Origin of the sequence: Spirosoma flavum, assembly GCF_042686045.1 — a bacterium.
In the GTDB taxonomy this organism is placed as follows: domain Bacteria; phylum Bacteroidota; class Bacteroidia; order Cytophagales; family Spirosomataceae; genus Spirosoma; species Spirosoma flavum.
Genome location: NZ_JBHUOM010000023.1, coordinates 172,459 through 230,129 on the forward strand (window position 1 = coordinate 172,459; position 57,671 = coordinate 230,129).

The following is a 57,671-nucleotide window of genomic DNA, read 5'->3' on the forward strand; positions in this document are numbered from 1 at the left end:
GGCTAAAGTGCGGGTACTCGACAAAAACGGCGAACATATTCTTAGTCCGGCATTTGTCATTAAAAACCGTATGGTGGCCCATCCAGCCGAAGTAAGCGATGAGTTAGGTGTTCGGATCCAGTTGAACGAAATTGACCCCCGTACGGGTAAGTTCACGTTCGCTGTCAACCGGACACAGCGTGACTATATTGTGATGAAAGCCATTGAAAAACCGCTTATCAATGTGCTCTGGATAGGAACGCTGATTGTTGTAATTGGCTTCCTGATTGCTACATTTCGTCGGTATCAGGAGTTTAGAAAGATGCGAAATAAAGCCGTTTAAAGAGTTCATGGTTTTCGTGGTTCTTCGCCAGAAATTCACGAAAACCATGAACAAACTCTATGAAACTTCCCGAAATTCTTATTCTAGCCGTTGCAGCAGGCTTTTTGGTTATCTGGATTGCGGAATACCAGCGAACCAGTTTTGCCGATAGTTACTGGTTGTTAATGCTATTTTTGGGTTTCTTATTAGCTTTTCAATATGTTCGCAATAAACGGCTCGAGCGCGAAAAGACAGTTTCGCCTACTATCAAACAAATGGTAGAAGACCGCAAGAAAAAAAAGAAGTAGCTTGAGCTTTGCCTTTGACCACCAAGTAATCATTTTTGGTCGGCTGGCACAAGTCTCAAACAATACATAAACAAACAATCTTATTTGGAACCCTACGCTCTTTTATTCGGTGCTTTACTTGCCCTCGTGTTAGCTGGATTCTTCTCGGCAGTTGAGATGGCCTATGTATCAGTTAACCGATTATATTTTGAGCTTCACAGCAAACAGGGGCCGCTGAGTGAGAAATTGGTTTCTAACTTCCTGAAAAATCCAATTCTATTTGTTGGTACAACACTGACGGGAAATACGCTTTTTCTGGTACTTTATACCGTTTTAGGCGTCACGGCACTGAATCCGCTCTTGATGGTCGTTGTGCCGACGAGTTGGGCCGCCCATGAATCGGTATTTATTATCCTCGAAACTCTGATTCTGACCGTTATTTTTCTGCCCTTAGCCGATTACATTCCTAAAAGCCTCGCCCTAATCCACCCCGACCGATTTCTGGAAGCACTGGCTGTACCACTCTGGATTATTTACAAAACTATAGCGCCTATTGTTCGGGTGTTGGTTGGGATGGCGCGGTTCTTCATCCGATACGTACTCCGTAAACGCAATCCCGAAATCCGTCCGGTTTTCGGTCTGACTGACCTTAATCATTATCTCCAGCAACTCAACCAGAAGGCCGATACAGAAAAAGACGTAGAGGTCGACACGAAGATTTTTAACAATGCTATTGAGTTTCGCGATGTGCGGGTACGCGACTGTTTAGTACCACGCACCGAAATCACGGCTATCGCCGTAGATGATACGGTTGAAGAACTACGGCAAGCTTTTCAGGACAGTGGTCACTCCAAAATTGTCGTGTATCGCGATACGATTGACGACGTTATCGGTTACTGCCATGCGCTGGCCCTGTTTAGGAAGCCAGCCACTGTTGAGGAGATTATTACGCCCATTATCACCGTTCCTGAAACCATGCCTGCGCAAGATTTGCTATTACGCTTTTTGTCGGAACGTAAGAGTTTGGCTCTGGTAGTCGATGAATTTGGCGGTACGGCGGGCATAGTTAGTGTGGAAGACATGGTCGAACAGATTTTTGGTGAGATTCAAGACGAGTACGACACCAACGAAGATTGGGTAGAGCAGCAGCTTGACGATACGAACTGGGTATTAAGTGCCCGGCATGAAATTGACGACCTGAACAAAACCTACGGCTGGACCATACCTGAAGGTGGCTATGATACACTGGGCGGACTAATTCTGGCGACGCACGAAGACGTTCCCAGAGTTGGCGAGATAATCGAGTTTTCGCCATTTACATTTACCATTATTTCGATGGACGGCAACCGGATTGATACCGTGCAAGTCCATTTGAAGAAGGAATAATTCTTTATTGCTGTTGTTATTTTCTATTGACTTGTGAGTATATCTATTATTCAAAAAACCGTAGCTCGGTATCTGCTGGAAGTGCAGGCTGTACGACTCAAGCCTAATGAGCCGTTTACATGGAGTTCGGGTTGGAAATCACCCATTTACTGCGACAACCGGGTTACACTGGCTTATCCCGAAGTGCGCGACTATATCAAAAACGCCTTAGCCGATGCCATCCGACGACAGTACCCGTCGGTTGAGGTGATTGCGGGTGTCGCTACGGCTGGCATTCCCCAGGGCGCGTTAGTTGCCGACCTCTTGGGAATTCCTTATTGCTACGTCCGACCTGAACCGAAGGCACACGGTATGGGCAAGCAAATTGAAGGGCATCTGACGAGTGGGCAACGTGTAGTGGTTATTGAAGATTTAATTTCCACAGGTGGCAGTTCCTTGAAGGTAGTTAATGCCTTGCAGGCGGCTGGCGCTGAGGTATTGGGTATGGCCGCTATTTTTACATACGGGTTCCCGCTGGCCGATCAAAATTTCGCCACTAAGAATATACCTTTAGTATGCCTGAGTAATTATGACGCATTACTGATCGAAGCCCAGGCACTCGATTATATATCGGCTGATGCAATGGAGTCTTTAGCCTCCTGGCGACAAAATCCGGCGCAGTGGGGTCAATAATTTTTCCTGTGTAGCTGCTAATTAATAGTTCAGCTAACTACTTAGGAGTCAATCATATTGCCTAAATCACTGTCATGGCTCTAGTTACTGCTAGAATAGAACGGACGCACTACGAAACGCACCTCTCAACCGATTCGCAGGTTATAGTGGCCGATGAACCCGTGGAAATGGGTGGTCAGGACCGGGGTATGGGTCCAGGTGAGTTACTGGCAGCATCTCTGGCAGCCTGTACGGTGATGACATTGAGAATGTATGCTGATCGTAAAGGCTGGCCCCTCGATTCGGCAGTTGCGCATGTAGACTATACGAATGACTCGGTAACCAAACGGTCCCTTTTCATTTTGAAGTTGATCTTAAACGGAAAGCTCACCGATGGTCAGCGGGCGCGATTAGTAGAGATGGCTGACCAGTGTCCTATGCATCGTACTCTACAAAATCCGATTGATTTTGAAACAATTTTAATTGACGATGTGGGTAGTACTAATCATATAATGTAAGAGGCAACTATAAAGATGCATACCTCACTAGGCTACAGCCCCTAATCTTATGTTACAACACTTGTCCAGGAAGTAGGTCAAAATACTACCAGTAGTCACGTCAAAGTTTTATAAAACTTCCAGCCGTTCAGGCTCTATGCTAAATGAAGGTTGATGATCGGGGCTTGACTGCAATCAATAAGCCCCGATCATCAACCTTATAACTGTTGGGTCTCGGTAGAGACCAGAAAACCGCAGCCCGATAAATCTAAAAACTTTCCCTCGTCAGGACGGATCAAGGCCATGTACCGCTCAGCAGTAAATACCTTCCCAATATCTGTTATATCGTCAAACCATAATTCGGTTATGCCGTCATATGCCGGTGGTGGCATACCGGGTAGGGTCACAGATAAACTATGACATTGGACATACTTCCGAACATACTTTTGCACTTCGGGTAGGAAGTTGAACAAAGGAGCATGCTTGGTTTTGTGATATGTAACAAACTCGTCGTGGCTTAGATTCTCACGCTTGCGGAGGAGAATAGTGAACTTTACCATAGTCAATAGCTGATGAAATAGGGGACATTAATTGATGATTACTGTTCTTCTTGTCGTTGCTGGCTTACGAAGCGTTAAGAAGTAGCCATGAGCTACTTATTTTCCACGCATCACAAAGGAAGAGATGGCCAGCAAGACTCGGCGTGAGGGCGTAAGCCCCGTGCTGATGGATAGCAGCTTATTGAAGAAGCCAGGAACTACATTAAGCTTACCCGCCATCATACCCCGGTAGCCAGCTAAAGCCACACGAGATGCTTTTAGTAGGGTACCCTGTGCATAGGCAGCTCCTCCCATGTTGGCTCGTTCCACAAATCCGGTCTCGGTGACACCAGGATTAAGGACAGTTGCCTTTACACCCGTCCCCCTTAGTTCAGCGTGTAGGGCTTCGGTAAAGTGCATGACGTAGGTTTTAGAAGCACCATAGACCGCCATTTGCGGCACTGGCTGGAAAGCGGCCAACGAACCAATATTTAGTATGTAGCCAAAGCGCCGTTGCACCATGTCTCGAACAAATAAGCTGGTCAACGTAGTGATTGTCAAAACATTAAGTGTGAGCATATTTTGATACAAGGCCGGGTCTACGGTCACTAATTTACCATAGTCGCCATAGCCTGCGTTGTTGACTAGGTAATCGACCTGAAGATTGTTTTTCTGGCAGAATTGATAGAGCTGAGCAGGGCTATCCAGTAAGGCCAAGTCTAGTTCTACGCAGTGAACTATAATCTTGTACCGTTGCTCAAAATCTTTCTCGATTTCCTCCAGTAGACTTTTTCGTCTGGCCACAAGTACTAGATTAATCCCATCTTGAGCGAATAACTTAGCCAGCTCGTAGCCGATACCGCTTGATGCGCCGGTAATTAGCGCTGTCTTTTGTTTCGTGGTTGTCATAACGTTGTGTTTTAATACCACAAAGGTCAGCGACAACCGATCCCCAAAACGTTGACTTAAGGTAAGTGAACTACTTATTTTTTCAACCGCTTCCGAATGCGGCTTAGTGACTCGGGCGTAATACCCAGATAAGATGAGAGATGAAACAGTGAAACTTGGTCGAAGAGTTGAGGTTGGGTGTCGAGTAAGTATTGATACCGCTGTTCAGGGTTCAAAAACTGCATCATTTCAATGCGTTCGTTGACTTGCTGATAAACTTTTTCGGCAATTAAGCGGCCAAAGCGGTCCCAACTGGGTGACATATTATAAGCCCGCTGTATGTCTTCATAACCAAATCCCAGTACCTCCGCGTCCCGCATAGCCTGCCAGTAGTAACGGGAAGGTTTCTGAGTCAGAAAGCTCTGGAAGTCAACCATAAAATTATTCTCGACCGCAAAGCGGTAGTTGATCTCGTTTCCCTCTGGGTCAACGTAGTACATTCTAAAAAGGCCTTTAGTCAAAAAAAATACCTGCTTGCAGACTTGTCCTTGCTCAAGTAGGTAGGCTCCTTTTTTTAAACTAAGACTTACGGTTATGTTATCTAAAAGTTGAAAGTCATCGTCGGGAATTGAAATAATGGTGCTAATGAAAGATTTTAGAGGGTTCATCTTTCCTGATCAGTTTAATGAATGAGCTAGTATCTGATTGCTTGGCGAAGTAGCCGACAGACTCTTCATGTGTTAAGACGCAGTCCAATAAGTTTGTAGGTGTAAATAGTTAATCCCATCTAATCAGTATGATGCAAATTAATTGATTGTTAATATAATTATTTGCGACTGTTTCGACATTTGGCTCCAGTAATTCAACAATTGTCCACAGCCAATTATGAAAGCGAAACGATCTTTATTATTGGTACTTGCTATTTTAGCTAGTCAACCAATTTATGCCCAATGGAGGCTGCTGTTTCGAAGCCAGGACATTCAACAAACACTGAATCTAATGACTCTAACTGATAGCGCTAACTCAATTATGGCCATTGAATCGCGTGGTGTTTTGAGCAAATATCTTATTGTGCGTTACAGCCGTTCGAAGAGAAAATTAGTGGCTAAGGATTCGATTTGGGGCTTTGTTGATGGGAATGGTGCGATTTGGCGCTGCTATGAAAAAGAACTTTTCCTGGTCATCAACTCTAATAGAGGGTGGGTTAATTATGCCATCAATCGTCCGGTCGGAACGCGCCTAACAGCAATGTACGGGGCTCGGATGTATAGTCGTACATTGGATAGCAAAATCAAGTCTAACTGGTCAGAAGCAATGGCTGATATTCCGCAAGGGTACATCCTGCGGTAAAGCCATATTGTGCTATTTTTAGTGAAGTCTTTGTGTCTAATTTTCCCGATTCCAGCTTTAATTTCATAACGCAATTGGAGTGGCTGTGGTAAAAATGAACTGAATCAATAATAATATCTACCGACAGAAAGAAATAATCTTCGTTTTGTCCAACGATAAATTATTCATTTTTAACTAATCTCGTCTAGCCTACTTCTTATTGAACCATTGAATATATTCTAGTATGTTATTGTCGGGATCGGTAAAATAAACCCATGTCTCCTCCTTTTCGATGAGCAATGGCCCTTTGAGAATTGGAATGTCCTTAGCCTTTAAATCAGCTAAGGAAGTTACCATATCACTGATTTCCAGACAATAATGAGGACAGAACGGTTTTTTAACCTCTGGAATGAGATACTCATTGACTAAATCCTGAATGAGTTCTAAGCGAGCTGTACCCAGCGATAAAAATGCATATTCTTCCTGCTCTTCTTGATTAATGGCTCGGTGATCAAGCTGAAAGCCTAATTTCTCGGTATAAAATGTAATGGCTTTATCCATATGTCTGACCTGAAATCCACAATGATCTGCCTTCATGATAGTAACGTTTTTAGAGTAGGCTAAGAGGTAGCTACTACGTGGGGCAAAGCTAAGGTACTAGCTGGCCTAAAGAAGATGTTGTATTGGTCGATTATGAGTGGCTATTACCTTACTGATCAGCTTTAAGCCATAGTTCCTCTTGTTGTATAGTCTCGAATGCGCTTAGATACGTCGTTAAATTAGCGGGAAACTATATTGGTAGCATCGACTTCAGATCTGATCCATGCGTTGGGTAGGCAAGCAGCGTATCCCCCAGGTCTTTGGCCGAAATGTGGTGTTTCATCGCCAGTGTAAATAAATTGATGACCTCGTCGCAGCCCGAGCCAAGAAGATGCGCACCCACAATCTGATTTGTGTCTTCGTCAACCAGCGTTTTAAAAGCGGCAAACGACTCATTAATACGTCGGCTGGTATACCAGTCGCTAGTTTCCTGAAACGTTACGTTTACCTTGCGGCCCTGCTTTTTAGCCTGTTCTTCTGTTAAACCGACAGAGGCTAATGTTGGGATTGTAAACACAGCCGTTGGGATGGGGTTATCCTGATACGTTTGACGATTACCATTCAAAATATTATCAGCAACGATACGCCCCTCATACGAAGCCAGCGGAGTAAGTGGCAGCCCTTTATCGGCCACATCGCCACAAGCGTAGACCGCCGGATTTGACACACTTTGCAGATATTCATTGGCCACCACGCCTTTCTTATCAAGCTCAACACCAGCTTTTTCCAAGTCCAGTTCTGCTACGTCGGCCACGCGCCCGGCGGCATGAATAACTAAGTTGGTCGAAATAGAGTGGCTTTTCCTCTGTTGGCTATAACGAACTGTCAACTTATCTGCTTTCCCTTCAACGGCGGTTACGTTAGCCTCTAGTACAATTCGAATGCCAATAGACTCCATTGCCTTGACTAATAACTCAACCAGATCGGCATCGAATCCCTCCAATGGTCGTTTACCCTGATGAAGAATTGTGACTTTTGCTCCTGCACGGGCGGCAATGTGTGCAAACTCAAAAGAAATGTAGCCACCGCCAATCATGACAACCTCTTTGGGTAACTCAGCAAGTTCCAAGAAGCCAGTACTATCAACGAGCAGTTCCTCACCCGGAATATCCAACGGTTTGGGCCGTTGTCCGGTTGCAATAACAATGTGGCTGGCCTTCAATTCCTCCTCACCAACACGCACCGTATTGGCTGATAAAAACGTAGCGGCACCATGGAAGGATTGAATGTTCAAATCAGCGAATTTAGTTTCAGTCCTTTGGGGAACGGAATCTGTAAATGTTTTTTTGAACCGCATTAAGTCGGCCCAATTAATTGTTGGCGACCCGGAAATACCTTTCCCACTCATCTGTTCTGAACGGGCTATCAATTCAGCAACACCCACCAGTACCTTTTTAGGGTCGCAGCCGCGTTGCGAACAAGTACCACCAAAGGGTAATTTGTCAATAATAGCAACTTTTTTACCAGCTTCGCGGGCAGCCTGAGCAACAGTTGCGCCAGCCGAGCCGGTACCAATAACAATCAAATCAAAAACATGCATGTTAATAGCGGATGGTAATTAGTTCTTTAGACTACAACTAAAAACCACCCTCACTGGCTAAAAAAGTAGCTGATTTGTCGTAATCAGCTACTTTTTATCTGGAACATTGTGCTTTTGCAACTGACTAACAGAGTTCACAATCACTTAATCAATCGATATGTTGAATGACATGAAACATCAGTTATGTTTAACCAACCAATCAAACAGGTACCCTGCAATGCCTACTTTTCGCTGGGTATTAGAACGCCTATCTTTATAAGCCTGATTCTTTCTTGCCACTACGTACCATGAACATTAATTTTACATCAATTCGTTACGGGTTCTTTTACCTTTTGCTTCTGTTTATTCTGGGCGGATGTCATCGGTCTCGCCCTTCGACCAGCAATCCCGACAACCTTTCTTCACGATATAAAGCGACTACAGATGACAGTACGTTAGCGGGCGACAAATCCCCGTTTCTGATGCCCTATAATCGCATTATTGACGCAGCCGGACAATCTGTTAGTTTCGGCGATGGCAGTGTCGAAAATCATAGTCTGGATGCAACTCTGCTACCTGACAAAAAAACGTTAGTCGTTGAAGATCGCTTCGGCCTTGCTTTTTTTGATATTAAAACGCGTCAGCTAATTTCACGCTGGGACTATACGAAAAGCTCAACTCTCAAAGGAAGCATGAGTTCTTTCTCGGGCATTAAAGCCGTTGTTTATCACGATTCGACCTATATTTTTTGGGGGGCTGGTGGCCGGGGAAAGCCAAATTCATACGTGGTTCAGGCGGTTTGGGATGGCTCCCGCGCCCGACTGGTTCAGACCTTTCCATTTGAGCCCGTCGCTCCCGCCACGATTGCTTTACCCAACGAAGTTGTCGTGAAAGAAGAAGCGGGCGAGTTATACCTGTATGCCGTTTTGAACGGAAATAACCAATTGGTTAAAGTCAGGGTAGCGGATAAACACTTGATTTGGACAGCTCCGACCGGAGTTGCTCCGTTCGGTCTGACTCTTATAGGCACTAAAGCTTACGTTACAAACTGGGCCGGACCGGTTCCCAATGCCGCAGATGGACTGGAAACAGCCGGTGTGCCCTGGGGTTCGGCCTACATCGACCCTAAAACGGGCGCGATGGCACGAGGCACCGTTTCTGTAATTGATATACAACAAGGCAAACCGGAACGGGAACTGCCAGTTGGCCTACACCCGAACGCCATTATCAGTAGTCCCGATCAGCGATTGTTGTATGTAGCAAACGGCAATAGCGATTATATTTCCGTCCTTGACGTACAGGCTCAACAAGTTACCGACTCCATTTTTGTGGGTTTATTCAACCGAGGCAACGGCTATATCGGCAGCACGCCAAATGCTTTAGCCATTAATCCTCAGGGAACTACGCTCTACGTAGCGAATGGAATGGACAACGCAATCTGTGTTGTTGAGTTAGGAAGCAAAGGATCGACGATCAATACGGGTAGCCATGTCATCAAAGGATACATTCCGACTCAGGCATATCCGTCGGGTATTGTGCTTCATAACAGCGAACTCTATGTAACAAACTTAGAAGCTGTTGGTGCACGGATAGCGAATCCGGTTGACCAGGGCGGACAGGGCAAAAATCCGTCTCAAGGCACACTGAAAGCGTATAATTCGCATAAACAACTGGCCTCTATCTCCTTCATCCCCGTACCAAATGAGTCTGAATTAGCAGCGTTTACGGAAAAAGTAAAAAAACAAAGCCTTCAATTTCGGTTAGCTTTGACGGAGCTTATACCCCGGCCCAATATGGTGCCTAAACCCGTACCGGAACGCATTGGTGAACCATCGGTCTTTAAACATGTATTGTATATTATCAAAGAAAATCGCACCTACGACCAAGTGCTGGGCGATATGCCGCAGGGTAATGGAATGCCCTCATTGTGCATATTTGGCGATAGCATAACACCCAACCAGCACCGGATTGCTCAGGACTATTTGCTGTTAGATAATTACCATGTATCCGGCAAGTCGTCGGCAGAAGGGCACCACTGGGCAAGCGCGGCTATTGTCACTGATTATACGGAGAAAAGCGTGCGGGCCTGGTTCCGAAGTTACCCGCACGTCTTATATGATGCGATGGTGTACGATAAAAAAGGGCTGATCTGGAACAACGCTCTCGATCATGGAAAGACGGTTCGCATGTATGGAGAAGCCTGCTCCTGTACCTTCGACAATAAACAGTATAACTGGAAAAAATTGTATCAGCTTCAGCAGGAAAGCAAGCCTTTTTCATTCACCAATACCACAACTATTTCGCGGGTAAGGCCCTTGCTTTCTATGAATTTTCCAGGTTGTGATGATGAAACCGTTAGCGACCAGATGCGCGCGGATGCGTTCATCAAAGAATTAAACGAAACAGCCGTCAACCCGAACGCCGACTTACCGAACCTGATGGTTATGTCGTTACCTAATGATCATACCGCCGGAATGAACCCGAACTTTCCAATACCCAGCGCTATGGTTGCCGATAATGACTTAGCCGTAGGGCGTATCGTCGATGCGATTACACACAGCCGATTTGCTGCTTCGACAGTTATTTTTATTACGGAAGACGATTCGCAGGCGGGGTGGGATCATGTATCGGCCTACCGGACCACCGGATTTATTATTAGCCCTTACTCGCGCCTGCAAAAAACTATTCACACGAATTATAATCAAACCTGCATCGTTCGGACAATGGAACAGATTCTGGGTCTGCCACCAATGAATGTTATTGATGCCACAGCCCTGCCCATGTTCGACTGTTTTACGTCCACCCCAGATTTATCATTTGCCTACAAAGCCTTACCTAATCGCGTTGACCTGACGGAAATGAACGTAGCCCCAACAGGTTTGAAGGGAGCTTCTCTACGTTTTACCAATCAGTCTATTCGATATGGTTTTCACCAAATTGACCGAGGCCACGATGACCTGCTGAATCGAATTTTATGGTTTACCACTAAAGGTAAAAAACGGTATCCTGTTGAATTAGCCGGTGCCGAAGAGGATGATGACGATGATGATAAATAAACGATTCTAAGATACTGTTTTGGGTAAGATTATCCGGGTCAACAGTTGACAATACGTACTAAAAAAAGCCGCGCTCAGTTTCTACTGGCGCGGCTTTTTTGACTAGTATAACAAATTAATTTCTAAGCCATTGCTCCATATAATTCTTCGCGTTGCGCCTTCACACGATCGTCAGCGAGGTATTCGTCATAGGTCATCAGCTTGTCGAGGATGCCTACCGGCGTGATTTCGATAATGCGACTGGCAACGGTCTGCACAAACTGGTGATCATGCGATGTAAAGAGAATCGGACCTTTAAAATCAATAAGACCATTATTCAGCGACTCAATAGATTCAAGGTCAAGGTGGTTCGTTGGTTCATCGAGCATCAGGGTATTGGCACCCGAAAGCATCATTCTCGATAGCATGCAACGCACTTTTTCGCCCCCGCTCAATACCGTTGCCTTCTTCAGCGACTCTTCGCCCGAGAACAGCATACGGCCCAAAAAGCCCCGAATAAAGCTTTCGTCTTTCTCAACCGAATACTGTCGTAACCAATCGACTAAACTGAGATCGGTCTGGAAAAATTTTTCTTTTTCAGCATCCGTTGGGAAGTACGCACTTGTAATCGTGATACCCCAACGGAACGTACCCGAATCAGCTTTGCGCTCGCCTGCCAGAATGTCTAATAAGGCAGAAACGGCCAGTCCATCGCGGCTAAACAAGAAAATCTTATCCTGTTTATTTACCGTAAACGACAGATTTTCAAATAGTTTCGTGCCGTCTTCTGCCGTATACGTCAGATTTTCGACAGTCAGGATTTGGTCGCCGGGTTCACGTTCAGCTTTGAAATTTACATAAGGATATTTCCTCGATGACGGCTGAATATCCTCAAGGGTAAGTTTTTCGAGCAACTTGCCACGGCTCGTAGCCTGCTTGGATTTCGACGCGTTGGCTGAGAATCGACGAATGAATTCTTCGAGTTCCTTGCGCTTATCTTCCGTCTTCTTGTTCTGATCCTGACGTTGTTTCAATGCCAGTTGGCTCGACTCATACCAGAACGAATAGTTACCGGTGAAGAGTTTTACCTTGCTGAAATCAACGTCAACGATCTGCGTACAAACCTGATCCAAAAAGTGTCGATCGTGGGATACTACGATGACGGTGTTGTTGAAATTAGCCAGGAAGTTTTCGAGCCAGCTTACCGATTCTACATCAAGATTGTTGGTCGGTTCATCAAGCAGCAACACATCAGGACTACCGAATAGAGCCTGAGCCAGCAAGACCCGCACCTTTTCGGAACCATTAATGTCACTCATCAATGAATAATGTAAGTCTTCTTTAATACCTAAACCAGACAACAAACTGGCTGCGTCAGATTCAGCATCCCAGCCGTTCATCTCAGCAAATTCCGATTCAAGTTCGGCGGCTTTTTCACCGTCGGCATCGGTAAAATCCGTTTTGGCGTAGATTACGTCTTTCTCCTGCATGATATCATACAGGCGTTTATTGCCCATAATAACCGTTTGCAAGACCGAATATTCATCGTATGACGACTGATTCTGATTGAGCACCGACATCCGTTCGCCGGGTGTCATAATTACCGAGCCCGTTTGTGGCTCGATCTCGCCCGACATAATTTTCAAAAACGTTGATTTACCCGCCCCGTTAGCGCCAATAACGCCGTAACAGTTGCCAGATGTAAATTTTATAGTTACGTCGTCGAAAAGAACCCGCTTACCATAGCGAAGTGAGACGTTTTGTACCGATACCATGACGTGATTTTCTGTTCAGATTGAACGACAAAGATACAAAATTTTGGCGGGAAATCGGCGGGTAAACTACAGGGTCAGTTTTGAAGGTATAAGTCACCATCTGCCTGATATAATATCGTTTTTTATTTATCCCGAACACAACGAAAACCGAGGTTATTACTTCCGCTGCTTACCTCTCCTTTTCCGCGACTTCCCGCTTTATACCGGATACAATACTGGTCACTGCACAAAAACGAGCCGCCCCGTTGCACGCGCTTCACGGCTCCCGGTTCGTCGGGGTCGTAACTATCAGCCGGTCCTTGCGGATCATTTTCAGGTGATTTCATATAGTAATCAGGTCGGTACAAATCCTGGCACCACTCCCACACGTTACCGTCCATATCGTATAACCCATACGGATTTGCCGGAAATGATTTGACGGGAGCCGCTCCAACAAAGCCATCTTCGGTCGTGTTATGAGCGGGGAAATCGCCTTGGTAAATATTGGCAATCCATTTGCCGGCTGGTTTCAATTCACCGCCCCAATAATAAGTCCGGTTGCCTTTTCCACCCTGTGCGGCAAACTCCCATTCGGCCTCCGTCGGCAGGCGTTTTCCGGCCCATTTCGCATAAGCCGCGGCATCGTCGTAACTAACGTGGATGACGGGCTCGTTCTCATGGCCGTTGATACTACTTTTCGGACCGTTGGGATGCTGCCAACTAGCCCCTTTCACGTACTCCCACCACTGCAACGGATTGGCCAGCGAGACCTTTTGAGTTGGTGGCGTAAACACCGCTGAACCGGGCACTAATTGTTCGGCTGGAACACCCGGATAATCATTTGGATTTAACGGGCGTTCAGCTACCGTTACGTACTTAGTGGCAGCCACAAAACGGGCAAATTCAGCATTGGTAACCTCATGCTCGTCCATCCAGAAACCATTAACCGTAACCGAATGCAGTGGCCGGGCATCAGGAAATTCATCGGCTCCCATCTGAAACGTACCACCCGGAATCAAAACCATTTTGTCGCTACCAGTCGCTCCTGATTTGCTACCGGAAGCTGCCTGACGAACAGCCATTACGCGTGAAGGCATACCTTTTGCAACACAGTAAGCACCAGTATCAGCTGCTTGCGCCTGTTCGTTCGTTGATTGATTGGCCGAGTTACAGCCCACCAATGCAACAGAAAAGGCGAAGAGCAATAAGGCGTTACCTATGTTAAATCTTACTTTCCAAAATTTTTCCGGCCTCATCATCCTTGTATTTCCGTATCTGTTCCTTCAGCTTTATTTTCAGGTTGGCAGTTATGGCTTCGTAGCCTTTTGTGCCATACAGATTATGTAATTCGTGCGGATCTTTTTTGAGGTCATACACCTCCCAGAAATCTTTCGGTCCATAGAAACGAACCAATTTATATTGATCCGTACGTATACCAAAATGCGGGTAAACGTGGTGCGGTTTCGGGAATTCGTAGTAATGATAATAGGCTTCTTTGCGCCAAGGTGTTTTTTCGCCTTTTAGCAACGGAAGAAACGACTCACCTTGAATGTCTTTCGGAATGGCAGTTCCGGTCAGATTCAACAGAGTTGGTGCCCAGTCGATGTTAGAAATTAGGTCATTGACCTGAGTACCGGGTTTGATCACGCCCGGATAACGAATAACGAAAGGTGTTTTTAGGGATTCTTCGTAAATAAATCGCTTATCAAACCAGCCGTGTTCGCCCAAATAAAACCCCTGATCGGAGGCATAAATAACGACTGTATTTTTAGCCAGACCCGTTTTATCCAGATGGTCCAGTAACGCACCAATATTGCGATCAAGAGAACGAGCCGTTGCCAGATAATCCTTCAGATACCGTTGATATTTCCACTCGATTAAGGCTTTGCCTGTTAGCTTTTTAGCATCAAACTCTTTACTTATTTTATTTTCGTAATAATTGTAAAAAGGCTTTTTCTGTTCGGGCGTAAAGCGGTTATAAATATCGCTTTTCTCGTAGTCGGCGTGTACTTTTAAATCCTCTTTTAGCCGCATCGTTTTATCGATGGTCATATCCTGATTCTTAGCGGCTTCACGACCGGTATAGTCGTCATAAAACGTAGCAGGCAGCGGAAAATTAGCCGTATCGTAAGCACCCAAATCAGGCAAATCGGGCAACCATTCGCGGTGAGTTGCTTTATGGCCCACTACCAGAAAAAACGGTTTTGTTGCATCGCGCTGGTTGAGCCAGTCCAGCGAAAGTTTCGTAACAACGTTGGTCACGTAGCCGGGATACCGAACTGTATCGCGTTTTGAATTGACAAAATCCGGGTTGTAATACTGCCCCTGACCAGGCAGAACGTTCAGGTAATCGAATCCGTTGGGCAAACTACCAAGATGCATTTTACCAATCCAAGCCGTTTGATACCCGTTTTTCTGTAGCTCTTCGGAGAATACCGGCTGATTTATGTCAAATACCTTTTCATTGACTTTATAGCCGTTCAGGTGGCTATATTTTCCGGTGAGTAAAGTGGCCCGGCTCGGTCCACAAATAGAATTGGTTACTACATTGGTATGCAAAATAGCTCCTTCGTTGGCTATACGGTCTATATTCGGTGTTTTCGCCAACTTACTTCCATAAGCGCTAATGGCTTGGTAGGCATGATCGTCCGAGAAAATAAAGATGATATTGGGTGGTACGGCATTCCGGCGGGTTGGTGGCTTATCCTCCTGCTTTTTCGTGGTGCAACCAGCCATAGCCAGCAGAAAGACAATTAGCATAGAGAAAGCAACAGTGTAGCGAACGGTATTCTCTCTATTCATCACGGTTCATTGTTTAGGCCAAGGAAGGCAATCTTTAAGTTAAAGTACGGACTTACCTTTTTTTTACTTTTGAACGTACTCAAACTGCTTTTGCCAACTCCTGCCACGAAATCAGGCCAATAGCCAACACGGCTAATCCCAGGCCTATCTTGTTAGCAGTAGACAGTTGCTCTCGGAAAAATAGAGTTGCCAGCAGCGCAGCCAGCAGAATCACACCAATGTTGTAAAGCGGATACACAAAAGCACCGTTACTGCCAAAGGCCGATAGCGCCAGCAACAATGTGTAGAAGCTTAGAAAATTCGGTACGCCGAGCGTCACGGCCCCTATCAGGCTTTTGGCTTGAATTGTTTCCTTACCCTGAATTATTCGCACAATCAGCATTACTAATCCGGCCACGACGGCTCCCAAAACCATTGTCAACGTAACCTGAATAGTTTTGTCAGTTGACGGAATGTAGTGCAGATTCATGTAATTGATCATGGTATTTGTTGCGCCATACAGCAAAAATACGCCAATCGGTAAAAGGACATTTATACCTAATCGGGATGGTTTCAAGGTCGGAGAATCACTTTGATTTGATGCGGCTGGCTCTTTCTTGTACGTACTCAGACCCACGGCTACCACCGCGAGTACTAAACCCAAATAGTTGAACGTATCGAAACCAGACGTTCCTCCACCCGTACGAAAGACAAACAGGCTAAAACAGACCGGAATTACCAGCGACAAATTGTTGGCCAGCGACGTAACCGTGATGCCCATGCGCTGCGTGGACGCCCCCGACAGCAGAAACGTCAGAATAAATCCCACGCCAAGCCCCAAAGAAAGCCACGTCCAGGTCTGAGAAAAGTCGATTGTAAACGATTGTCCGGCAGGCAATAACAGCAGCCCCGTCAGAAAGCAAACCGGGTAGTTGAATACAATTGCCTGAAATGTATTGACTTCATAACGTGGAAACAAACGGAAATTCAGCAGCAAGAGCACTGAGAGTAAAATGCTGAGGCTTAAAAAGAGCATGAGCGGAGGGTATCGAATTGGTAATTTTCGGGCTAAGTTACTCCACTGTTCGGTTGTGCGCTTATCTTTAATCGACCATCCCAAAAATGGCATCTTCGTTATGAACACGAATCTACGTCTTCTGCTTGCCCTTTTGTGGTTCCCAACTGCTCTGTTGTTCGGACAGCAAAAACTGTCGATTTTGGCAACGGTTACTCCTACCCTTTCGGACACACATTATACGACTCGTTTTCTATATCCTGATAGCGATGGTCAGATTGTGGAGCCAGTTTATTTGAATGGAAACCGGTGGGCGTCGGGTTATTCGGCTGGTTTGTCGCTGTGGTATACTTACGCACCGGGCTGGTCGGTCTCGTCGGGCATCTGGTATCAACAACTGACCACGCGGCAAGCCCGTCAAGCGGTTGCGGGCGAGGGGACAATTACGCTCCGCAAACGGGTAATTCGCATTCCCGTGCTATTAAACTACGTTTTATCGACCAAACGATTATCGCCCTATTTTTCATTTGGCGTTCTAACCGACATTCCCATAGCAGCTCGGGTAATTGTTACCCGGAGTGGGCAATCAACGCAATATCTGCGACTTGAAAACAGTAGCCGTCCAATTTTCCATGTCCTAGTTGGGGCTGGAATGCAGTACAAACTCAATCGACGTTATACGCTGATGGCCCAACCAATTTGGACGTATAATTTGGGACAATTGGGCGGAACCAGCACATATAATCCTTCCTACGAGCTAAGTCTGTTGGCGCAGATAGCCTATTCGTTTTAAATAGTTGAATACAATTCCTGCAAAAGAGGTAAGCAGTCCGGCTGATTCAGTAGTTCAAGCAGAGTTCAACTACCAGCCGACGTACTGAATTAGTACTCTTTTCGGCAATTTACTTGTATGCATCAATTTGGTTACTTACCATTACAGTTTAGGAGTAACCTCGACCAAACAAAGAGTCATCAATACCGAAGTGACACTTAATGACTATTGATTGATAATCAGGATGATAAAATTAAGCGACTTTATGTATAATACTAAGTTGGGTGAAGCGGGTATCATGTGTGCGACACTCCAGCATCCGGGCGACATCCAGCGCGTCTCGATAGGTCAGCTTTCCGCCGACAAGACGCACTTATGAGTTGGTAAGCAGCAAATGAGTTAAGTGCGTTTCGACTGACAGTCAGCAGGTTGTAATTAGTCAAGCTTACAAAAAGAATACGGGCGACAACGGGCAAATGTGCGTTCGACTTTTTCTAAAAAATTAACTAATGCCAGCAATTTTAGAACTTGAACGTAAAGTTGTTTTTAAGGAAGGACGTATTGTCACTGATATAATCAGATCGACTGAGAATGGACAACCTCTAAGCGGCTTCCGTACTATCATCTTTTTTGAAGACATTGAGTACATAGATTTTGAAAGTTCTAAAAAAGAAGCAGAATTACACTTGTCGTTATTTTTTGGCTTTCAAAACTCATCAATAAATATTTTTTTGAGTAAGTTTTTAGGAGAAATCTGGTTATTTAAAGAACTAGTCGGACGTAATATAAAGCTACCTATCAATCCTGAGCCGGATTATAATGAAAATTCTGTCTATATAAATTATGCTCACGCGCCAATCGATGTTTCAAATATTAAAATTATTAGGATCAGCGATAACAAATTAATAGCTGAGATTACTATGATATTTTTAGGGAAATATGAAGAAAGTTTCCAAAATTTATCAACCGTAAAACTTATCAAGTTGGACATTTTAACGAACAGGTAGAGTCCGATAATAGAGGTGTGCTTTGACAACGAGCATTTGGGCGTTAACAAGGTTGAGCAGTTTGGACCGTGCGTTTTTGATTTGCTCCGCGTGGGGTAGCTTTCCGCTGACAGGACGCTCGCCGGTTGGGAAAGTTTTCAGCCCAACCAGGAAAGGGTGTAAGGGTCGCAAGCGTCTCGCGTTCAGGAAAATAACTTGTTTACCATCAGCCCTTTGGGTCGTTGGGTGAATAGTCAAACCATCACCACACCAATCCCTCACTATTCCGTCAGCAAGGCACGATTTTCGGCTAGTAGGCGCATCCGATAGGCATTCATGGCGGTGCGGCCCAGTTGATTGACGAGCCGATAATTGACGACAATACCAACGGCTGCCCCGATGCCCGGAATCAATTGCGCCATCTTCGCTAAATCAATATAATCGCGGTATTCCTGCTGAAACGTCAGCCAGTCGAATTGATTGATATCGTTGGGTAATTGGCGGCTATGGTTGGGCCAGTCGGCAATGTATTGATAGACCACCTGCCGACTCTCCTGACTCGAAAAGGCCAGTTGAAAAACATACAGTATAAAGACCCGTTCGCGGTAGTCGCTCACCGAATAGCCGTACAAACTGGCAATCTCAAAAAGCATTTTCATTTTCAGACTGAGCAATATAGGGAAATCGGCGAGGCTCATCAGAAAGCCGCCCGCGCCCGTAACGCCCCCTTCGGCTGCACTGGTTTTTTTGTAGAACTCGATGCGTCTAGCAACGGCTGCATCACGTTGTATCAGCGTCTGGCCTTCTACCGGCTGACGGTTCAGAAACTCGGCTCCGAACAAAACAGCTCGCGTCATCTGCTTGATGGTAGCGGTAACAATGGTATGTATGCGGTTAGGAATTAGCCGATTAATTCGGCGTTGCAACGACGTTGATAGTCGCCCAAACGTTGAGGGCGACTTTTGCATGGCTTGCTGCCAGCGAATCAGTTCGGTTCGGACGGCTTGTTCGTAAGGAGTCATGCTAATTTATTTGGCGAAAAAGTGGTATCTTCATCGAATCAAACTACCCGCAACCGCGTTTAATTTATATGCATCCTCGTAAATCCCGACATCGCTATTTTGTAGGTATGAGGAACGTGCTTTTGCTGATGGTTGCGTTGGTAGTCGTTTACTTTGCCAGCACCGGATACAAAACCGTTCCTAATATAGCCGTTAAAACGCCAGTTATAGCGGCAAAAAAGACCAAATCAATTGCCCATCTCGACGTGTATGACCAGCTAAAACTGAGTCAGGCTGGTTTGCAGAAAAGCGTTTTTGAGTATGCGCTACGCGGTTGGCAAAAGACAGATACGGCCAAATCTATGCTGACAATTGTTGACCTCAGCCAGCCTTCATCCCATAAACGGTTATATGTGGTTGACTTGTTCCGCAAGAAACTACTTTTCAATACCTACGTTTCCCACGGACGTAATTCCGGCGACCTCGTTGCGAATCGCTTTTCCAATGCTCAATCGTCGTTTCAGAGTAGTCTGGGTTTTTACCAGACCCTCAACACGTACATGGGCAAACACGGCCTTTCGTTGCAATTGAAAGGACTGGAAAAAGGCTTCAACGACAACGTCTACAACCGGAATATCGTTTTGCATGGCGCTGACTACGTTTGCGAGGCTATTATTCGCAAAACTGGTCGATTAGGGCGTAGCCAGGGTTGCCCAGCCGTGCCCTATGCCGAATCGAAAGGCATTATTCAAGCCGTTAAAGGAGGTTCGTGCCTTTTCGTTTACTCGCCCAACCCAGATTACCTGAAGCAGTCAGCTTATTTGTCCAGTGAATACACGTCTTTGTAGAAACGAAGCTTTCCGTCCGCATCAATATCAGCTGTGTTGTAGACGATAAAAACTGGAAACGGTTTTGGAATGGGCAGGGTCCGGGGTTTCTGATCAATCAGGCATTTGTTCATAAACTCAGCATCGAAGGTTTTAGCACCCAGCACTAAGTTAGCCAGCTCGACAGGCTTCTGAACCCGCACGCAGCCATGACTCCGCCAACGATCATTGGTGGTCGTGAACAAGTCGCGGCTATTGGTGTCGTGTAGATAAATCGCCAGTGGATTCGCTAAATTAAATTTCAATAACCCCAGCGAGTTCTCACAACCAGATGCCTGCCGAACACGGTATGGAAAATTCGTAGTTGACATACCGTCCCAATCAATATCTTCCGGGTCAACTTCGTGGTTCTTTTCGTCGAGAATCTGGAGATTTTGATTGTAGATGTAGGCTAAATTCCGTTTCATCCGGGGTAGCATTTCCTCCAGGGCGATATTTCGCGGCACGTTCCAGTACGGATACATCACAATATCCTGAATGTAAGTAGCCATGCAGGGCGTCCGCTTGTCGGGCTTGCCCGCAATTACCTGCATCGGTAGCAGTCGCTTGCCTGTCCGGTCGAACACGTTCAATTCACCCGCCGGAATGTTAACCAATACAAATTGATCCGGATCGAAGCGATTAATGTATCGATAAAAGTTAAGCGTCTGCCGAATCAACCGCAAGGAATCAGCCATAGCCGGATTAGTTCTGCCCTGTTTCTGAAGTTGGCTGTAATATCCAACGAGTTGATTATAAGGCGCAAATGAGGAAATCGTAGCCAGTGTAGTTGGGTCTGCTTTCATTGCCCAAGCCGAATCTACTTTCTCATGTAGTCCAGTAAATACCATACGTGAGGGCTTTTTGCCATAACGTATTTCCAGTAGCACATTCGTCAGCTTGCTTTCGCTTACCTCTGAATCACTCCCGTAGCGGGTCGTATCAATACCAATTGAATCGGCGTACTGGCAAGCTTGATGCAGTAATTGAGCTACTTGCCGGACTGGTAGTTCGGCTTTCTTTTCGTCCGGCTTAACATGGGCTTGATTTGTCTTGGTAGTCTTATTCGGGATAAATTGCTTTACCACAAAAAATATAACCACCAGACCTACTATCACGGCTATACCAATTCTGATTTTCCTCGTATCCATATATATTTGTTCTATATGCTTGCTTAATACCTATAACATGGCAAGTTGGTCATTGGTTGTAGGATTACCTACGGGAACAAGGCCCTATCTAGTTAACTCCCTGATGAAGCTATTACTTATAAACTTTATTTTTTTTCTCTACTTCATCGGTCTCTTAACATCTTGCCGTTCGGTTAAAAACCAACCGATGGTAAGCTTATCCGATAACTACTGTGCGCCCAGTATCCAGTACAAGTACGATGCGGCTTACCTTCCCCAACCCAACATCGAGTCGATTTTACAAGCTGATACCAGTTTAACTCCTCGGTATTCTCAACACGACTTATTACTGGCGAATGCTACGGGTGTTTTACCCTTGCTTCGGGAATTAATTAACCTGGAAAGGAGCACGCAACCCGACGCTCGACTGGAAAGCATTAACAAACGCCAGCAAATCCTTAACCGTCTCTTGCTGGCATCGACTCAAATTTCTGGTTTGGCCGCTGAATTGGATTGTGAAGGCGAACGCGCCGACCAAATTGCTACGTATCTAGATCAGCGCGATACTCAGCGCATCAGACGGCTCACTATTCTCTCGGTTGTTTTAGGAGCTGCCACAACTGTAGCGACCACCCTTATTCGTTCCGTTGATGCTACCAAAGTGGTGGGTGTTAGTGGTGGGGTCATCAGTGCCGGATTTGGTGGACTAGCTGCATTTTCGTCCAATCGTTCTGTTGAGTTCAAACACGAGCGTAATCTGCTAACAGACATCTGGTACCAGCCCAAACAGTCGTCGGTCTATCCACCGATAGTGTGGTACGTACTAAATGAGAAGCTGTTTAGTAACATTGGGCAACACTCCATTAGCCATAATATTCGTCAGCGCTGGCAGGACTACGTGCTGAATGGTGCGTCGAAGGAGCAACAGGATTTGTATTTCGGGAAGGGCGGTAATTATCAGGCAGATGATCTGCACAATCGGGCAAACATGCTGAATCAGCTCCAGTCATCAGTACGGTCCATCTATCAGGATTTACAGAGCTTAGTACTAATGCTGGCAAATTAAGTTTTGTAGTGATGGTGAGCCGGGTGATCGTCGGAGTAGGGCTATCTGGTTTAAGATAACGCTACAAATACGGAAGGCGTTTCTTATGGAAACGCCTTCCGTACTAACTATAAGCTGGTTTGTCAATATCCGGCTTGGGATTTGGATTGCGGTTAGGATGGGTCATATGCACGTTCGCTCCGGGCTCTTCGCCATCCATATATTCATCTTCCAGTTCATCCGGGGGTAAGGATTCGGCATCAATTTCGCTACCCGGCCCACTATTTCCTTCAACTGACTGATCGCCTAAGCCAGCAGGTGAAATGGCCTGCTTAGCTCGAATAATATCGTCTTCTTCCTGATTTTCCATAACGTTTGCGTTTTGAGTAATCATTTACTTTCTAACCGGTAACTGGTCGTATTGTTTCTAATTTTTGGCCCTGATAGGACATCGGAGACTATCAATCAGTAAAGCTGGAGAACAGTAAAAATATAGACTGTTTAACGCAAAAACGCCGAAATACTATTTCGGCGTTTTTGCGTTAAACGAAACCAGCACGAATTATTGTCCAGCCGTAGTGGGCATAAGAACCGTATCAATGGAATGTACGATGCCGTTGTTGGCCTCAACATCGGCCTGGTTAACCGTCGCGGTATTTCCCGCACCGTCGGTAATGGTTATCGTATCGCCTTGCTTGCCTACAGTCAAGGTGCCACCCGTAACGGTCTTTAGTTTCTGGCCCTCCTGCAATTGGTCAGCCGTATATTTTCCCTTCACAACGTGGTAAGCTAGTAATTTTATCAATTTAGATTTGGCTGCTGGCTTCCATAACTCATCTACCGTTCCTGCCGGGAGTTTATCGAAAGCCTCATTCGTGGGCGCAAAAACGGTATATGGTCCTTTTCCACTGGCTTGCTCCGTGAGACCCGATACGCGCAACGCCCGGAATAATATCGTGTGATTAGCTGATTTAGCGGCACTAATCGCCAAATCTTTTCCGGTCGAACTACCCGTTCTTGACGTGGTGGTTGTCGTAGTGGTTTGATTCGCCGAGTTCTGATTCTGCGCGACAACAGACGCGTACGTGCTAGCAAGCAGGGCAAATGCCAATGCCAAGTTGAGATATGGTTTCCTATTCATTTTGGATATAGTGAAAAATGAAACATACGACCCGTCCAACAGACAAGCCCGAAGCAATCGCCCCTATTTATTGATTAAACGGTCAATAGGGGTTAGTAAATTGCTTAAGAGAACAAGAAAAAGAGTGAAAGGACCATTTTTGGCTAATGAACAACCGTCAGTTGCCCCCGATAGGTCATTGCGGCTGCATCGGTGCCGGTGCGAATTTGGTAGGTATAGATGCCCGTTTGTACGATTTCTTGCTGATAAGTACCATCCCACGGTTGAGCATACCCCTCTGAGAAAAAAATCAGTTCGCCCCATCGGCTATAAATCGACACTTCAGCATTTGGAAATGAGCTGATATTTGAAATAACCCACAAATCGTTTAACCCGTCGGCGTTGGGCGAAAAGGCCGACGGGATGTATAGCGGTTCTATCACTTCAACCAATACTGAGAATGTTGTCGTACATCCGCTCACGCTGACAGCCGTTAACTGATACGGGGTCGTTTCGACCGGGCTAGCCTGAGGACTGGCAATGTCTGTTTGATTCAGGAAGGCCGGCGGCTCCCATTGGTAGCGATTGATAGGCTCACTACTCTGGGTTAGTAACTGAACAGTGGTTCCTTTCACGATGCCATACGTAGTCGGCCCGGTTATTACTGGGCCAGCCGATACGACTGCCCAACGATTTTGTGAAGCCCGACAACCATCAGCCGATGTTATTGTGTAAGTTAGCTCATGCCGACCCACACCCGCAGCCGCCGGGTCGAACCGATTGGCCTGCACGCCAACTCCGGCATAGACACCACCCGCAGGTTGTCCCGCTAAGGAAAGGATTGTCGGGTTTGCCATACAGACGGTTGCAATGGAATCGAACTGTACAACCGGACGATCATATTGCGCCAGTGTAAACTTGTCGGAGAGGACTGTGCAGCCAGTTGGGGCGGTAACCGTGACTTGATACATACCGGCCTCATGCGCCGTGATCTGGCTCGTTGTGTCAGCGATTAGTTTTGTGCCATCCTGTTGCCATGTGTAATGAGTACCACCAGTTGCCGTAAGCTGGATAGACGAATCAGGACAAACTCTCCCAGCCGACGCACTAATATGGGCAGTTGGCCGGGCATTTATCGTTATGTCCAGACTATCCTTACCGTCACATCCCACTAAAGAAGACTTAACAAAAACGCCGTAATTCCCTGATTGATAGACCTTAGTTGTGGCCTGTTGCTGGCCTATGATATCCTTCCCATCGCGACGCCATTGATAGTGGTAGTCGGGTTGTCCATCGGTTTGCAAGGTAAGTGTGTCACCCATGCAATAAGGTTTTGGGCTCATTACTGCTATCTTAATGGGGGTAAAGGCGGTTAGGGTAACCTTTACGGCCTGAGACAGCGTATCGTTCGCGCAGACTTTAGCCTGACTCTTCACAACGGTATACACCCCCGACTGTGTTATCTGAAGCGTATCGGCAGTTGAACCCCGCAAGTTGACTCCGTCTTTTTGCCATTGATACGCCCATACCGGGTTCTTCTCTACCGTAAGCACTAACGGTCTGCTCGCACACCAGGCAAGTTCTGACGTCGGTGTACCATTGGCCAGTACGACTGCCGGTGGTGGCGTATTTTTAGAGCAGTCTACTACCGGCAGTTGAAAATCCCGCCGGACAACACCGATACGTTCACCATTCCGGTACTCTTCGCACTGTATTGTAAATAGATAAAGTCCTTCCTTCGTTGCCCGCACCGTAAGCTGACCAGTTGTGGGATCAATGCTCAGGGGCGGATTGCCGGGAATAATGCTGGCCAGACTATAGCCTGATGCCCAGCTAATTGTCGGGTAACTGGCCTGGGGTGATTCGTCAACACTTATTGGCGCTCCTCGGGTGGTATAGCCATTTAGGGGCGTCACAAGCGAATACCGGAGTTGGTCACCATCGGCATCGGTCGCTTCAGCATTGAACGTAAACGCTTTATTGATACAGATATAATCACCGTTGGGCACGAGAAAATCAGGAGCCGAGTTGCTGAAGTTCGATCCATTCTTCGTCATCGGCGGAAACTCAAGATAGAATACCATAGCTACTCCATCGGCCGTGCTGCTATTTACATTTGTAAGGTTATCGTTCCGGCAGCAGCGCTCCCAAACTATATAATAACCGCCAGGGTCGGTATATTTTTTCGTATCAAACTGGTAAGTCTCATAATACTTGGCTTGCGTGAAACTCAACTGCCGGAGGGTGGCACAGGCCGCATTGTCGAATGTAAGCGGCAGCGTTTCCTGAAGCTGAAGGTCAATTCGCTCGATAAGGGCGGGATTCTGTTTGCGATAAATCAGTAAGGTAACGGATGGGTCGCGGTTGCCAGCACTAGTTTTGGTTTCATCCCAATACTGATTCAATTGCAACCGGAAAAGCCCAGGTGTTTTACCAACTGCGCTCATACTCACGTCGCCACCAATGATATGTGTTGCCCGAACACCAGTCAGCGACAGTAGCATACCAGCAATCAACACTATTCCTATCCTTGGCAGACAAGAAATCTCCCTCCTCACTCCCTGCATAACGCCAGTACCAATTAGTCAATTCACACATTCAGTTTTACTGAAACTAACACTGAATGTATAAAAAATACGGAATTGATTAACTAGGCCACCCAGGTCAACTTATCGTACGGGAAATTATGGAAAGAGTAACAGGCTAAAATTCAGCGAAAAGGATTACCTGGACAGAACGCCCTTAGCAATAAGGTATGGAATCAAGAGCCACAGGAGACCTTTGATGAGAAAGAATAGAAAACCACCCCAACCGACGCGTTTGAGCCAAAATTTGAACCGCTCATTCATAAAACAAAGATAGTAATTTCCGCTTGACCGCAGTTCGGGCAATACGAAGCAAACAAATTAGACCAAGAAAAAAGGTCGTCAGTAAATTTATTTACAAGTAAAAAAGCAATTTTGCCGGTTCGTTTGTTATCAGTAAAAAACAACCCAGGGTAAGATCAATCATGAATATTACAAAAGACAAAGTAGCCGTCATCCACTATACGCTGCGCGATAGCAACGGTAACGTACTGGACTCCAGCCAGGGACGGGATCCACTGTATTATCTGCACGGCGCAAATAACCTCATTCCCGGCATGGAAGAAGGATTGGAAGGCCGCACAAAAGGTGACAAACTCAAATTAGATGTTGCCCCCGAAAAAGGATATGGCAAACGTGACCCTCAACTCGTAGAAGAAGTGCCGCTCAAGGCTTTCGGCGGACAAAAAATTGAGGTTGGTATGCAGTTTGAAGCCAATGATGGCCAGATGATTACCGTTACAGAGGTTGGCCCGGAAACGGTAACCGTTGACGCGAACCATCCCCTCGCCGACCAGGATCTACATTTCGACGTGGAAGTAATTGACGTTCGAGAGGCTACCGCTGATGAACTGACGCACGGTCACGTTCATGGGCCCGGCGGGCATCATTAACTATAATCTGGAATGAGTAAGGGTAGTTAAGTTAGTCATGAACAGAAGCCGTTCTATCTATACTTAACTACCCTTACTCATTCCTGCCTATCTTTGTGGCACGAACATCATGGCACAGATAGGTACAGATAAGGAGATTGCGAAAGCGTTCCTGGAAGTGGGGAATGTGGTAGGCATCCCAACCGAAACAGTTTATGGGTTGGCGGGTAATGCGCTTAATCCCGATGCTATCCTGACAATTTTTCGGGTTAAAAATCGCCCGTCTTTCGATCCGCTCATTGTTCATACAGACTCATTGGCCAGACTTGACCAGTTTGTTACGGACATTCCAGACCTTGCCCAACAACTGGCTGAAACCTTCTGGCCCGGTCCCCTGACGCTACTTCTGCCCAAACGAGATCTAATTCCTGATCTTGTCACAGCAGGTTTGTCCACCGTTGCTGTTCGGATTCCAAACCATCCACTTACCCTCGACTTACTGCGCTCGCTCAACTTCCCGTTGGCGGCTCCGAGTGCCAATCCATTTGGATATATCAGCCCAACCACCGCCCAACATGTTGCCGATCAACTGGGCGATCAGATACCTTATATTTTGGATGGCGGCCCGGCCGGGATTGGTATAGAATCTACTATTATCGGGTTTGAGAACAACATAGCCACGGTGTTTCGACTAGGCGGCATAGCCCTGGAAAAGATTGAACAAGTAATCGGCCCTGTCTCCGTACGAACTCATTCAACGTCTAACCCAAAAGCACCGGGGATGTTGAGCAGCCACTATGCGCCCCGTAAACCATTGATTCTCTTGCCTGCGGGGGCTAGTCCCCAACCTGGCGAACGGGTTGGTGCCTTAGTTTTCCGGGAGCCATTTGGTGGACTTCGTCCTGAAAATCAGCGCATCCTCTCTCCCACCGGCGACCTGAACGAAGCAGCAAAAAATCTCTTCGCTTATCTACGGGCATTAGATACGTTACCCATTGACGTCATTTATGCGGAACCGCTGTCAAATGAAGGGCTGGGCTGGGCGATGAACGATCGACTGCGCCGAGCCAGTGTGCAGTAGTTAACGAAGTCAATCTTCCCTATATATCTCCGCTCTCAATAGTCCCAGTTGCCTTAGTAGCCAATTCAATAATCATAGGCAACAGATGACCAAAGCGCGCATCCTGACTATATCCCTGTTTCCAGCGAGCATAAATCTGCTGGGCAATCACGGCGTTTTTATAGAGACCAAATACGTAATAAAATAGAATACCGCTCAGGTCGCGGCCACTTTGTCCGGCATAGCGAGTCACGACTTCCTGCCGAGTCAAGTTACCGGGTAGCCACGTTAGATTGAAGTTTTTGTAAGCCGGGCTATCACCCGCTTCTGACCAATACGCCAGCGTAGCGCCTAAATCCATTAGCGGGTCGCCCACGGTCGCCATCTCCCAATCCAACACTCCTTTAATAACCGGCATTGGTTCGCTAGTAGCGTCATCAGGAACCAGCAGTACATTGTCGTATTTGTAATCGTTGTGCAGAAAAGCGGGCGCTTGGTCGGTAGGGTAATTGTCCTGAAGCCAATTTTCAACGCGGTCCATTCCGGGAATTTTATCCGTTTCTGCGTTACGATAACGTTTACTCCAGCCTTCCACCTGCCGCTGCACATAGCCCTCCGGTTTTCCCAATTGATCGAGTCTGGTGGTTTCTATATTTAAGCCATGAATAGCCACCAAGTTGTCCACCAAGGCTTCGGATAACTGACGCATTCGTTCGGGTGAAATTGTTAACGTGGGGGCCATAGACGGTCGCAAAATTATGCCCGGCACCCGCGTCATGATATAGAATGGCGCGCCCATAACATCGGGCGATTCGCAATACACAACTGGGTCTGGTATTTTATCGTAGTGCCCTTTCAGCAAGGACAATACCCGAAACTCGCGTCCCATATCGTGCCCCCCTTTTATGTTGGCCCCAAACGGCGGTCGGCGTAGTACGTATTCCTGATCGGCCGTTTTTAGTAAATAGGTCAAGTTCGAGAATCCACCCGAAAACTGCCGAACGTCCAGCACCGCTCCCACTTCAGGGGCATGAGACTGGAGATACGCAGTAAGTGTAGGCAAGTCAAGTTCTTCGCCCAAGCGAACAGATCGGGGCAGATCAGGAGTAATCATATCGGCTAATAAAAATGTGGGATAACGCTTTTCGTCACCGCTCGGGCTTATCTACTCTACACTCAAACCTGCTCAGTTTTCATCAGTTGGCGAAACTGACGCAATTCGCGGGCTTTTTGCTTAATATCAAGGCCGTAGTTTTTCAGAATATTGATCGCTAAATTTTGCTTATGCACTTCATCGGCACCATCCCAGATACGGGCACCCCGCTCGTGACGATACATGGCAGACAGAACCGTATCGTCTGTAACGCCCAAGGCCCCATGAACCTGAATCGCCCGGTCAAGCACCCGCAAAAAGGCGTTGGCGACGTAGAACTTAATAGCCGACACAGCATCGCGTACGTTGCTTACGCCAACCGTGTCAATCATGTAAGCCGTATTGAGCACATACAACCGGCAGGCATCAATTTCCGCCCGGCTTTCGGCAATAAAATCCTGTATGAATTGCTTCTCGCCCAGCATTACACCATCCTCAATTTCACGCGTGGCGGCCCGTCTACACAGGAGGTCTAAGGCTTTTTCGGCGTTGCCAACCCATCGCATACAATGATGAACGCGCCCCGGCCCAAGCCGCTCCTGCGCCAGTCGGAAGCCCATACCCTCACCCGCAATCACGTTCGAGATGGGCACCCGGCAATTGGTATAGGTAACTTCGGCGTGGCTAAACCAGCCTTCACCCGCTTCACCAAATACCGGAATATTGCGCTCGATTTTGAAGCCCGGTGTATCGGTTGGGACGATAATCATGCTGGCTCGCTGGTGCGGAACTGCTTCGGGATTAGTCACGGCCATGACTACTGCAAAGGCGGCTCCATCAGCCGATGACGTAAACCATTTACGACCATTGATAACATATTCGTTTCCGTCACGCATAGCGAGTGTGGCCATGCGGGTGGGATTTGAACCGGCAAAATCGGGTTCGGTCATCGAAAAGCAGGAACGAATTTTGCCCGCCATAAGTGGTTCCAGATACCGCTCTTTCAGCTCGTCCGATGCGAATTTATGAAGCAGTTCAGTGTTGCCGATATCGGGGGCCTGACAACCAAATACGTAATGACCAAAAAAAGGCGCGTGAGCCAAGACTTCGCTGATTTGCCCAAATTCGCAAAGTGTCAGCCCATGCCCACGGGCTTCTTTGGAAAGATGTAATCCCCATAACCCAATAGCTTTAACCTGTTCACGCTTTTGATCGAGAATCGGAATTATAGTCCCGAGATTAGTATGCGAAAAGCCATTTTCAAGTGGTATAAGTTCTGTTTCGACAAATTCCCGAACCCGTGCCAGCAATGGCCTGACGCGCTCGGTAGTGAAAATCGTTTCCATAGTTAGTCTCCAGTAGAGAGGGTCAAATTATATCATTTTTCTCTCCTAAAATAGCACTTCTTGAAAATGCTCCAGCTTACTAGCCTCAGCTTGAAAATAAGTCCATATCCAACTCGTTACTTCTCCCCTGCAAGCCGCCCGTATGTACCGCTACGACCGTTGCATTCTCAGAAAAATATCCTTGCCTGGCGAGATCATAAATGCCATAAAGCATCTTACCCGTATAAATCTGCTCCAATAATACCCTATTTTTGTACTCAAATGCACGAATAAAATCCAGCAGGGCGGGTTTGGTTTTAGCGTAGCCGCCAAAGTGGTAGTCAACCATTTGAGTCCAACCGTTCAACCCATCGGCGGCAGGGATTTTCAGTGCCATAAATCCCAATACGGTCGTCTCTTCCGGTGCTGACTGTGCTAGCCCGGCCACCGTACCCCCTGTACCGACCGGGCAACAAACGTAGTTGGGTAAATAGCCTAATTGCGCCATCAACTCCGGCATAATCTCGGCCGTACCCCGAATAGCCAGTTCGTTGGTGCCGCCTTCGGGTAGTACATAACATGAACCAAATTGGGTCGTCAACTCAGCCAGAAAGTCTGGTGTATCTTTACGTCGATACTCGTCCCGACTAACAAAATGAAGGTGCATTCCACACGCCTGGCAAAAGGCCAGAGTCTCGTTCAGTGGCCTCTCGGCAAGTTCGTCGCCCCGCACGATTCCAATAGTTCGAAAGTCCAACGCCCGGCCAGCGGCAGCCGTAGCGTAGAGGTGATTCGAATAGGCTCCACCAAATGTCAGAAGCGTATTCTGGCCCTGTTCGTGAGCCGCCAGCAGATTATACTTGAGTTTACGCCACTTGTTGCCCGATACCAGCGGATGCAACAGGTCGTCACGTTTTAGAAGTAATTGAATAGGAACAGATTCGGAAAAAGGGTTATCGAGCCGTTGGACTGGCGAATTGCTCACCAAAGCAGATAGCTGCCCGTCAAATTCATTCATAATCCGTACTTTTGCATCATACAAACCTACACGATTTTTAAAGTCCTATAGGTTTAATTAGTTTGAAAAAGTTGAAAAATGATAGCGGAAACGGAAGACGAATTACCTGAAGAAGACGAATTATACGAACACCACCGCATTGTGGTGGACAAAGGCCAGAGTTTATTGCGCATTGATCGCTTCCTGATGGACCGATTACAAAATGCCACACGTACAAAAATTCAGACAGCCATTGATGCAGAGTCGGTACGGGTAAACGACAAACCGATCAAAGCCAGCTATAAAATCAAGCCGTTGGATGTTATTACGGTTTCGCTTGCTCATCCGCCCCGCGACACCGATATCAAGCCGGAGAATATTCCGTTAAATATTGTATTCGAGGACGATGACCTGCTGGTAATCAACAAGCCAGCTGGCATGGTCGTTCATCCTGCTCATGGCAACTGGGACGGCACATTGGTCAATGCACTGGTGTATCACTTCCAGAATCTGCCAACCTCGCGAAATGGCGAAATCAGACCGGGCCTGGTACATCGTATTGATAAAGATACATCGGGGCTTATGGTGATTGCCAAAACTGAATTCGCCATGACTCACCTGGCGCGGCAATTTTTTGAACACACCATCGAACGAACATACAATGCGCTTACATGGGGAACACCCAAGCCCCCCGTTGGCACCATCACGGGCTACATCGGACGGTCGTTGAGAGATCGCAAAATGCAGGTGATTTACGATGATGAAGCAAAGGGCAAATGGGCGGTTACGCATTACACAACACTGGAAGAGTTAGGTTACGTTGCGCTGGTACAATGCAAGTTGGAAACTGGTCGTACCCATCAGATTCGAGCGCACTTTAAGCACATTGGCCACCCATTGTTCAATGATGCTATGTATGGGGGCGACCGGATTCTGCGCGGCACGCCCGTTGGCAGTTACAAAGCCTTTGTCGAGAACGCCTTCAAATTACTGCCCCGTCAGGCACTGCACGCCAAGTCATTGGGGTTTGTTCACCCGCGTACCCGCGAATGGCTCCAGTTCGACTCAGCACTGCCCGACGATTTTCAGGCCGCGCTTACCAAATGGCAAAGCAAAATCACAAATCGGGCAGCCGATGCAGATGAACAATAAATTGTTAATTTCGGCCAACCGCTCAACACTCCTCTTTTATCATTAACCATTTAGCGTTCATCATTCATTTCCCACCACATGATTTCCATCCGTCCCGGCACGCGCGCCGACATTCCACAAGCTTTCGATTTAGTCACTGAATTAGCCGTTTATGAGTTGGCCGCCGATCAGGTTTCTAACACCGCCGAACAAATGGCCGACGATGGTTTTGGCGCCAATCCACTTTTCGGATTGATCATTGCCGAAGATTCCGATACCCAGAAAATTGTTGGTATAGCCCTTTATTACTTCCGGTATTCGACCTGGAAAGGTAAACGTCTGTATTTGGAAGACATCATCGTGACCGAAACGTTTCGGGGTTATGGCGTAGGAAAACTGCTTCTGGATGCCACTATTGAGATGGCTCACGAAACCCACTGTACGGGCATGATGTGGCAAGTACTCGACTGGAACAAGCCTGCCATTGGTTTTTACCAGCAGTTTGGCACTCGCTTCGATGATGGCTGGACGAATTGCCATCTGGATTTCTAAGCGTAGGACATGGGGTAAATGGCTAATGCTAAACGCGGATTAACCCGCTACCCCATGCCCTTCCGCTCTGCCTTTCTCCCTAAAGAACCTTATCTTTGCGCTCCTGAGCATAGACATTAAGCATGACGTATCGTCAACAAAAAGCCCTACGCGTAGCGGGTTGGGTGTTTTTAAGTATTTTTCTGCTGGCTTTTGTAGGAGCTGGCATTGGCTATTTCAAGCGAGAAAGCCTGTTGAAAACCGCGCTCGAACGGGGGATTCGCAAAGCAAAACGAGACTATAACCTCGATGTCCGGATTGGTTCGGCCAAGTTTACGGGATTAAGTTCGTTGGCGTTTACGGACATTTCGGTGGTTCCTGAAAACGGCGATAGCCTGGCTCGTATTCAGCGGGTTGAGTTAGCCGTTCGGTTCTGGCCGCTATTTGCGGGCAAAATTGGCCTGTCAGGTATGACCCTCGAAAATGGTCTGATTCAGATAACCAAGCGCGATTCTCTAACCAATATTGATTTTCTGCTACACCGCCAACGGGATTCAACGGCAACGACCAATTCTTCTCCTGAAACAAACCGGCGTACTAATCTGGCTGATGTCGCGGAGAATTTGATCGACAATATTTTATCTAAAATTCCTGACGATCTAAATGTCAACAATTTAGAGTTTCGGGGTGTAGATATTGGCAACGATACAGTTAGTCTGCTCACGCAAACAGCGCTCATTAAGAATGAAAATGTCACCTCAACGATAAAGTTGAACGGCAATCAGGCGACCTGGCATCTGTCGGGCACTGCCGATCCCAGCGATCGTGAGTATAATCTGGCGTTGTATGCCGACGGGCAAAATGGCCGTCCCAAGCCTATTGAGCTCCCATATATTCAGAAGAAATACAACCTTAAACTACAAGCGGATACGCTACGGGTAGAGCTCCGTGATGTGGACCGGTCGGGTGGTGAGTTTCGACTCGAAGGGGCCGGGTCGGTACAGAATCTGCGCATTAACCATCCGGCCATTGCTCGCACGGATGTGTTGGTTAAGCGGGCCGCAATAGATGCCAATCTGTTTGTTGGCGAAAATTATGTTGGTATAGATAGCTCCTCAACATTGCATCTCGGCGAGGTTAATGCGAAGCCGTTCATAAAATATACCCTTCCCGAAGCAACCTCATCGTCGGGGAAAGGCAAGGTATATGACGTTCAGTTACACACCGATCCGTTAGATGCTCAAGCCCTTTTCAATTCGTTTCCGCAGGGGCTTTTTGAGTCACTGGAAGGGATGGAGGTGGCGGGTAAACTCAAATATGACTTAGCGTTTCATTTAGATATGGCTTTGCCCGACTCGGTCAAATTCAGTTCTGGTCTAACGCAGGATAATTTCCGGGTAATTAAGATGGGCCGAACCGATTTCGCGGCTATCAATCACCCGTTCGTTTATACACCCTACGAAAAAGGCAAACCCGTTCGACCTATCATAGTTGGTCCCGAAAACCCGGATTACACACCACTGGACCAGATTTCACCCGACCTGCGCAATGCCTTGTTAACATCGGAGGACTATAATTTCTTCACGCACAACGGCTTCAACGAAAAGGCATTCCGGGTATCAATTGCGACCAACCTTAAGGAAAAATCTTTCAAGCGCGGGGCCAGTACAATTTCGATGCAGTTAGTTAAAAATGCATTTCTGAATCGAAATAAAACCCTGTCACGCAAAATTGAAGAAATTCTGATTGTCTGGCTTATCGAAAACGAGCACATCGTTTCGAAAGACCGGATGTACGAAGTGTACCTGAACATTATTGAGTGGGGCCGAAATATATACGGCATCGGCGAAGCAGCCCGCTACTACTTTGCCAAAAGCCCATCCAATCTCAGTTTAGGCGAAAGTATTTTTCTGGCTTTTGTCGTACCACGACCTAAATCTGCCCTCAACTGGTTTATTCCCGGCGGAACACTTCAGGTCCGTAATGTGCGGGGTTACTTCAAACTTATTGGCCGTATTATGGCCCGCCGTGGCCTGACGGCTCCCGACTCTGGGGCTTATGGTTTCTACGATGTCCGGCTGCGGGAAGGTCTGCGGCAGGAGGTAGTTCCGGTAGATTCGCTATTCCAGAGTGATAGTCTGATGACTGACCCGGTCGATACGAATATAGATGAGAATGATGAAGGCGGAAATGGCATCGGCAATTTTTTCCGCCGTCTGTTTAAGGGCAAGAAAACCGATGAAAATCGCAGCAACGATGACCAATCAACAGTGCAGCCGGACCGTCGGGCTGCACCAGATGCTCTTCCTACTGAGGCAGTACCAACCGATACGGTAAAGACCCGTAAGCAACTGCGACAGGAACGACGCGAACAGAAACGGCGAGAAAAAGAAGCCCAAAAAGCGCTGGAAAGCAATACACCGTAAAGGCAGAGACTATTATTATTTATCTCTAACGCTCAAAAGGAAACCCTTCCAGGGGTTGGAGACAAACATTTATTCCTGATTATAAGTAGTAAAAAAAGTTATTAATGAAAGCATTTATTCGGCTTATCCTGGTTGTGTTACTAGTTGGGGGTATCGTTCTTTACTTTGTTTCGAAGCAAAACAATACATCATTTACCCCACAGACAATTGATTTAACCGTTGACTGTTCAGACGTGGAAAACGTTCTGGTTACCTCAACGGTTAACGTTGTCGTCAAGAATCTATCGTCTCGTTCGCACAACGATGTATCCGTTAAAATTGTAGCTTTCGATGAAGCAGGGAAGGTTTTGAAAGAAAAGTACACAACGTTTTCCCGTACGCTTTCTCCTAATAGCAATTTTGATAAACCCGTTACGCTACCAGCCGAAACCAAACGTTGTGATTGTAAAATAGTTAGCTCGCATCCGTTGTGATACCACTTGACTATTTGCCTGTGATAGTTATGGCTTTACGTAGGTAAGTATCCTTATCCAGTTGATCGAGAAGGAAAGCCGCCACATCAGCGCGGCTAATTTTGGGTATAGAAAACCGAGTAAATGGCAGATGCTCTCCAATTCGATACTGCCCCGTAACAGGACCGTTTGTGAGACTTGTTGGGCGAACAATTACCCAGTCGAGTTTGCTTTCCCGAACGGCCTGCTCCTGTTTTTCTTTTTCGGCGATCTCCCCACTCAGCAATGTTTTGATAAATAACTTGCTTGGTAGTGATGCCTCTTCGTAACTCGTTCCTACGCCCACCGACGATACAACCAGTAACCGCCGAACGCCAACCTGCCGCATTACACTGATTAAATTGATCGTTCCGTCGGCCACGACTGGATTTTTCTGACCGATTCGTCCACCAAGTGCACATATTACAGCATCCTGACGCCGGACAGCCGGCAACAAGGTATCCGGCTTTAATACGTCACCGGTTAAAACTGTCAGATTGGGATTTTGCATAGCCAATTTAGCCGGATCACGTACAAAGGCCGTTACAAAATGACCTCGTTGAAGTGCCTGTTCTATAGCCTGACGACCCGTGCCGCCAGTGGCTCCTATCACTACTAGTTGCATAAAAATAGCTGATTGTGGGTATAAGTATAACCCAAAATCAGCTACTCGGTTTTCCTAAACCAACAGTATCGTTATAAGTCCAGCAAATCGGGGCGTCGCACCCGTGTTCGCTCCAGCGCCTGTTCATGTCGCCACTCGTCAATTTTGGCTTCATGGCCCGATAGCAAAATGTCCGGTACGCGGTGTCCTTCAAACTCAGCCGGACGTGTATATACGGGTGGAGCCAGCAGATTGTCCTGAAATGAGTCGGTCAGGGCAGACGTTTCGTCATTCAGTACACCCGGCAACAAACGAATGATAGCGTCCGACAAAACGCATGCGGCTAACTCTCCACCCGAAAGAACATAGTCTCCGATACTAATTTCTTTTGTGATAAAGAGTTCACGAACGCGCTCATCGACACCCTTATAATGTCCACAGAGGATAATAAGATTCTGTCGCAACGAGAGCGTGTTTGTCGTTCGCTGATTCAGTCGTTCGCCATCGGGTGTCATGTAAATAACGTCATCATAAGTCCGCTCGGCTTGCAACGAGCGGATACAGCGGGCAATTGGCTCAATCTGCATAACCATACCCGCAGCACCACCAAAAGCGTAGTCGTCCACACGCCGATGTTTGTCGGCTGTATAATCGCGCAGGTCGTGTACAATCACTTCCACATATCCACCCTGCTGTGCCCGTTGCAAAATAGAATGAGCAAAAAAACTATCTAGAAGCCGGGGCAAGCAAGTGATAATATCAATCCTCATCGGTGTCATCTTTGTCGCCGGAATCGCTATCGCCTTGACTTTCAGCCTTCTCTGGGCTACCATCGACTTTGCTATCCTCTTCCATATAAATCTCCAATAACCCGACAGGCAGAGCCACATTGAGTTTCTGGTTGGCGCGATCTACCGTTCGGACGATGTCGCTGTTAATTGGAATCAGGACTTCTTTGCCCTGATAGTCCATTGCAATTAAGTCCTGTGCGTTCATCGCATACACACCCTGCACAATTCCCAACTCACCTACTTCGGCATCAACGATTTGATACCCAACGATTTCGTGAAAATAAAACCGGGTTTCATCGGTTATTGGCTCTAAGTTGTCTAAGGGCAAATAAGCGCCACAATTAATAAGTCGCTCGGCTTGCTCGATCGTGTCTACATCCTCGAAAGCAATGATGGCACGACTACCTTTTACAATAGCGATGGACTCGATGAAATAGGGAATTAAATCGCCTTTCACCTCCAGCAACACAGACTCTATATCGGCGTACTCAGCCGCGTTGTCAACATCTAAAAAAAGCACCAACTCACCACTAACGCCGTGCGTCTTGGTGATATGTCCTACCTGATAACAATCGTCTTTAGTCACAGTATTCGTATGTATAAAAAGAGCCTGCTCAACTACGAACAGGCTCTTTATTAACAGTTTCGTCGAGCCGCCGAAGCGAAGCCGGTCGAAAAATTATTCCGCAGCCGGAGCGTCCGTTGTCGGTTTTTCTTCAGTTGCAGGAGCAACGGGAGCAGCCTCGGCTTCAACAGCAGGAGCAGTTTCAGCTACTGGCGTTTCAGTAACGGGAGCAGCCTCGGCAGCTACTGGCGTTTCTTCAACTACCGGAGCTTCTTCAACAGCAACCTGCGTTGCAGGAGCAGCTTCGGCAACAGGTGTTTCGTCAACAGTAACCTCCGTTGCAGGAGCTACTTCAGGAGCAGTTTCTTCAACTACCGGAGCAACTACCGCTACTGGGGCCTCAACTACTGGTTCTTCCACCTTGTTTTTCTTGGCGATAGCTTCAGCACGAGTTTCGTTCACCTTTTTCTCAGCATCCAGACGAGCAGCACGATTCTGCTCTTTGGTTTGAGTCTTAGTGTCCGCAGCACCTGCTTTACGATCTTCTTTCTCACCTTTCCAAGTCGTGAATTTCTCATCGGCCTGGTCCTGAGAGATAGCGCCTTTGTTGACGCCTACTTGCAGGTGTTTGCGGTACATGATGCCTTCGTGCGACAATACCGAACGCGCGGTATCAGTCGGCTGAGCGCCTACCATGAGCCAATGAACAGCCCGATCCGACTTTAAAACAACCGTCGAAGGGTCGGTGTTGGGGTTGTACGAACCAATTTTTTCGATAAATCGGCCATCGCGAGGGGAGGTTGACTCAGCCACTACGATGTCGTACATCGCCATTTTCTTGCGTCCACGACGCGCTAAACGTATTTTAACAGCCATTTTGCTTGTTTGTTTTTGATGGGAGACGCATCCCCCCTGTAAAACGTGGCCGCAAAGGTAAGAAAATAATTTGACATTAAAACGCGGGCATTCTGTTCACAGGCTATAAAATAGAAACTTTACGTTCTCTAGCCTGAGGACAAGATGTCCGCGTAAAAAAACCGTTACGATACGAATCTATAAGCCGGGTTCTGTCTTCTAATCGTAGCTTATACAGCCCGACCAGATAGCTTATCATTTATCTAGGATGGTCGTCACCGAACACCTCATTCGACCTACCCACGTCGGCGTCCAGATCGCTCTGAAACGGAGACGAGCCGCCCCACATCCGACGCTTATTTGGTCTTTCAGCCCCTAAGGTTTATCCTGCCCCGCTAGTTGCCCAGCGGGCGGTAGGCTCTTACCCCACCTTTTCACCCTTACCTTTCGGCGGTATATTCTCTGTGACACTAGCTGTCGAACGGTCGTTCCCAACCGCCCGCCTTCCCGTTAGGAAGTAGGGTGCCCTATGCTGCCCGGACTTTCCTCATCCAATTACTCAGACGCGATAAGCCAATTCGTATCGTTCGGGGAGGGCAAAGGTACATAGTTTCGGTGGTGTCGGTTTCTTAATACCGACACTATTTTCAAATGCGTCGGTTTCAAGAAACCGACGCCACGATTATATTACGCCTATCTCTACTACAAGCCGTCCACTTTTATATCAATCCGGCCACGGGCATTTACAACGGCCAGCATGGCGGTGGGAGTCAGATAAACCTGATCAGGCTTGATTTCGTCGATATGCCCGTTAATGACAACACCTTTTACAATATGATTATTTTTGAGCCTTTCCTGTAACAGTTTCTGCATGTCGGCTAGTTGAGTGCCAAGCGGGATAGTAAATTGTTTTTCAAGCGTCCGGGCAAAGGTTCCTTTTAGTAACCAACTGGCCGACTGTTGTAAAACGTTTTTTGTATCCAGATCATATTTTAAGTCTTTCAGCGAGATGGTCTGCTCGTGCGGATCGTAGTATGGTCGGCCACTCAGATAAATATCGCCATTAATGGTTCCTTTTAGTCCGGCTTTGATAATGAGATTATCATTCTGGCCGTACATATCCATACTCGTGATCGTAATCGTATACCGATTTTCGCTGAACGAAAAAGACTTCCCGACAAACTCATCGGCTGCGAGTTTAGCCGCTTCCTGATAACTGGCTTCACTGAGTAACCCAATCTGAAAATCGTCTTTCACCTGCGAAACCACCGTCAGATCAGGGAGTGATACGGCTGGCCGAACATCTGGTTTTGCGCCAGTAGTTGTCAGTGTAAAGCCCTCAATACCAATTGTGGCCCGGATGGCGCGCCCCTCAAACCGCAACGGTGTGATGAGTATCCGTTTGGGAACTACCTGTAAATATGTCCGGTATTTTTCGGAGATAAGATACGGCTCCCGCAAAACATTCCACGCTTTCAGAACCGGTGTACGAAGGTCTATATTTCGGCGTACCTGCTGATCAATTGTCTTCGTGATACTGCCCAGATTCTTATCAATCAGCCGACCAACAATGTTGGTAATCGGGATATTCAAGCCAATAAGACTCACGACGGGCCGACGTACCCAACCGTAGCCGTCGGCTTGTGTATGCGTATTAACGGACCAGTCACTATCAAGATCAAACTTCGTTTTGAAGCGCAAATCAATCTCAAATTCAGTTTCTTTATATTGGGTAAAGCCCAACACCGACACGCCTGCTTTTACCCAGATGCGTAGCGGCACCGTGAAATGGAAAAGACTGTCCTGCGCATTGACGAGAATCGTGCCACGCTTCCAGACTTTAGTCATAAACTGGTCATGATTATTATCGTCAAGACTGTTGTCCTCGTAAATCAGGCCGTTAACTTGTGCATTGATTTGCCGTTCAACATCACCCAGGGCAATAGATACAGGAACGTGGGCAGTTGATAAAAATCGTTCATTTCGAACTTCCATTTCGGTGGTGTTGTAAGCTGCTTTAGGCGCTTTTGGATTCAGACGGCTGGACGACGGTTGGCATCCGATCAGCATAAATAGCCAAAAAACCAAAGCTAACCAACTTGGCATCACCCAATTATTGCTTTTTCTCGTTTTGCTCACCGTGGTCTGTAAGGACCAAAGTGCCGGCCAATTATCGGAATAATTACCCTGCTGACCCACAAGTGGCCTGTGACAACCACACAGGCCACGAGCAACTTCATTAATTGTCAACTTACTTAATTGTAACCTTCGTGGCACCATAGCCAAACTTCTGTTTCTGGGCGTCTTCAAAGAATTTAACGTTCGGGTGATGGCCTAACCGCTTATGTAACTCCGTGCGTAGGGAACCGCTCCCAATGCCGTGGATAAATGTAATGTCGTTCATGCCACTGGCAATGGCGTTTTCGAGCATCTTTTCAAACGTATCGAGTTGAAGTTTAAGCAACTCAGCCGAATTCCGGTTGCCAGCTCCATTTGGTAAGAGTTCCTCAATATGTAGATCAACAACTGCCGCTGGCCGTTCGACAGAAACACTACCAGCGTCGGAATTAGATTTGAACATTTCAGCTTTCAAATCTTCAGGATTGATTCGCTTTGGTTGGGGTTGGGTACCATGGTTGCTGGATGTTGATGCTTGCGGCTGTTCGTCAGTCTCAGCATCCAGCTGTGTCAGAAAACCAGGCTGATTTAGAACTGGAACCGTTGTTTTATTCTTGAAAAACGTTGTTGTTCGTGCTTTAAACCGTTTTAGTAATGGTTGACGCAACGACGATTTGCCCGCTCTGAACCACAGGCCCTGCACAACAAACGTCGGCCAGGTTTCGAACGTAGCGTGAGCATAAAGATCGTTCATTTTCTGTTGCGACTTAGGCTTTAGCAGACCACTATGGATTCCCCGAAACTGCACTCCTCCCCCAACCCCGGCGGATTCTTCGCCTAACACATAGGGAAATTCCCAGTCGGTATTGTTAATCAGGTGCAGCGTATATTCCCGGTCGTTGATAGCCAAAAACGCCAGATATATTCCCTGATTAGAGAGAATGACCGGAGCCGACGGCGTCACTGTTTTTTGTGGTGCGTACGTACTGGTTTTCAGTAACCGTTCTGCCTCTAAAGGCGAGACTGGCACCAACTCCGACCGCATGACCGGAATCCTGAATCCGTCTTCAATCTCAATTTCAATCATGCCGCCGGGCAAAAAGCGCGACACCACTCCCTGTTCTTTTGCCCGGAGTAACCGGACTTTATCACCAATATTCATAATCGTCGATAATCAGTAATTGCGACGTAATAGTCCAACATTTGTCTATACCTATTACATCTACTTCTCAAAAGTATAACGGATATAATCAAAAAATCTCTCCATCCCTTTTTAAATCATTTGACTCCCTATCTGTTCTTCGTTATAGAAATACTAAACAGAATTAAAATCACTGCCTTTGTTCCTATCAATACGTAAGATAACCAGCCGCTTTGTTGCTCTTAGGGAGTAAAGCTGGCTATTCTGACTGAGTGATTGACTCAATCAACTGATAAAAACAAGGTCGATGATCGACAAAGACACAAGGCTGAATGATAACGGTTTTCAGGGGTTATGCTTCAACCGGAACTAGGTATCCGGGATTACTAAATCACGGTCGGCTCAATCCAGAAGGCCAGCATTGTCTTTCAAAGCTACGCCCGTTAGCTGCAATCGAAAGGCCGAGTTAATGATATACATGATCTTCTCTACGGCGAAAGCTGGCGGCAAACCCTGCTCACGAATATTTGAAATGCAGTTTCGTCGTTCATCCGTAAGGCCGGGCGCTGGTGCATACGTGATGTAGGCACCCATACTATCGAACGAGCTAAGGCCCGGTCGCTCACCAATCAAAATAATGGCTAATCGGGGATGCAGAACCCCTCCTATCGCATCGGTAATGGCTACTCGACCTTGCTCAACCAGCACAATTGGGGCTAGTGAATAACCAGCTTGCTGGATTTTTTCAACCAATAGCCGCACCACCGATCCGGCATTTTCATTAATTGCTGTTGCCGAAAGCCCATCGGCAACAATGATATTAATATCGGCTGGTGAGCTGTTAAGTTGCTGAAGCTGTTCAACGGAAGACGCGTCCAGCATACGCCCCAAATCTGGCCGTTGCAGGTAGATATCACGAGTCCCGGCCTGGCTTTTGACCCACTCAACGGGTAGTCCTGTACTGGCCAAATCAGCCTGTAAATCAGCTGTATTTAAGCGGGAATACACCGCGTCTTTGGCGTGGGCGTGAGCCAGCCTAAATTGAAGAGACTCTTTAAGCGGAATCGAAACACCCGTTTTACCCAGAGCAATTCGGGCATTGGTATATGCCTTCAGCGGTTCCCATTCATCGGGTTCTATACCTGTTTTTCTCGATTCGTTCATGCCGGAAGAAGTGCCGCGTAGAGTTGTTTTTGCACTCCATCCGACAGGCGATTCCCTTTATTATCCATAATACCCTGCCGAAGAAGCCACTCCTCAAACTCAGGAGCAGGTCGCAGGCCAAGTACCCGACGCAAATAAAGCGCATCATGAAACGACGTTGACTGGTAGTTAAGCATAATATCATCCGCACCGGGAATGCCCATAATAAAATTAATCCCGGCTACGCCCAACAGCGTCAGCAATGTATCCATATCGTCCTGATCGGCTTGTGCGTGATTGGTATAGCAAATATCCATGCCCATTGGCAAACCCATGAGTTTGCCGCAGAAATGATCTTCAAGCCCCGCCCGGATAATCTGCTTTCCGTCAAACAGATACTCAGGGCCAATAAACCCAACCACAGAATTAACCAAAAATGGGTTGTATGTCCGGGCCACGGCATAGGCCCGAACTTCGCAGGTTTGCTGATCGACGTCGTGATGCGCACCGGAGGACAACGCACTGCCCTGACCCGTTTCGAAGTACATTATATTCTTCCCAATTGTGCCCCGGTTGAGCGATAGGCCCGCTTCGTACGCTTCCTGCAAGAGTGACAGCGTCACCCCAAAACTGGCGTTTGCTTTTTCGGTACCGGCAATCGATTGGAAAACCAGATCAACCGGCACGTTCTGCTCGATCAATTGCAACGTAGTTGTTATATGACTCAACACGCAGCTTTGCGTTGGCATGTCAAATCGCTCGCGTAAGCCATCCAGCATATAGAGCAGGCGGGCCGTGGACGCCGGACTATCCGTTGCGGGATTAATACCGATCATAGCGTCACCGCTTCCGTACAGCAATCCATCAATAATGCTGGCGGCCACACCTTTGGCATCGTCGGTTGGGTGGTTGGGTTGCAACCGAACGGACAAATGCCCCGGTAAGCCCTGCGTGTTTCGGAATCGGGTTATAACTTCACATTTTTTTGCGACCAGAATCAGGTCCTGATTTCGCATCAGCTTGGATACAGCCGACACCATTTCCGGAGTTAGTCCTGGGGCTATTTGTTGAAGTGTACGGGTATCGGCTTCGTCGCCCAGTAACCAGTCGCGCAGTTCGCCTACGGTGAAGTGACTGATACCTGAAAAGGCGGCTTTATCATGCGTATTAATAATCAAGCGCGTAACTTCATCCGTTTCATACGGAATCACGACCTCATTTAAAAAGGTGGACAGTGGCACATCGGCCAGTGCCATTTGGGCGGCTACACGTTCTTCGTAACTCTCGGCTACCAGACCCGCCAACCCATCACCCGACCGTAACGGACTCGCTTTAGCCAGCAGTTCTTTCAAGTCTGCAAAGCGGTATGTAAAGCTGCCGATGGTGAATGGATAAGGCATAGTCTGTTTAGTTTAGGCAGATAAATACCTATGGAAAAGAGTTCGGTGGAGTTAGTTTGCTACGGAATGATATAGATTTTTTTACTATTAGTCAACTTGGCTAACGGCCATTTCAGACTCCCATTCCTGCTTGGTTTTGCGGTATCGGCCCGATGCATAAAATACGATGATAATCACGATTAATCCGCCAAAGAAAAAGAGGCTCAACCAACTATAAAAGTAAATCATTGCGCCTAACGTTACAACGGCCAGCAATAAGGCAATAGCCGGAAATACCGGATAAAAAGGCGCTTTGAACGAACGCGGTAACTTGGGTTGGGTTTGCCGGAGCCGAAACAACGATAACATGCTGATAATATAAACGACCACGGCGCCAATGGTTGAGAGGATAACCAATTTGCTGGTATCGAACGACAGCAGGGCTACAATGCCGAAGACAGCCCCGGCTAGCAACGCCCAGACCGGCACTTTTCGGGTTTTGCTCACCGTTGATAATCCATGAGGCAAATAGCCACTGCGGGCAAGCGCAAAAATCTGCCGGGAATAGCTGATAATGATGCCGTGAAAAGAAGCGATCAGGCCAAATAGCCCAACACTGGCAAAGAATTTTGTGAGTGGATTTTGTCGGCCAAGAACAATGGCAACGGCTTCGGGCATTGGGTAATCGAGGTGGTCCAGGTTTTCCCAATGTGTAATACCACCCACACTAAGCATAACGGTCAAGGCCAGAAACGTCAGTGTTAATACAGCAGAAATGTAGCCTTTAGCAATGGTATTTTTACCATCTTTTACTTCCTCGGCTACCATGGCAATGCCTTCCAGACAAACAAATAGCCAAATGGCAAACGGCAGCGCGGCAAATACGCCCGACCACCCAAACGGCATTGGATTATGCAAGAAGGTATCGAGGCTGGAATACGGATACACAACGCCAATAAAAAGCAGTAATTCGCCGATGGCAATGATCGTCATAATCAACGAAAACCAGGCAGCTTCTTTGATACCCAGTAAATTGATCAGCGTAAATACGACAAACGAACTAATCGAGCACCAAACAACGGGGATGGCCGGGTATAAAAAGTGAACGTAACTGCCCAGAGCCAGCGCGATGGCAGGCGTGGCAAACAGAAACTCAATAAGCGTTGCATAGCCAGCCAGTAAAGCGCCCAACGGCCCGAAGGCTTGCAGCGCGTAGGCAAATGGCCCACCTGCATTCGGGATGGCCGTTGTGAGTTCGGTAAAGCTAAAAATGAACGTAAAATAAAGCAGCGTAATAATCAACGTGGCAATAAGTAACCCCACGGTTCCAGCAACGGCCCAGCCATAATTCCAGCCGAAGTATTCACCAGAAATAACTAACCCTACCCCTATGGCCCATAGATGAATGGGAGTTAACGCTTTTTTTAATACCGGGGATTCGTCAGCCATATTGGGAATTACATTTAACTTATACTTTACTAGCTTTCCCCATTAGCGGGTCGCTGAAACCATCTTTTCCCGTCTCCACCCGACCGGCATACCGTTGCTCAAAGGTGTCAAACCCGCCTACTTTCACGCTGAAATCATACCAATTATGGCTATTTTTTAAATTCAATATGACGGTCTGCTGCGCTCCTTTCAGACCCGCTTTTTCAAGGGTAATTGACTGGCTTTTGGCCTGATAGGCATTATCGGAAAGCCGAATCGGGTACGTTCGTGCTGGATCGATATTTTTTAATTTTACCAGCACATTTCCCGTAAACTTCTTTTTGGCATCCTGTTCATAGGCACAAGATAGCTCAATTAGTGGATTGTTAGAACTGCCTTTAAATTCACGAAAGAAGCCGTTTGGCCCCTGTATACTTACATTAAACGGATCGTTAACCGGCCAGGAATCCTGTAACTCATCACCAGCAGCGACTGTATAGGAACGAATCGTCACATCATCCTTCAGTCGCTGATAGACCTGAAAAGGCGCCCCCATTGACTGTTTGCCGAAGGCTTCGTTTTTAGCCGCCAGCTTTATTGTCAGTTGCTTGTTGGCTACATGACCATCAACGTATAATTCGTAAGGCAGCGCACAAGACAGACGAACCCCATCCTCCTGATTCGGCACGTAGGGAGAAGCTGCCGGATTGCTATTGCACTGTTTAATTTCTTCCTCCGTTAGTCGTCTGTAATTTGTTGGTACGGCCTTGAACTGGGCTTTATGAATACCTTCAATGAATGTTTTTTTCGCTACCAACTTCGGCAATTTGATGGTTTCGCCGTTATAGGGTCGGAACACAGATGAGAGGTCGCCACACACCGTACGGCGCCACGGGCCAATATTCGGTTCGTCTACTTTTCGGCCTTTCTTATGGCTCAGGAAATTTTCCAGAAACTGAAGCGTTGACGTGTGATCAAATACTTCCGAGCATACATAACCACCCCGGCTCCAGGGCGACACAATCACCAGTGGTACGCGAAATCCTAAGCCTATCGGCCCCGTTCGCCCTGTATTCTTGCGCTTACTTTCCTGCTCCTGTGTAACGAATTCGGTCTGGGTATCAATGCCTTTGCTGGTTTTTCCTGTTTCGGGCTGATCGGGATGGGCCGGTACAAAGGGTGGTACATGGTCGAAATAGCCATCGTTTTCATCGTAGGCCAGAATAAAAATCGTCTTTTTCCAAACCTCTGGATTCTGAGTCATAATATCCAGCATTTCAGAGATATACCAGGCTCCGTACCAGGGTGCAGACGGATGGTCGGAAAAGTTTTCGGGTGCCACTATCCAGGAAACAGTCGGCAGCTTCCGGTTTTTTACATCATTCCGAAACTGATGCAATACATCACCTTTAGGCACGTTAACCTGCCGTTTGGCATTCCCATCCTCATACGTTAAGGGAGAAAGCGCGTGATAGTCAGGATCCTTGACATTCGTAGTAAATGCTTTTCGACAAAGGTTTTTTTCTCGCTCCGATAGCTGGTTGAATTTTTCAGGCGTATAATTAATTAAGTCGGATTTGACAATTTCCAGAAACGCCTGCTGTCGCTCAATAGCTTTTTTGATTTTCGGATAGTCTTTATCGGTTTCGGATACCGTCTTCAGCTTGGTTTCGAGTGTCTGAATTCGTTCGGGTATCGCTTTTTCTTCTCGTTGGATAAACGGATAATAGGCGGGATGGAATCGAACGCGGTGCTGCGAAAACCACTCAATGGGGTTGTCCGTGAAGTTACTAAGCCAGCCATCCTCCTCACCCTCCAGACCGGTGGGCAAACTAATTTCATTCTGGTATATTTTCCAGGAAATTCCCTGGTCTTCTAACCGCTCAGGAAATGTGGTCCAGTTAACCTCCGACCCATAATCCACATTTTCGTTGCGGACGTTAGCCATCGCTTTGGGATCATGCGGGTCACGAAGGGTACCTGTCCAGAAGTAAAGGCGGTTGGGGGTTGTACCAGTTAATGATGAACAGAAATTCTGGTCGCAAACGGTAAACGCGTCGGCCAAAGCGTAATAGAACGGCAAATCTTCGCGGTTATAATAGCCCATTGTTAAGGGCATGTCAGCATATTCTTTGTTACCTGACTTCTTGGCATCCAGCCATTTATCATAGTTTCCACCATTGCGGGCATCAACCTGATTCTCCCAGGAGTGCGGCAATGAACTCATCCAGGTGGCTTTCGTATCGCGCATGTTCAGCCGAAACGGCGTGTATGTTTCGCCAGCCGCGTTGGTCTGAAGCCAGACTTTATTTTTGTTGGGTAAGTCGATGGCTCTGGGGTCATTAAATCCACGAACGCCCTGAAGCGTTCCATAGGTATGATCGAACGAGCGATTCTCCTGCATGAGAATAACTACGTGTTCGGCATCCAGATAGGTCGTACCAGGGTGGGGATCAATGGCAAAAGCCTTTTGAATCGACTCAGGCAAGATACCCGACAGGCCCGTTGATAACAAAGTCGCCTTTTTCAAAAACTCACGTCTGGAATCCATAGTGTTCAGAATAGAGGCTAAAAATAGTGAAAGCAGCTATGACTTGCCGCTTTCGCAATGTTAAATGACTGTTATTTCAACAACCTCATCTGTTCATTGCTGTTGTCGTTATCACTGAACTATGGGCGGAGGTTTCACACGGGTGCCATTATAATACGGACAATAGTGTAGCAAATCGATTAGCCAACTAGCTAACCATACCGGATATAGATGGTCCACGTTTCCCTAATATTTAGCAAAACCGGCCACTTTCTTTATAGACTGCCCCAACGATTCGTTGGGGTTAGGGATGTACTGACGTAGAAACACTCCTAAAACGAGTATATTTGTTGATTCACCCTCGTCTGTTTTATGACCGTTTCTGTTAACGAAAAGCTTGACCTTGCCCACAACTTTGTCTTGCACACCAACCAAAATATATTTCTGACGGGGAAAGCCGGAACCGGCAAAACAACGTTCCTACACCAGATTAAACAACTGAGTGCCAAGCGGCTTGCAGTCGTTGCACCAACGGGTGTAGCAGCTATCAATGCTGGTGGCGTCACGATTCACTCCTTATTTCAGCTTCCATTTGGGCCGCTGGTGCCGGGTACAACACAACGCGAAGGCAAGAAATTCAACAAGGAGAAAATCAATTTACTGCGTACTCTCGACCTGTTGGTTATCGATGAAATCAGTATGGTTCGGGGTGATGTCCTTGATGGCATTGATGAAGTTCTCCGACGGTATCGCACCAATTCGGCACCGTTCGGTGGCGTGCAATTGCTTTTGATTGGGGACATGCAACAATTGCCGCCCGTTATTAAAGATGAAGAATGGGCGTTGCTAAAACCATACTACGACACTGGTTACTTTTTCGGTAGCAAGGCTCTACGCCAGACACCCTATGTGGCTATCGAACTGACGCATATTTACCGACAATCGGATGAGCAATTTATTAGCCTGCTCAATAGCATCCGCGAGAAAACCGTTACTCGGGCGCAGTTAGATGAACTAAACCAACGCCACGTCCCTAATTTTGCTCCTAGCGATGATGAAGGTTATATTACACTCTCGACTCATAATACGGCAGCCCAGCAGATAAACAGTCAGAAACTACTGTCTCTAAAAGCTAAGCTACGCACATTTACGGCTGCCGTTGAGGGCGAATTCCCGTCCCATACCTACCCGACCGAAGCCAGTCTTGAGCTAAAAGTTGGTTCGCAGGTAATGTTCATCAAAAATGATATCTCTCGTGAAAAGCTGTACTATAACGGTAAAATTGGTCGAATTAAAAGTATAGACGACGATGTCATTTACGTAAAGAGCCAGCAGGACGGGGAAGAAATCGCTGTATATCCAGTTGATTGGACTAATATTCGCTATACCCTGGACCCAACCACAAAAGAAATCAAGAGCGAACCAATTGGCACATTCAGGCAATTTCCACTCAAACTTGCCTGGGCAATTACCGTTCACAAAAGTCAGGGACTGACGTTCGAAAAAGCTATTATCGACGTGTCGGCAGCCTTCGCTCACGGACAGGTTTATGTTGCTCTCAGCCGCTGCAAAACTCTTGATGGGCTGGTGCTACGGTCCCCTATCCCAGCGCATAGCATTAAAACAGAACTTGAATTAGAGGATTTCAACGAGCAGGTTCAGCGGCAAACGCCGAACGAAGAACACTTACATCAGGCAAAACTAACGAATCAGCAAAATCTATTACGAGAGCTATTTTCGTTCGAACGAGCCAATGGGTTGCTCTACCGATGCCGCCGGGTCGTGAACGAGCATACCAGCAGTTTAGACCCGGAATGCAACCCTGTTCTGACGCAACTTACTGACCTCCTGCGCAATAAAGCCAGCGATGTATCGGGCAGGTTTGTCCAACAACTACCAAGCTATTTCGCCAACGATAATCTACCAGAAAATAACCAAGCATTACAGGAACGAATCCGAAAGGCAGGCACCTATTTTCAGGCATTGCTCAGCACCGAATTGCTACCACTTCTACACCTCTTCCCAACCGACTGCGACAATAAGAAAGTGCGTGACCTGATGCTGGAAGCATTGGATGAGTTAGAGAAAGAGTTCTTCAGTAAGTTACGCAGCTTTGAGAGTTGTCAGGAGGGTTTCAACGCGTTGACCTATCTGCAAGCCCGCAATCATGCCGAGCTTGACTTCCAGCCAGAGCGTAAAAAATTCGAACGCCCGGCCCCCGAAACATCCGGGTCAGAGGGTTCCTCACGAGGAGGTCTTTACGGCGCGTTGATGAAGTGGCGCAATGATATGGCAGGTGAGCATAATACGTCCGGCTTTATGGTGTTGCCCCAAAAAACCATTCTTGAATTGGTTCGTATCCGCCCGACGACGGAGGCAGAATTGCTAGCCATCAAGGGTTTTGGCAAAACAAAAATAAGGCAAATTGGGACCGACATTCTGCGTCTAGTTCAGGAGAATCCGTCAGGACGGGCAGCCAGTGCTGCTACACCAAAAGTGAAAGTTACCAAACCGCTAAAGGAGCCTAAAGAGTTATCTCCCGCTATCACGCTGGCTTTTTTCCAGTCCGGCAAGACCATTGCCGAGATCGCTGCCGAGCGTAGTTTAGCTGTTTCGACCATCGAAAGTCATTTAATACCCTACGTTGGAACGGGCGAATTAGCCGTAGAAACTCTCCTGCCTACCAAAAAAATTACCACTATTCGTTCGTATCTCGAAACGTATCCATCAGAATCTTTGAGCGAAATTCGGCAAGCCTTAGGTAACGATGTGACGTACAGCGATATCCGATTTGTACAGTATGCGATCCGGGCGGAGAAGCAAGAATAGTCTTCTTAATAGCCGCCATAGAACTTACGCAGGCCCCATTCTACTGTTACCAGCGCCAGCACCACGAAGAATAACCAACGCCAGTTAATAAGTTCGTTCATTTCTTCGGTACTCGTCAGGCGTGCCGGATGCGGGCGAGTCGTTAAAGTACGCACAAGTTCATCCGTTTGGCTGGCTTTGTAAAAATGACCACCTGTTTGCTGCGCTAGTTGACGGAGCATTCCATGATCGGCGGTGGTGTTGAGGGCTTCGAGTTGTAAATCACGCACGACAAACTGACCCGATGCCTGCTCGGCCTTATTGTTAACAGTTACGCTGGCCTTGTAACGATAGGCGCCCTCAGGCAGACGACTAATCTCGAAGCGGCTATTGGCAACTGTGGGCGTATAGTTATACGAACGTGTCAACCCTTTTTCATCGCTAATTTCCAGGCGAACGGGTTTATCAAACAGGCGTTCGTAAATATCATTATAGAGTTCGGTTTCGAAGATGACTTTTTCGCCCGCCACAAACTCATTGCGGATTGGATAAACACGCAATTTGCGCCGGTCCTCTTTCACCGAAATTAGTTGGATCACTTTCTGAATAAGCTCATCAACAACTTCCTGCTTATCAGTCAACGCGTATTCTTCAAGTCGCCACGACCATAGCCCCTCCCCCGCCAATACAGCTGTTTTGCGTGGGCTAGTTATGTTGAGCGCCAGCAGAGGCTTGGTCGTACGGACACTACCAACCTGTTGCCAAAGCACGACTTCACTTCCAGGCTGCAACCGAAACTCACCGTATGGCACCGACATTGGCGGTAGTTTGGATAGAATATCAAGCCGGGCCGGGTCAAGGTTGAGTTGTTTGAATTCAGGATTAAATACGCCCGTTACCTTATCACTTTGATTCGGCTGGGCATTAACTTGCATTACTGAATTTGACGTATTGAATGGTCCCAGCGATGATTGATTACCGAGTACAAATAATACTGGTGTGTTTTTAGCCAAATATTTCTGGGCAAGCGCATTACCTACACTTCCATTATCGGGAATCTGGTGCAGAATTAGTAAGTCATATGTTTTGTCAACTGGTGGTGTAGCTTCAGCCGGGGTTCCAGTCAGAATACGGACATCGACTTCATAGTTCTGGTTCTTTTCCAGAATGTTACGCAATGCCTTCACATCCGGGTGGGGTGTCAGTGCCAGTAGAAGCACTTTTTCTTTTCCGTCAATGACATCCAGATAGACATCCTGCCGGTTGTTGCGCATACTGAATTCGCCGGGTTGTGGTACTATTTCTACCACATAGTGCTGAACACCTTTTTGCGTGGCTGTTGCCTGAAACGTCAGTTGGTCGAACGTATCATTTTTCCCTAAACTAACCGACTGTCGGCCTAGTTCTTTGCCATTCTGTCGCAGCACGACGGTTGCTCGTTGGCCCTGAAAGCCGTTGCTGACAATCTCGGCCTTCACAGGAAACTGATTACCCAGATACGCAATTCGGTTGGCGATAATGCCCTTGAGCTGAATATCTTTTTTCGGGATTGTATCGCCTAGCCCAACTGTTTGTACGGCAAATGGATACTGTCCAAACGTTGGCGAAAGCCCCTGATTGAAAATACCATCCGATACCAGTACTACATCGGTCAGATTACGGCCCTCGTAATCTGACCGAATACTCGATAGCAACCCCGACAAATCGGTTGTGCGCTGGGTGAAGGGAACTTGAGTTAGATCGGTTGCGCCATCGCTGTCATCTGTAACCGACTCGCCAAAGGTGTGAATCGATACATCTAACCCTTTGTCTGTCAACTGCTGACGAAGCGTTTGCAGCCCGGCTAATGCCCGATTAAGGGCAGGCCGCCCGGCTGCCGCCACCGACTCGGAATTGTCAATAGCCAGTACGACTTTAGGCTTCTCTGTCAGCGTGCGCAGGCTGCGAATCAGAGGGTTGAGCAACAAAAAAGTCAGAAAGCTGACAACAACAAACCGCAATGCGGCCAGTCCGTAGGTCGTTCGCTTGTCGAAGCCACCCATAGCTGTACCACTACCTACCAGCCGGGGCAGTGGTTGATACATAGCAAACGCATATACTGCTCCAACGAGCAGACACACCAGAATCCACCAAGGCGAGGACTGAAAAATAAAATTCATGTACTTGATTTACGACCGCGCGGGCGGTCCCGTTACGATGTACGATTTACTAACCACGCAATCTGTACGCGAATTTATTAACCTGCTACGTAAGCATTCCTCCATCCACTTGCAACACTTGACCAGTGATGTAGCGAGAAAGGTCGGAGGCTAAGAAAACAGCACAATCAGCTACTTCTTCAGGTTGGCCTCCACGCTTCATTGGAATTTGCTGTTTCCATTCTTCCAGAGCCTTCTCATTAATTTCGCCGGTCATTTCTGTCTCGATAAAGCCCGGCGCAATGGCATTGGAACGAATATTTCGCGACCCCAATTCAAGCGCAACCGACTTGGTAAAACCGATAATTCCGGCTTTGGAGGCTGCGTAGTTGGCTTGACCCGCGTTGCCCCGGATGCCGACTACCGATGTCAGGTTAATGATTGACCCGGACTTCGCCTTCATCATAGTTTTGATAGCCGCTTTGGTCAGGTTGAAGACCGACTTTAAATTAACGTTAATAACAGAATCCCATTGTTCTTCTGTCATGCGCAGCAACAACCCATCTTTCGTAATACCGGCATTATTAATGAGTACATCGAGTTTGCCAAAATCGGCGAGTACCTGCGCAATAAGATCTTCGGCGGCTTTGTGGTCGGATGCGTCGGAACGGTATCCTTTCACTTGCCCGCCAAATGCCCGGAGTTCCTCTTCCAGTGCCTGTCCTTTCTCAACACTCGATAAATAAGTAAATGCAACAGCGGCACCTTCTTTCGCAAACTTCTGGGCCATGGCTCGCCCAATCCCACGCGACGCACCCGTAATTAAAGCAACTTTTCCTTTTAGTAAATCCATTTTAAGGGGTAATGATTAATAGAAAATGTAGAATGGATACATAAAGAGCCGTAAAATCCATTCTACTAAATTTATTAGGCGTTACTGCATAATAAATTTAATCAAAATTAGTGGTTTGGTCGGGAACGGCAAGGTACGGATAGGTTTTGGTTTCGTGAATAAGCTCCGTTACTTTGTCGAAAATCAAGCAGTCTGTCATGCGCTATCGTATTCTCGTTGCCCTGTTGCTATCGTCAGTATCTGTTACACTGGCTCAGAAGATTTACGCTCACAACGATTATGCCAAACCCCGGCCGTTTATGGATGCTTATGAACAGCGTGTCGACTTTATTGAAGCCGACGTTTGGCTACAAAATGGGAAGTTAGTTGTTTCTCATGACAAGCCGACCGTTGCTGCACCAACCCTCGATTCGTTATATATACAGCCCATTGTACATTTGTTTGATCAATATAAGGATAAGTTAAGCTCACACCGAGATTATACATTCGGGCTGGTGATTGATATAAAGGACAATCCTGTCGATGTGTTGCCGAAACTTTTGACAATGTTGCAGAATCATCTGGTTTGTTTCAATCGCCTGGCTAATGCGAATGCAGTTCAGGTGATTATCAGCGGTAACCGACCTAGAATTGATACGTTTCTTGATTATCCGCTACTACAATTCGACGGGCGACCCAGCGAAGTATATGATCAGGAAACCCTCCAGCGCGTAGCCCTAATCAGCGACAACTTCGCTTCATTTTCTCGTTGGGACGGAACCGGCGACATTTCAAACGAAGATCGTGACAAGCTCAAGCGTATTATCAAGCGAGCGCATAACGACAACAAACCCATCCGGTTCTGGGCCATTCCTGACATGCCTGGTGCCTGGAAACAGTTAAAAAAATTGGGTGTCGATGTAATTAACACAGATAAGCCTTCGGAGTGTGTGCAGGCAATGCGATAAGTAGTACTTTATAAATAAGCTACGTATGTATCGCAAGAAGCAAAAACGTCATCGTTGAGTAAAATGAACGCAAGGACAATAAAGAACTAGTCAGCTTTTCAGGCTAACGTTTAGTCTTTTCAACGTTGTTGTCTCCCAATCTATAGTTACAAGATCGACGGTAATTTTCACCCAGATGGCTATACAAAATACTGCTTTTAACACATAAGGTAGTACAATCATCTCACGTACTGCCGTTGGAAATACATCAGTCGATGAGAGCGAGGTGAAAACAAAAGCCAGAATAACCAAAACTTTATTGGTGATTGTAGAGGGCTGGGAGAAGTACCAGAGGCCAACCCCGCCTATCGCAATAATGAAAGTTGGGGACTCCGCTTTGTGATTGAAGATAACTACCCATATCAGTATAGACGCGAGTATCAATAAGCGGTAATGATAATATTGATACTGAGCGACTCTTAGTAGGGGTAACAGCAGCAAAACACATCCTATTACTACCACTATCCCTTTGGAAGGGACTAGCGAAAACCAAGTGTTTAACCAGCCCATTACGGAGAGCCCAATTGAGCTTGAATGATCATTTTGTAGGAGTACAACCCAGTTCTGGTACTGATCAAACAGTTGTTGATAGGACACAACAATTAACGGCAAAATAACCAATAGGACCGTCCAAAGGGACGTATAAGAAAACGCAGCCAGCTTACGTGGATATACTAAAAACAGAACGAATCCTACAATACCAAAAACCTTGATGAAGATGCTGAACAATATGAATAAGGTGGCCCATACCAGATTACCCCGCTCTAGATAAATAAAACTCCAGATAAATAGCCCTAGGATCAAGCCATTGCTCTGTGAGTTTTGGATAGACGTTAGCAACTCAATCAATACAAACCAACGAATTTTTACTGTAGTGCTTCGGCTAAGATGAGGTAAATGTTTTATGCCGAAGAATAGTACCAGAGTGTTTAATGCGTTCCACAAAGTGAGACCCAACCAATTAGGCAGGAACGCAAACAAGCCCATGAATAAGGCAAACGTTGGTGAATACTTAAACAGATCCCATTGCTCAGTTAAGTAAAACGTATATAAATTTCGATTGGCTAGTAAATGAAAAAAGGAGTTCTTAAATATTACATAGTTATTGTAGTTTGAGACAGGCAGCTTGCTGGTACCAATTATCTGTTCGGGCAATAAGTATTGCTGTATGCTGGCTAGTAGCGTTATGACGATGTACACCGCTAACACAACCGGCTCTCTACCAAAAAATTGACTAATGGTTTTATAACGTGAGTTATTCATTCATGGTGGTATTATAGAATAGAGTCGGCAAAGCTACCAAACGAGCCGTTGCCTTTGTCGTCGTCTCATACTATGTAGTAGCTAGTCCTACTGTTCAGGCTGGCAATGTTAGTACAAAACGGCAACTTGCTATACAAATTTTTTACATTTCGGTATCAACCATTATTTTTTACACATTCGTGTAACTAAGCAGAACTGAGGGGGGGAAAGGAATAATTGATCTTGTATATACATGACTTTTATGAGCCTATCAGACACCCATTTCTGACTTCTCCCGGATTTACATAATGCATACATATTAATAACAGTAAGCCTACCCATTACTTGACTTATTAGGTTAACTAACATATTACTTCCTACCCTGACATTCTTCTTTCTCTCTAATGGAAATTCCACAGTTCAAAAAGGCACCACTCGTTTACGACGTAGCTATTATCGGCTCAGGTGCAGGGGGCGGTATGGCAGCCTATACATTAGCTAAAGCGGGTGCCAAAGTCGTGCTGCTCGAAGCGGGTGGCTACTACGATCCCGCCGATCCTAAGTATATTACTCAACTAAAATGGCCCTGGGAATCACCCCGGCGCGGTGCCAGCACTGATGCCCGCTCTGGAGGAGATTTCGACGCTGCCTGGGGTGGTTGGGATATTGACGGAGAGCCTTACTCCGCTAAATCCGGCACCGAATTTCACTGGTTCCGGTCTCGGATGCTTGGCGGTCGGACTAATCACTGGGGGCGTATCTCAATGCGTTTCGGGCCCGACGATTTCCGCCGTCGTTCTCTCTCAGGCGTCGGCGACGACTGGCCAATCGGGTATGACGACATGAAACCATTCTACGACCGGGTTGATCGCCTTATTGGTCTGTTCGGTTCAGTCGAGAACTTTCCTAATGAGCCAGATGGTATTTTCCAGACTCCACCCAAGCCACGCCTGCATGAGCTAATGATTCGTAAGGGTGCCCGGAGTATAGGTATCCCGGTCATTCCATCGCGGTTGAGTATTCTAACCAAGCCCATCAATAAAGATCGGGGGTCGTGTTTCTACTGCCATCAGTGCA

Annotated in this window: 51 protein-coding genes and 1 other RNA gene (2 of these 52 only partly in view); 20 read left to right on the plus strand and 32 right to left on the minus strand. The window is 46.9% G+C overall.

The window, feature by feature from the left end; translation table 11 throughout:
• The 5 genes from ccsA to ACFS25_RS21370 all read left to right on the plus strand — a co-directional run.
• Positions 1-322, plus strand: the end of a protein-coding gene (ccsA, locus tag ACFS25_RS21350) for a cytochrome c biogenesis protein CcsA (protein WP_381505060.1). It extends 2,342 nt beyond the left edge of the window; 322 of the gene's 2,664 nt are visible here — the last part of the coding sequence; the start codon falls outside the window, past its left edge; the stop codon is at positions 320-322.
• Positions 323-381: 59 nt separating this feature from the next.
• Positions 382-609, plus strand: coding sequence for a hypothetical protein (locus tag ACFS25_RS21355; protein WP_381505062.1), 228 nt, complete (start codon positions 382-384; stop codon positions 607-609).
• A gap of 84 nt (positions 610-693) precedes the next feature.
• The gene (locus tag ACFS25_RS21360; RefSeq protein ID WP_381505064.1) at positions 694-1,974 is read left to right on the plus strand and encodes a hemolysin family protein; all 1,281 of its coding nucleotides are present in this window, start codon (positions 694-696) and stop codon (positions 1,972-1,974) included.
• Positions 1,975-2,007: 33 nt separating this feature from the next.
• On the plus strand, positions 2,008-2,646 hold the full coding sequence (gene pyrE, locus ACFS25_RS21365; protein ID WP_381505066.1) for an orotate phosphoribosyltransferase: 639 nt from the start codon (positions 2,008-2,010) through the stop codon (positions 2,644-2,646).
• 74 nt (positions 2,647-2,720) lie between these two features.
• On the plus strand, positions 2,721-3,143 hold the full coding sequence (locus ACFS25_RS21370; RefSeq protein ID WP_381505068.1) for an OsmC family protein: 423 nt from the start codon (positions 2,721-2,723) through the stop codon (positions 3,141-3,143).
• Positions 3,144-3,340: 197 nt separating this feature from the next.
• Here ACFS25_RS21370 and ACFS25_RS21375 read toward each other — a convergent pair whose 3' ends face one another.
• The 3 genes from ACFS25_RS21375 to ACFS25_RS21385 all read right to left on the minus strand — a co-directional run bounded on the left by ACFS25_RS21375 (position 3,341) and on the right by ACFS25_RS21385 (position 5,217).
• Positions 3,341-3,682, minus strand: a complete 342-nt coding sequence (locus ACFS25_RS21375; RefSeq protein WP_381505070.1) for an EthD domain-containing protein — start codon at positions 3,680-3,682, stop codon at positions 3,341-3,343.
• Positions 3,683-3,778: 96 nt separating this feature from the next.
• A complete protein-coding gene (locus tag ACFS25_RS21380) occupies positions 3,779-4,570 on the minus strand; it encodes an SDR family NAD(P)-dependent oxidoreductase (protein ID WP_381505073.1) in 792 nt (263 codons plus the stop codon).
• Positions 4,571-4,644: 74 nt separating this feature from the next.
• Positions 4,645-5,217 (minus strand): Crp/Fnr family transcriptional regulator, encoded by a 573-nt coding sequence (locus tag ACFS25_RS21385; protein ID WP_381505075.1) that lies wholly within the window; start codon positions 5,215-5,217, stop codon positions 4,645-4,647.
• 217 nt (positions 5,218-5,434) lie between these two features.
• Between ACFS25_RS21385 and ACFS25_RS21390 the strand changes: the two genes are divergently transcribed.
• Positions 5,435-5,899: a hypothetical protein gene (locus tag ACFS25_RS21390; protein ID WP_381505077.1), complete on the plus strand. Its 465-nt coding sequence runs from the start codon at positions 5,435-5,437 to the stop codon at positions 5,897-5,899.
• 189 nt (positions 5,900-6,088) lie between these two features.
• Here ACFS25_RS21390 and ACFS25_RS21395 read toward each other — a convergent pair whose 3' ends face one another.
• A complete protein-coding gene (locus ACFS25_RS21395) occupies positions 6,089-6,475 on the minus strand; it encodes a VOC family protein (protein WP_381505079.1) in 387 nt (128 codons plus the stop codon).
• A gap of 193 nt (positions 6,476-6,668) precedes the next feature.
• A complete protein-coding gene (locus ACFS25_RS21400; RefSeq protein ID WP_381505080.1) occupies positions 6,669-8,018 on the minus strand; it encodes a dihydrolipoyl dehydrogenase family protein in 1,350 nt (449 codons plus the stop codon).
• Between the two features lie 287 nt (positions 8,019-8,305).
• Between ACFS25_RS21400 and ACFS25_RS21405 the strand changes: the two genes are divergently transcribed.
• Positions 8,306-11,053 (plus strand): bifunctional YncE family protein/alkaline phosphatase family protein, encoded by a 2,748-nt coding sequence (locus ACFS25_RS21405; RefSeq protein WP_381505081.1) that lies wholly within the window; start codon positions 8,306-8,308, stop codon positions 11,051-11,053.
• 122 nt (positions 11,054-11,175) lie between these two features.
• Here the strand turns inward: ACFS25_RS21405 and ACFS25_RS21410 are convergent, their stop codons facing one another.
• The 4 genes from ACFS25_RS21410 to ACFS25_RS21425 all read right to left on the minus strand — a co-directional run bounded on the left by ACFS25_RS21410 (position 11,176) and on the right by ACFS25_RS21425 (position 16,603).
• On the minus strand, positions 11,176-12,807 hold the full coding sequence (locus tag ACFS25_RS21410; protein WP_381505083.1) for an ABC-F family ATP-binding cassette domain-containing protein: 1,632 nt from the start codon (positions 12,805-12,807) through the stop codon (positions 11,176-11,178).
• A gap of 122 nt (positions 12,808-12,929) precedes the next feature.
• Positions 12,930-13,868, minus strand: a complete 939-nt coding sequence (locus ACFS25_RS21415) for a formylglycine-generating enzyme family protein (protein ID WP_381507042.1) — start codon at positions 13,866-13,868, stop codon at positions 12,930-12,932.
• Positions 13,869-14,007: 139 nt separating this feature from the next.
• A complete protein-coding gene (locus ACFS25_RS21420) occupies positions 14,008-15,522 on the minus strand; it encodes a sulfatase family protein (RefSeq protein ID WP_381507044.1) in 1,515 nt (504 codons plus the stop codon).
• A gap of 145 nt (positions 15,523-15,667) precedes the next feature.
• Positions 15,668-16,603 carry an EamA/RhaT family transporter gene (locus ACFS25_RS21425; protein WP_381507046.1) on the minus strand — a complete coding sequence of 312 codons (936 nt, stop codon included), beginning with the start codon at positions 16,601-16,603 and terminating at the stop codon, positions 15,668-15,670.
• Positions 16,604-16,703: 100 nt separating this feature from the next.
• On the opposite strand from ACFS25_RS21425, the gene ACFS25_RS21430 reads away from it, so the two are divergent.
• Positions 16,704-17,375 carry a PorT family protein gene (locus tag ACFS25_RS21430; RefSeq protein WP_381505084.1) on the plus strand — a complete coding sequence of 224 codons (672 nt, stop codon included), beginning with the start codon at positions 16,704-16,706 and terminating at the stop codon, positions 17,373-17,375.
• Between the two features lie 488 nt (positions 17,376-17,863).
• On the plus strand, positions 17,864-18,361 hold the full coding sequence (locus tag ACFS25_RS21435; protein WP_381505086.1) for a hypothetical protein: 498 nt from the start codon (positions 17,864-17,866) through the stop codon (positions 18,359-18,361).
• Here the strand turns inward: ACFS25_RS21435 and ACFS25_RS21440 are convergent.
• Together ACFS25_RS21440 and ACFS25_RS21445 are read right to left on the minus strand one after the other, a co-directional pair.
• Positions 18,347-18,532: a hypothetical protein gene (locus ACFS25_RS21440; RefSeq protein ID WP_381505087.1), complete on the minus strand. Its 186-nt coding sequence runs from the start codon at positions 18,530-18,532 to the stop codon at positions 18,347-18,349. The two genes, ACFS25_RS21435 and ACFS25_RS21440, sit on opposite strands and share 15 nt — an antisense overlap.
• Before the next feature lie 89 nt (positions 18,533-18,621).
• Positions 18,622-19,362: an EcsC family protein gene (locus ACFS25_RS21445; protein ID WP_381505089.1), complete on the minus strand. Its 741-nt coding sequence runs from the start codon at positions 19,360-19,362 to the stop codon at positions 18,622-18,624.
• 107 nt (positions 19,363-19,469) lie between these two features.
• On the opposite strand from ACFS25_RS21445, the gene ACFS25_RS21450 reads away from it, so the two are divergent.
• Positions 19,470-20,189 carry a murein L,D-transpeptidase catalytic domain family protein gene (locus ACFS25_RS21450; RefSeq protein WP_381505090.1) on the plus strand — a complete coding sequence of 240 codons (720 nt, stop codon included), beginning with the start codon at positions 19,470-19,472 and terminating at the stop codon, positions 20,187-20,189.
• Here the strand turns inward: ACFS25_RS21450 and ACFS25_RS21455 are convergent.
• Positions 20,159-21,358, minus strand: a complete 1,200-nt coding sequence (locus ACFS25_RS21455; RefSeq protein ID WP_381505092.1) for a L,D-transpeptidase family protein — start codon at positions 21,356-21,358, stop codon at positions 20,159-20,161. The genes ACFS25_RS21450 and ACFS25_RS21455 overlap by 31 nt on opposite strands.
• A gap of 187 nt (positions 21,359-21,545) precedes the next feature.
• Here ACFS25_RS21455 and ACFS25_RS21460 point away from each other — a divergent pair, with 187 nt between their 5' ends.
• A complete protein-coding gene (locus tag ACFS25_RS21460) occupies positions 21,546-22,403 on the plus strand; it encodes a hypothetical protein (protein WP_381505093.1) in 858 nt (285 codons plus the stop codon).
• Positions 22,404-22,506: 103 nt separating this feature from the next.
• Here ACFS25_RS21460 and ACFS25_RS21465 read toward each other — a convergent pair whose 3' ends face one another.
• The 3 genes from ACFS25_RS21465 to ACFS25_RS21475 all read right to left on the minus strand — a co-directional run bounded on the left by ACFS25_RS21465 (position 22,507) and on the right by ACFS25_RS21475 (position 26,006).
• Positions 22,507-22,752, minus strand: coding sequence for a hypothetical protein (locus ACFS25_RS21465; protein ID WP_381505095.1), 246 nt, complete (start codon positions 22,750-22,752; stop codon positions 22,507-22,509).
• Between the two features lie 192 nt (positions 22,753-22,944).
• Positions 22,945-23,523, minus strand: a complete 579-nt coding sequence (locus ACFS25_RS21470) for a fasciclin domain-containing protein (protein WP_381505098.1) — start codon at positions 23,521-23,523, stop codon at positions 22,945-22,947.
• A 143-nt stretch (positions 23,524-23,666) separates the two neighbouring features.
• The gene (locus ACFS25_RS21475; protein WP_381505100.1) at positions 23,667-26,006 is read right to left on the minus strand and encodes a gliding motility-associated C-terminal domain-containing protein; all 2,340 of its coding nucleotides are present in this window, start codon (positions 26,004-26,006) and stop codon (positions 23,667-23,669) included.
• Between the two features lie 506 nt (positions 26,007-26,512).
• Here ACFS25_RS21475 and ACFS25_RS21480 point away from each other — a divergent pair.
• Entirely contained in the window at positions 26,513-26,980 is a 468-nt protein-coding gene (locus tag ACFS25_RS21480; protein ID WP_381505102.1) for an FKBP-type peptidyl-prolyl cis-trans isomerase, read from the plus strand.
• Positions 26,981-27,089: 109 nt separating this feature from the next.
• Positions 27,090-28,040: an L-threonylcarbamoyladenylate synthase gene (locus tag ACFS25_RS21485; protein ID WP_381505104.1), complete on the plus strand. Its 951-nt coding sequence runs from the start codon at positions 27,090-27,092 to the stop codon at positions 28,038-28,040.
• A 19-nt stretch (positions 28,041-28,059) separates the two neighbouring features.
• Here ACFS25_RS21485 and ACFS25_RS21490 read toward each other — a convergent pair whose 3' ends face one another.
• The 3 genes from ACFS25_RS21490 to ACFS25_RS21500 form a co-directional block, all read right to left on the minus strand.
• A complete protein-coding gene (locus tag ACFS25_RS21490) occupies positions 28,060-29,133 on the minus strand; it encodes a phosphotransferase family protein (protein ID WP_381505106.1) in 1,074 nt (357 codons plus the stop codon).
• Between the two features lie 62 nt (positions 29,134-29,195).
• Positions 29,196-30,458: an acyl-CoA dehydrogenase family protein gene (locus ACFS25_RS21495; protein WP_381505108.1), complete on the minus strand. Its 1,263-nt coding sequence runs from the start codon at positions 30,456-30,458 to the stop codon at positions 29,196-29,198.
• An 85-nt stretch (positions 30,459-30,543) separates the two neighbouring features.
• Positions 30,544-31,455: a 1-aminocyclopropane-1-carboxylate deaminase/D-cysteine desulfhydrase gene (locus ACFS25_RS21500; protein ID WP_381505110.1), complete on the minus strand. Its 912-nt coding sequence runs from the start codon at positions 31,453-31,455 to the stop codon at positions 30,544-30,546.
• Positions 31,456-31,533: 78 nt separating this feature from the next.
• Here ACFS25_RS21500 and ACFS25_RS21505 point away from each other — a divergent pair, with 78 nt between their 5' ends.
• The 4 genes from ACFS25_RS21505 (at position 31,534) to ACFS25_RS21520 (ending at position 35,995) form a co-directional block, all read left to right on the plus strand.
• Positions 31,534-32,586 carry an RluA family pseudouridine synthase gene (locus ACFS25_RS21505; RefSeq protein ID WP_381505112.1) on the plus strand — a complete coding sequence of 351 codons (1,053 nt, stop codon included), beginning with the start codon at positions 31,534-31,536 and terminating at the stop codon, positions 32,584-32,586.
• Positions 32,587-32,664: 78 nt separating this feature from the next.
• Positions 32,665-33,117 carry a GNAT family N-acetyltransferase gene (locus ACFS25_RS21510; protein WP_381505114.1) on the plus strand — a complete coding sequence of 151 codons (453 nt, stop codon included), beginning with the start codon at positions 32,665-32,667 and terminating at the stop codon, positions 33,115-33,117.
• A gap of 122 nt (positions 33,118-33,239) precedes the next feature.
• Entirely contained in the window at positions 33,240-35,522 is a 2,283-nt protein-coding gene (locus ACFS25_RS21515; RefSeq protein WP_381505116.1) for a transglycosylase domain-containing protein, read from the plus strand.
• A gap of 104 nt (positions 35,523-35,626) precedes the next feature.
• Positions 35,627-35,995, plus strand: coding sequence for a hypothetical protein (locus ACFS25_RS21520; RefSeq protein WP_381505118.1), 369 nt, complete (start codon positions 35,627-35,629; stop codon positions 35,993-35,995).
• A gap of 10 nt (positions 35,996-36,005) precedes the next feature.
• Here the strand turns inward: ACFS25_RS21520 and ACFS25_RS21525 are convergent, their stop codons facing one another.
• From ACFS25_RS21525 to ACFS25_RS21575, 11 genes are all read right to left on the minus strand, one after another.
• The gene (locus tag ACFS25_RS21525) at positions 36,006-36,638 is read right to left on the minus strand and encodes an NAD(P)-dependent oxidoreductase (RefSeq protein ID WP_381505121.1); all 633 of its coding nucleotides are present in this window, start codon (positions 36,636-36,638) and stop codon (positions 36,006-36,008) included.
• A 71-nt stretch (positions 36,639-36,709) separates the two neighbouring features.
• Positions 36,710-37,387 (minus strand): tRNA (guanosine(37)-N1)-methyltransferase TrmD, encoded by a 678-nt coding sequence (gene trmD / locus ACFS25_RS21530; protein ID WP_381505123.1) that lies wholly within the window; start codon positions 37,385-37,387, stop codon positions 36,710-36,712.
• A complete protein-coding gene (gene rimM, locus ACFS25_RS21535; protein WP_381505125.1) occupies positions 37,377-37,994 on the minus strand; it encodes a ribosome maturation factor RimM in 618 nt (205 codons plus the stop codon). Before rimM ends, trmD begins: the two co-directional genes overlap by 11 nt.
• A 93-nt stretch (positions 37,995-38,087) precedes the next feature.
• Positions 38,088-38,849: a 30S ribosomal protein S16 gene (locus tag ACFS25_RS21540; RefSeq protein ID WP_381505127.1), complete on the minus strand. Its 762-nt coding sequence runs from the start codon at positions 38,847-38,849 to the stop codon at positions 38,088-38,090.
• Between the two features lie 164 nt (positions 38,850-39,013).
• An RNA gene (gene rnpB / locus ACFS25_RS21545) (RNase P RNA component class A) lies at positions 39,014-39,413 on the minus strand.
• 117 nt (positions 39,414-39,530) lie between these two features.
• A complete protein-coding gene (locus tag ACFS25_RS21550) occupies positions 39,531-40,898 on the minus strand; it encodes a DUF4403 family protein (RefSeq protein ID WP_381505129.1) in 1,368 nt (455 codons plus the stop codon).
• Between the two features lie 181 nt (positions 40,899-41,079).
• Entirely contained in the window at positions 41,080-42,108 is a 1,029-nt protein-coding gene (locus ACFS25_RS21555) for a Smr/MutS family protein (RefSeq protein ID WP_381505131.1), read from the minus strand.
• 381 nt (positions 42,109-42,489) lie between these two features.
• The gene (gene eutC / locus ACFS25_RS21560) at positions 42,490-43,251 is read right to left on the minus strand and encodes an ethanolamine ammonia-lyase subunit EutC (protein ID WP_381505133.1); all 762 of its coding nucleotides are present in this window, start codon (positions 43,249-43,251) and stop codon (positions 42,490-42,492) included.
• The gene (locus ACFS25_RS21565) at positions 43,248-44,630 is read right to left on the minus strand and encodes an ethanolamine ammonia-lyase subunit EutB (RefSeq protein WP_381505135.1); all 1,383 of its coding nucleotides are present in this window, start codon (positions 44,628-44,630) and stop codon (positions 43,248-43,250) included. The genes eutC and ACFS25_RS21565 overlap by 4 nt, the downstream gene beginning before the upstream one ends.
• An 87-nt stretch (positions 44,631-44,717) precedes the next feature.
• Positions 44,718-46,058 (minus strand): ethanolamine permease, encoded by a 1,341-nt coding sequence (gene eat / locus ACFS25_RS21570; RefSeq protein ID WP_381505137.1) that lies wholly within the window; start codon positions 46,056-46,058, stop codon positions 44,718-44,720.
• Positions 46,059-46,077: 19 nt separating this feature from the next.
• Positions 46,078-48,588: a phosphocholine-specific phospholipase C gene (locus ACFS25_RS21575; RefSeq protein ID WP_381505138.1), complete on the minus strand. Its 2,511-nt coding sequence runs from the start codon at positions 48,586-48,588 to the stop codon at positions 46,078-46,080.
• Positions 48,589-48,939: 351 nt separating this feature from the next.
• Between ACFS25_RS21575 and ACFS25_RS21580 the strand changes: the two genes are divergently transcribed.
• Positions 48,940-51,396: a helix-turn-helix domain-containing protein gene (locus ACFS25_RS21580; protein ID WP_381505140.1), complete on the plus strand. Its 2,457-nt coding sequence runs from the start codon at positions 48,940-48,942 to the stop codon at positions 51,394-51,396.
• A gap of 5 nt (positions 51,397-51,401) precedes the next feature.
• Here ACFS25_RS21580 and ACFS25_RS21585 read toward each other — a convergent pair whose 3' ends face one another.
• Both ACFS25_RS21585 and fabG read right to left on the minus strand, forming a co-directional pair.
• A complete protein-coding gene (locus tag ACFS25_RS21585) occupies positions 51,402-53,534 on the minus strand; it encodes a VWA domain-containing protein (protein WP_381505143.1) in 2,133 nt (710 codons plus the stop codon).
• An 85-nt stretch (positions 53,535-53,619) separates the two neighbouring features.
• On the minus strand, positions 53,620-54,366 hold the full coding sequence (gene fabG / locus ACFS25_RS21590) for a 3-oxoacyl-[acyl-carrier-protein] reductase (RefSeq protein ID WP_381505145.1): 747 nt from the start codon (positions 54,364-54,366) through the stop codon (positions 53,620-53,622).
• Between the two features lie 197 nt (positions 54,367-54,563).
• Between fabG and ACFS25_RS21595 the strand changes: the two genes are divergently transcribed.
• The gene (locus ACFS25_RS21595) at positions 54,564-55,313 is read left to right on the plus strand and encodes a phosphatidylinositol-specific phospholipase C/glycerophosphodiester phosphodiesterase family protein (protein WP_381505147.1); all 750 of its coding nucleotides are present in this window, start codon (positions 54,564-54,566) and stop codon (positions 55,311-55,313) included.
• 90 nt (positions 55,314-55,403) lie between these two features.
• Here ACFS25_RS21595 and ACFS25_RS21600 read toward each other — a convergent pair whose 3' ends face one another.
• Complete coding sequence (locus ACFS25_RS21600; RefSeq protein ID WP_381505149.1) at positions 55,404-56,615, minus strand: glycosyltransferase family 87 protein; 1,212 nt, start codon at positions 56,613-56,615, stop codon at positions 55,404-55,406.
• A 383-nt stretch (positions 56,616-56,998) separates the two neighbouring features.
• Between ACFS25_RS21600 and ACFS25_RS21605 the strand changes: the two genes are divergently transcribed.
• Positions 56,999-57,671, plus strand: the 5' portion of a protein-coding gene (locus ACFS25_RS21605) for a GMC oxidoreductase (RefSeq protein WP_381505151.1). The gene runs 1,082 nt beyond the window's last position; 673 of the gene's 1,755 nt are visible here — the first part of the coding sequence; the start codon lies at positions 56,999-57,001; the stop codon falls past the right edge of the window.

What these genes read in the sequence shown, in the direction of transcription:
- ACFS25_RS21355 (WP_381505062.1), top strand. Translation starts at nt 382, where the DNA reads ATGAAACTTCCCGAAATTCTTATTCTAGCCGTTGCAGCAGGCTTTTTG.
- ACFS25_RS21460 (WP_381505093.1), top strand. Translation starts at nt 21,546, where the DNA reads ATGGTAAGCTTATCCGATAACTACTGTGCGCCCAGTATCCAGTACAAG.
- ACFS25_RS21415 (WP_381507042.1), bottom strand. Translation starts at nt 13,868, where the DNA reads ATGGCTGTTCGTCAGGCAGCTTCCGGTAGCAAATCAGGAGCGACTGGT.
- ACFS25_RS21370 (WP_381505068.1), top strand. Translation starts at nt 2,721, where the DNA reads ATGGCTCTAGTTACTGCTAGAATAGAACGGACGCACTACGAAACGCAC.
- ACFS25_RS21500 (WP_381505110.1), bottom strand. Translation starts at nt 31,455, where the DNA reads ATGAATGAATTTGACGGGCAGCTATCTGCTTTGGTGAGCAATTCGCCA.
- ACFS25_RS21555 (WP_381505131.1), bottom strand. Translation starts at nt 42,108, where the DNA reads ATGAATATTGGTGATAAAGTCCGGTTACTCCGGGCAAAAGAACAGGGA.
- ACFS25_RS21575 (WP_381505138.1), bottom strand. Translation starts at nt 48,588, where the DNA reads ATGGATTCCAGACGTGAGTTTTTGAAAAAGGCGACTTTGTTATCAACG.
- ACFS25_RS21395 (WP_381505079.1), bottom strand. Translation starts at nt 6,475, where the DNA reads ATGAAGGCAGATCATTGTGGATTTCAGGTCAGACATATGGATAAAGCC.
- ACFS25_RS21450 (WP_381505090.1), top strand. Translation starts at nt 19,470, where the DNA reads ATGAGGAACGTGCTTTTGCTGATGGTTGCGTTGGTAGTCGTTTACTTT.
- ACFS25_RS21565 (WP_381505135.1), bottom strand. Translation starts at nt 44,630, where the DNA reads ATGCCTTATCCATTCACCATCGGCAGCTTTACATACCGCTTTGCAGAC.
- ACFS25_RS21480 (WP_381505102.1), top strand. Translation starts at nt 26,513, where the DNA reads ATGAATATTACAAAAGACAAAGTAGCCGTCATCCACTATACGCTGCGC.
- ACFS25_RS21420 (WP_381507044.1), bottom strand. Translation starts at nt 15,522, where the DNA reads ATGGCTGGTTGCACCACGAAAAAGCAGGAGGATAAGCCACCAACCCGC.
- trmD (WP_381505123.1), bottom strand. Translation starts at nt 37,387, where the DNA reads ATGAGGATTGATATTATCACTTGCTTGCCCCGGCTTCTAGATAGTTTT.
- ACFS25_RS21470 (WP_381505098.1), bottom strand. Translation starts at nt 23,523, where the DNA reads ATGAATAGGAAACCATATCTCAACTTGGCATTGGCATTTGCCCTGCTT.
- ACFS25_RS21405 (WP_381505081.1), top strand. Translation starts at nt 8,306, where the DNA reads ATGAACATTAATTTTACATCAATTCGTTACGGGTTCTTTTACCTTTTG.
- ACFS25_RS21490 (WP_381505106.1), bottom strand. Translation starts at nt 29,133, where the DNA reads ATGATTACTCCTGATCTGCCCCGATCTGTTCGCTTGGGCGAAGAACTT.
- ACFS25_RS21525 (WP_381505121.1), bottom strand. Translation starts at nt 36,638, where the DNA reads ATGCAACTAGTAGTGATAGGAGCCACTGGCGGCACGGGTCGTCAGGCT.
- ACFS25_RS21430 (WP_381505084.1), top strand. Translation starts at nt 16,704, where the DNA reads ATGAACACGAATCTACGTCTTCTGCTTGCCCTTTTGTGGTTCCCAACT.
- ACFS25_RS21600 (WP_381505149.1), bottom strand. Translation starts at nt 56,615, where the DNA reads ATGAATAACTCACGTTATAAAACCATTAGTCAATTTTTTGGTAGAGAG.
- ACFS25_RS21455 (WP_381505092.1), bottom strand. Translation starts at nt 21,358, where the DNA reads ATGGATACGAGGAAAATCAGAATTGGTATAGCCGTGATAGTAGGTCTG.
- ACFS25_RS21425 (WP_381507046.1), bottom strand. Translation starts at nt 16,603, where the DNA reads ATGCTCTTTTTAAGCCTCAGCATTTTACTCTCAGTGCTCTTGCTGCTG.
- ACFS25_RS21505 (WP_381505112.1), top strand. Translation starts at nt 31,534, where the DNA reads ATGATAGCGGAAACGGAAGACGAATTACCTGAAGAAGACGAATTATAC.
- ACFS25_RS21385 (WP_381505075.1), bottom strand. Translation starts at nt 5,217, where the DNA reads ATGAACCCTCTAAAATCTTTCATTAGCACCATTATTTCAATTCCCGAC.
- ACFS25_RS21580 (WP_381505140.1), top strand. Translation starts at nt 48,940, where the DNA reads ATGACCGTTTCTGTTAACGAAAAGCTTGACCTTGCCCACAACTTTGTC.
- ACFS25_RS21375 (WP_381505070.1), bottom strand. Translation starts at nt 3,682, where the DNA reads ATGGTAAAGTTCACTATTCTCCTCCGCAAGCGTGAGAATCTAAGCCAC.
- eutC (WP_381505133.1), bottom strand. Translation starts at nt 43,251, where the DNA reads ATGAACGAATCGAGAAAAACAGGTATAGAACCCGATGAATGGGAACCG.
- fabG (WP_381505145.1), bottom strand. Translation starts at nt 54,366, where the DNA reads ATGGATTTACTAAAAGGAAAAGTTGCTTTAATTACGGGTGCGTCGCGT.
- eat (WP_381505137.1), bottom strand. Translation starts at nt 46,058, where the DNA reads ATGGCTGACGAATCCCCGGTATTAAAAAAAGCGTTAACTCCCATTCAT.
- ACFS25_RS21410 (WP_381505083.1), bottom strand. Translation starts at nt 12,807, where the DNA reads ATGGTATCGGTACAAAACGTCTCACTTCGCTATGGTAAGCGGGTTCTT.
- ACFS25_RS21390 (WP_381505077.1), top strand. Translation starts at nt 5,435, where the DNA reads ATGAAAGCGAAACGATCTTTATTATTGGTACTTGCTATTTTAGCTAGT.
- ACFS25_RS21435 (WP_381505086.1), top strand. Translation starts at nt 17,864, where the DNA reads ATGCCAGCAATTTTAGAACTTGAACGTAAAGTTGTTTTTAAGGAAGGA.
- ACFS25_RS21520 (WP_381505118.1), top strand. Translation starts at nt 35,627, where the DNA reads ATGAAAGCATTTATTCGGCTTATCCTGGTTGTGTTACTAGTTGGGGGT.
- ACFS25_RS21510 (WP_381505114.1), top strand. Translation starts at nt 32,665, where the DNA reads ATGATTTCCATCCGTCCCGGCACGCGCGCCGACATTCCACAAGCTTTC.
- ACFS25_RS21515 (WP_381505116.1), top strand. Translation starts at nt 33,240, where the DNA reads ATGACGTATCGTCAACAAAAAGCCCTACGCGTAGCGGGTTGGGTGTTT.
- ACFS25_RS21595 (WP_381505147.1), top strand. Translation starts at nt 54,564, where the DNA reads ATGCGCTATCGTATTCTCGTTGCCCTGTTGCTATCGTCAGTATCTGTT.
- ACFS25_RS21380 (WP_381505073.1), bottom strand. Translation starts at nt 4,570, where the DNA reads ATGACAACCACGAAACAAAAGACAGCGCTAATTACCGGCGCATCAAGC.
- ACFS25_RS21540 (WP_381505127.1), bottom strand. Translation starts at nt 38,849, where the DNA reads ATGGCTGTTAAAATACGTTTAGCGCGTCGTGGACGCAAGAAAATGGCG.
- ACFS25_RS21475 (WP_381505100.1), bottom strand. Translation starts at nt 26,006, where the DNA reads ATGCTACTGTCGCTGACTGGTGTTCGGGCAACACATATCATTGGTGGC.
- ACFS25_RS21585 (WP_381505143.1), bottom strand. Translation starts at nt 53,534, where the DNA reads ATGAATTTTATTTTTCAGTCCTCGCCTTGGTGGATTCTGGTGTGTCTG.
- ACFS25_RS21485 (WP_381505104.1), top strand. Translation starts at nt 27,090, where the DNA reads ATGGCACAGATAGGTACAGATAAGGAGATTGCGAAAGCGTTCCTGGAA.
- ACFS25_RS21400 (WP_381505080.1), bottom strand. Translation starts at nt 8,018, where the DNA reads ATGCATGTTTTTGATTTGATTGTTATTGGTACCGGCTCGGCTGGCGCA.
- ACFS25_RS21465 (WP_381505095.1), bottom strand. Translation starts at nt 22,752, where the DNA reads ATGGAAAATCAGGAAGAAGACGATATTATTCGAGCTAAGCAGGCCATT.
- ACFS25_RS21445 (WP_381505089.1), bottom strand. Translation starts at nt 19,362, where the DNA reads ATGACTCCTTACGAACAAGCCGTCCGAACCGAACTGATTCGCTGGCAG.
- ACFS25_RS21550 (WP_381505129.1), bottom strand. Translation starts at nt 40,898, where the DNA reads ATGCTGATCGGATGCCAACCGTCGTCCAGCCGTCTGAATCCAAAAGCG.
- ACFS25_RS21495 (WP_381505108.1), bottom strand. Translation starts at nt 30,458, where the DNA reads ATGGAAACGATTTTCACTACCGAGCGCGTCAGGCCATTGCTGGCACGG.